This is a genomic window from Streptomyces tendae, assembly GCF_014650435.1.
Taxonomy (GTDB): Bacteria; Actinomycetota; Actinomycetes; order Streptomycetales; family Streptomycetaceae; genus Streptomyces; species Streptomyces tendae.
The window spans coordinates 1-56775 of sequence record NZ_BMUY01000024.1 but is presented as its reverse complement, the minus strand read 5'-3'; the positions used below and the strand labels follow the sequence as shown (position 1 = coordinate 56775).

Below are 56775 nucleotides of genomic sequence, written 5' to 3'. Positions count from 1 at the left end.
ACCGTTCTGCACTGATTCGGATTTAGCACAGAGTGTCGCTAGGGTCACGCTCGGGCGCGCACAGGTCCTCACTCGGTCGGCAAACCACATCCGAGGGCCTGCGCGCGTCTCCGAACACCCGACACCTTTAAGGGGATTTACGTGTACCGATCATCCCGAAGCCGCAGCAGTAGGGGTGCTGTGGCCCGTCAGGCGCCTGGCAAGCAGATTAACAGGGGCGACGAAATGTCCGCCCTCGTTGCCAAGACGGGCAAGGCAATCCTCGTTGGGTTCCTTGCCATTCCTGTACTGCTGACTCTGCTGATCTCCAGCGCAACCCTGGGAGCACAGGCGCAGGCCGAGCTGGGGGCGCAGGTACTGGCCAGTGTGCTCGTCGCGCAGATCAGGGGTGTTCTGACCTGCACAGGAGCACGTCGCTTGAGGTGTTGAGCGCGCCAGCAGGGGGTGCCGCCGACAGGCGGCACCCCCTTTGCGCTATGGCGAAGGGCTGCCTCACGAAACCGTGGCGTGCCTGGTCGTTGCGACGAAATCGACCGGGCATTGTCAGCCGCTCCGCGGGACGCAATAGCTGAACACCTTGGCGAAGGACAGGAAGAAGCACCCTGTGGATCACTGCGAGTTCTGTGCGGGGCCTCTGCCGGAACCTCCCAAAGTCGGCCGGCCCCCCAAATACTGTTCCGCGGCATGCCGCAAGTCGGCGCACCGCGCGCGGACGGGCAGGCATCCCCGGCCGCCGCGGTCGGCGGCTCGGCCCAAGCCCGCGACGCGCGCCGCCTCAGAAACCCCGCCGCACTCCGGGCCTGGTCAGCTCGAAGACCTGTTGGGCGAGGTCATACGGGATCTGCAGGACGATGCGCGTGTTCTGCTCCGCCAGCTCAGCGGTGACGACCCGGAAGAGTGTCTGCGCCAGGCGCAGCAGATGCGCGTGCGGCTGGACTGTCTGACCGCCGGTCTGGTGGGGCGTGCCCGGCTGCGGCAGGTGACCTGGTCGCGTATCGGGCAGGCGCTGACGATCAGTGAAGACACGGCCCGTCACCGGTACACCGATGACTACGTGCTGCGTCGTCTGCGCCAGGTGTCCAGCCTGCGTGCCATCCCCGCGTCGCTGAGCGCGTTGTCGAACGGGCCCTCCCGGCACTACAGCACGAGCAGCCCGAACGACGGCACGATACCCGCGGAAGCCGAGGCCACCGGGCCCGCGTACAACACCCTCGCGCCCCTGTTGTCCATGCTGGCCCGTGCCACCGAGGCCCCCCTGCAGGACCTCGCCCGCCGTGCTCAGTGCTCCCCGTCCTACCTCAGCCGTATCCTCAGCGGACAGCGTGTCCCCTCCTGGGCCATCACCGAACGCCTCGCCAAGACCTGCGAGGCCGACCCCGCGATCGTCCGCAAGGCATGGGAGACCGAACAACTGCGTCGCCGGCCGCCGCGTTCCACGGTCGACGACCGAAGAGACATCGACTCCCTGGCCGGCGTGAGCAACCGCGCGCAGGCCGTCCGCAAACTGGCCACTGCCCTGCGGACCCTCCACGTGCGGGCCGGCCAGCCGACGCCGCAGCAGATCTGCGTCCACTCACGCTGGCGCCTACATGCCCCTCAGGTCACCGCCATCCTGGAACGCGACGAGCCCTGCGACTGGCCCACCCTCGTCCTGCTGCTGGGCATCCTCGGTGGCTCGCCCGACTACTTCCGCCCCCTGTGGCAGGCCGCCACCGAACACCCATCCGCGTAGAGCTCGGCCTCCCCCTGACGTCGCCCTCCCCGGACGCCCTCATCGCGACGCCGTGCAGACCGAACCCGGCTCGAACGGCCTTCACTTCGGTGCCAGCCTTCGGTCGGAGACGCATTTGCGGGCGCGGCAGAACGGCAGGGACAAGCCCGCAGAACGCCTGCGCCTGTGAGCCGCACCCTGGCAGGATGTGCGGCCATGACCAGCCAACTGAACCAGGTGGGGAACGCAGCGCCTCCTGTGGTTGACGGTGCCGCGCACCGCCCTTTAGAGGCGTCTGTTGAGGGAGTCCGGGCAGATTGCGAGCTGCTCGGGGTTGGGAGACCGGTTCCCCTCCGAGTACGCGTGGCGCTGAGACGGCGCCTCCATCTCCGGGGCTGGCAACGGAAATTGTTTCTCTTTGCGCTCCTATTAGCAGTGGGTACCGTCTTTTTTACGGCCACCCAGTTGGGTGCCATCATCTATGGGCCCGATTGGCTTCCTATCAAGCAGGCGTCACGGACAGGTGAGCTTTATGGGCCGACTGGCCAGCGGTGGGTGGAGGCTCTCACGATCGCGATGATCGTTGGTCTCTGCTGGGCTGGTGTGGACGCTTGGCTGAGGCACCGTCATGAACTGGCGAGGCTGCTTTTGGCTCGCAGGTACGCGCTCGTTGTTGACTGCGCTAAAGCTATTCACGCCTGCGCGGTGGCGCGCCGCGGAGGAGAGGATCAGCCAGGGCGGATGCGCGAGGTCTCCCGGACGTTGCGGACCGTCAGGCGAGGGGTACTCAATGCGCATGACAGCCGAGGAACGGTCCCCTACTTCTCACATCGCAGGAAGCACCTGAAGGAGCATGAGCGCTACGTCGCGGCGGCACTGATGGGCCTGGAGGCGCAACTCGACCGTCGCCCCGCTGAGGCCCTTCGGGATATCGCCGATGCGCTGCTGACAGTCGCTGATCGATACTGCCACGCGCGCGTGGGTGAGCTACTTGACCAGGAGCAGTTGACCGGAATTCCACGGCAGCGGAACTGGGAGCCGCTGCGCTACCTTATTGCTATCGGCCTCGGTAGCGCAGGTGTAACAGTCCTGGATAGGGCCGGAGTCATCCCTGAAGATGCGAGAGCTATCGTCTATCCCCTCGTTATTTTCGCGGCCTTCGTGATCGCATTCGGACGTAACGTCCGGCGCGTTTTCGATGTGATTGGTGTTATCACTGGCCCATGAACTCATGGGTATGAGAAGGAATGTGATGCCATGCTATCGATGCTGAGGATGGTGGCGGCGAGGTTGGGCCAGTTGAGCAGAAGGTCGGTCGCACACGCGCTGAATGTCTCGGTTGCGGCGTTCAACTCCTTCCAGTGGGCCGACAGCACGCTCGAATGTCACGTCGCATGTGTACGTCAACACCCCCGTGCTCTCGGACGTCCTGGCCGAGCCTCGGTGGGCCGGACTGCTCGGCTTGGCCGACCGGCACGGCCTGACCCCGCTGTTCTGGCAACAGGTCCTCACTTACAGCGAAATCCGCCTCGATCTCGGCTCGACATTGGCGCTCGCGCACCGGCCGAGGAAGTCCGGGTGACGCGCCCGCGGCTGGCGCCGTGAAGGCCGATGGCGAGCCGTCACCTGCGACCCCGCACGGCGCGGATCACCTTGGCGATGGCACTGAGGACCGTGGCACGGTCCCGCGACGCGGTGCCTTTCAGTGCGAGGCCGACGATCAGCACGGCTGCGGTGGCCGCGAACAGCATGCCGGCGACGGGCACCAGAGCCCAAGCGATGACGTCGACGACAGTCCCTCCGTCCGTGCCGCCGTCCGACAAACGGCATATGGGACGTTCGGCCGCGGGAGGCCGGTGCGCCAGTGGATACTGCCGACGTGGTGAACGATCTGAAAGGCGCCCTGGCCGCGCTGGAGGCCCAACGGCCCGACTATCTGCTCGGGCTGCGCGAGACGCAGTGGCTCGACGCGAAGAAGGCTCCGTACCGACTGACGGACGATCCGAAGGCGGTCGAGGAACTCACCAAGGATGTCGCGGCATTCGCCAACGGGGGCGGCGGAGTCATCGTCGTCGGCATCGCCACCCGGCTCGAGCACGACGAAGAGGTCCTGGACCAAGTCGTCGGCGTCGAACTGGCTGCGGTGAACGTGGACCAGATCCGCAAACTGATCCGTCAGCGAGTCTCCCCTGCTCCCCGCGGCGTGCGCATCGGGTGGTCGGGGGCAGAGGGCGACGAGCGGGTGCTGTTCATCGAGATTCCCGCGCAGACCGACCATGCGCTCTTCGCCGTGCCAGCCGCGGTGGGCAAATCCGGGGCGCCGCGCCTGGACACGGTCGCAGTGCCGATGCGGGACGGTGACAGCACGTACTGGCTGCCCCGTGCCGAGATCGTGCAGCTGCTCTCCGCCGGTGTCCAGGCCTTGGGCATGCCCACCGCCCAGGCTCTCGCCGACCTCGTCCGGCAGGCCGTGTCCGAGGCGGGATCTGTCAGCGAGCCGCGTGTCGGCCAGGGCCTGCCGGACCGTGAGCGGGAGATGAGGGCGGCCTACGAGGAACTCGCCGACGCGGGGCTGGGGGAGCCCGCCGGGGAGGCGTGGGCGCACGGCGCGACCGTGCTGCAGGATCTGTCGCATGAGATCGACGGCGAGCCGGGCTGGGTGCTGTGCCTGGTGCCCGGGCGCCCTGCGGTCGTCGTCGCCGAGCCCGTCTGGCAGGCGACCGTCGAAACCGGCCGCCGGGCACCGGGCGGCCAGGATCCGCTCGCGGCCGTCGGATTCCCCCGCCCGCCTGCGGACACAGACACCCCGTGGGTGATCCCGGCCGACGCCCGGCGCGTCGACCTCGACGGCGGCTCGTGGGGCCCGGGACACTTGACCCGCTCGGGACGTGGCGTGTGGCGGTGGCAGCCAGCCCCCCGCTTCAGCCTGGACCAGGGCCGCTCTGCCGAGATCGGCACCGCCGGCCAGACGCCGGCGCTGCGCCTTCGGGCCCTGGTGAACCTGCCCTGGGACGAGGCGAGCACGCTGGAGGTCAATAAGTCCCGGCGCACGCATCTCGAGCAGATGCTTCCGCACAGTGCGGTAGCCGGCGCGGTGACGCTTCTGTCCCGCCGCCGGGGCGCAGAGCTGCCCGCCGCCCGGTGGGAGCGGGGGCCTTTCGGTAACTGGGGCCGGTCTGCCAGCTACACGTGCACGATCGCCGGGCCCGACGGCACCCCGGCGGTGACGGCCTCCGTCATGCTCGCGCTGCCTACCACGATGGAGTCCACCGTGGTCGCCTGCGCGGACGTCCTGATCGAGAACCCGGAGGCGTGGGCCGCGGCCCTCGGACCCGGCTGGAACACGCAGCTGGGTCTCGACGAGGTGCAGGCCGTGCTGCTCGCCGCGTGGGAGACGGCCGCAGAGCTGCTGCCCGACGTCGTCGGCGACCCGGCCAGCCTGACGTGGGCCGCGCCGCCCACCACCGAACTGCGGATCACGAGCGAACAGCCCGCCCGCAACGGCGTCCTGCCAGTCCTGGACACCCTCGTCGACCTGGGGCCCCTCGGTCCGAACGACAACGGCCCCAGGCCGAAGCTGGCCGTCACCATCACCGCAGCGCCGACCATGGACCGGGCCGAGCGGCAGCACCTGCTACGGGAGGCCCTGGTGCACATGGCCCACGCGTTCGGGTACGTCGACGCCGAGACCGACGTGCTGTAGGGATCTCGTCGGGGCGGGCCGTCAAGCGGTGGCTTCCCAGTCCGGCGCGTCATCTTCGGGACGGACGAACCGATCATGCTCGGACCGCGCGGCCTCCAGCAAGCGGCGCCAGGACGTGACCAGCGGGCGCCGCCTCAGAAGGGCCCGCCGATCGCGCTCGGTCATCCCACCCCAGATTCCATGCTCGATCCGGTGGTCGAGGGCATAGGCAAGGCACTCGGTGCGCACCGGGCAGCCGGTGCAGAGGGCCTTGGCCCGGTTCTGGGCCGCGCCCTCGACGAACAGCTCGTCCGGATCAGCGGTGCGGCAGGCCGCTCCCTCACCCCAGATCTCCCGCTCTTCCCCGATCACCCCTAAGCCGTCCTCTCCCCGGTCAGCCACCCGCCCTCCCCTGAGCAAGCGCAGTCCGCAAACGGTACGGCACGCCCACGGAGCGTAGGAGATCGCCGACTGACAGCAATCCCTTCGGGTGACGGGGACTTGACGGGTCTTGGTCGTACCTGGTGTCTCAGCCTGCCGTTCGCCCGGATATGGGGCACGCGGGTGGCGGTGACGTCGGGGTGGACCCAGCGGGGCTCGCCGTCCATGTGCTCGCTGATCAGTGGCCACGGGCCGCTGTCGCGCTCCTCCTTGCGGATGACGGGGATCGGGTGCATCTTCGAGTGGCCGACCGCGTCCATGAGGATCCTCAGAGCGGGGAAGACGTGCCCCTCGGGCTTGTCCTCCTCGCCGCCCGGCTTCAGCCAGTCCTCGCCGTCTTCCTCGTCCTCCGCTGCGTTGTTGGGGGTCTTCCGTTGTCCGCCGGTACGTGGACAGGGGGCTGGCAGCAGCGGCCTGACCGGCGCTTGCTGCGGTGTCCTTCTTCACCCCGATGGTCGCCTTGGGCTACGGTCGTGGCCCCGTGTCTGCGAGGGAGTGGTGCTGATGTCCCGCCATGTACTGGCCGCGGTGGGCATGGACGGCAGGGAGATCGCGCGCGAGGAGCGCCCCACCGCGCCATCGCTCGCCTGGGTCGCCGCGTACGGAGATCTCCATGCCTGCGACTACGTGACCGTCTCCCAGGGGGAGTCCGTCGGGCTCTACGCCCGCGATCCCGGAGGTACGTGGGACGCTGTGAGCCCCGGGACCGACGCGGTGACCGCTGACGAGATGCGCCTGTGGTTCGAGCTCACTCACCACTACCCGGGCCCAGACGGGGCGGACCCGAGCCATCCGCTGGGCAGGGCCCCGCAGCCGGGTGCGACAGGACGCATCGACGAGCGGCGCGCCATCGCCCTGGTCCAGGAGCACATCGCCACCGGCGGCCTGGACTACCCGACCCAGGGCCTGGTGGCGGATCGGTTCGCCGCGGGCTGGAGAGTGTACGCACCCGTCGACGTCGACGACAGCGATCCCATGGCCTTCCTCGACATACCCGTCGGCCGTTCGGTGTTCATGGTCGGCGACACGGGGCGCATCAAGGAGCTCACCTCCGCGATCCCGCCCGAACAGGCCGACGCCCTGTTCACCGCGGAGGATGCCTTCGTACGGCGTCCGCCCGCCGAGGAGGCTTTCATGAACGACCTCAAGGCGGAGTTCGAGCGCCTCGATGCCCGGTCCGGGCAGCCGGGCGCGATCACGGACTTCACCGTCGTCGGCACCCCGCCCGAGGACGTGACGGCGGCCCGCGTGACCGCGCTGACCGACGAGATCGCCCGCCAGCTGGCGCTGTGCGGACCACAGCGGTGGGAGCGCATGGTGGCAGCGTTCTCCTGCGCCGTCTCCGCCGAGACGGCCGATCTGTGCTTCTGGCAGCACGAACGGCCCCTGGAGGCACGGGTGCCGGAGCAAATAGCCCTCCTCGTACGCCGCCAGCGCCACCTCGCGGCCGCCATGCCTGCCGGTCCGTGGCTGCGTCTGATCGTCGCCGTCACCAAAGGGCCCGGCGGCCAGGCCCAGGTCTCCACCCAGTACGACTATGGTGACGAACGGCTCCCCGACGGGCAGTTGCTCGCCCCCACGCACTACCGCAACGACCTCGCCGCCTACCCGCGGGCCGGGGTACCGGCGTGGCTGCGGGCCTATGCCGGGGCGAACGACCGGCGCACGGCAGCCCCGCGCACCGCGCCCGAGCGGTCCGTCCCCCCGCGTCAGGCGGCCCCCGAGCGCCCCTTCGTGGACAGTCTGGTCGGCTGGACGACACACGTGGTCGCCGACCGGCAGCGGATCACGTACGGCCGTGACTCGCTGGCCTGGGAGGAGATCGAGTGGGTCCGGTATCCCGTCTCGCGGACCAAACACCTGGGCTTCCTGGTTCCCTCCACGTACACGAATACGTACACGTTCGGCGTGGGCAGATACGGGAACTCACCGAAGAGCCTGGGAAATCTGATCTGGAGCAAGGGCGGCAAGAGGGCAGAGGCCCCCGAAGCGTGGCTGGCCCTGGTCGAGTTCGCGCAGCGCGTCCTCGAGCCCCGACTGCTCGCGGATCGTCTCGACCTGATCCGGCGCGGCGGGTCGTTCACCATCGGCGAGATGCGCGTGCACCGCAGCGGGCTCACGCTGCGCGGGGTTATGGAGGCCGATTGGGGGTCGCTCACGGACGTCGAGGTCGCGGACGGCCTGGTGTGGATCCATGAGCGGGGCAGGCAGCAGCCGGTGAGGGTGTCCCTCGACAGCGCCAACGCCGTACTCCTGCCCCGCATCGTGGCGGCCATGGCCGGCTGAGCCGCGGCTATCCGCGCAGACGCTCCGAGACCTGCGTGATCGCCTCGGCGCCCAGCGGGTACGGGCTGCCGTACAACAGCGGACCGGTGACGACGGCGGGACCGGCGACGGGCGCCGCGCCGTGATCGGCCGCGAGCCGGCTGGCCACGGCGTTGGGCGGGCCGGAGCGCGCCTGACCCGGGCCGTCCTCGGTGTACCAGAGGGTGAGCTCCTCACCGAGCTTGGTGGAGCGTACGTGCTCCGAACCGAGAAGACGAGCGACCTCCTGCACGAGATCCATCCCGTACGACGCGGTCTTTACCTGCTGGATGCCCCTGTCGGACACGAGCAGCAGGCCGGACGTCGCCTTGTTCCGATTGAAGAGTCCCATCCCGTCACTCTATTGACGCGGCACGGCCACGTCACCTGCCACCCTCTTCCCTGACATCGTCACGCGCCGGCGCCTCCCCGCGCACGGTGCTCCTGGCAATTCGCACATGCGGAGCCATTTCGCTCGGCGGGTGGCCTTCTCGAAGCTGGTGGCTCCGAATGCGAGTTGGGCAGTCCTGCGCAACGACGAAGCTCGATGTACTGCGGCGACGCGCAGCGTCGAGGCGCGGGCGATCAGGGTTCCGGCGACGGGATCAGAGGGCCTTCCACCGATCAGCGCGGCTCTTCCACGCCGGCCCGGGGTCGGGGCCACGAAGAGTTGCTCTGTGCGGGGCCGGGGTGGCGCCTGGACATCGTCTGGCTCGGGTATGCGGTGTTGTCGCCGCACTGCCCGCCCCTTCTGACTTTCGGCATTCTTACCTCCCCGGTCCATGCCAGGTGCCACACTCACGATCGCGACAAGCGCCCCTTGCCCAGTTCGCCATCTTCAACGGGCACGGGGGTATTTACGTGACCGTTCGACTTCACCTGCGGGCCCTTGGGGTGACCTACATGACATCCGCACGTTCGTCGGTCGTCGCTCGATTCCTTGTAGTGAGATCACGCGGATCGAAAAACGGCAGCACCAGACGCGTGGTGGATTCCGGTGGGAACTGCGGGCCGTCCGGGTCCGTGGGCGCTCGCTCACGATCCCCGGGGCCTTCGCCAGCCGGATGCGGGATGCCGAGTTCGAGCAGAAGTTGCGCGTCATCCGGGAGCGTTGGTCCCGCGCGGTTGGTGGCTGACGGACTCGTGCCGCGAGAGCCTCGGGCGCCATGGGGAAGGCGACTGCTTCGTCGAGGCTAACCCCGTGTTGGAGGCAGTGGAAGAGCTGGCCGATCATGCGGTTGAAGAGGTTGCGCTGGGCTGAGGCGTGCCAGTCGCCCTGGTCGCGGCGGCGTCGGCAGTGGGCTTTCGCGCCGGTCGAGGCGGTGATCGCAGAGAAGGCCCAGAGGTAGCCGACGTGGTTGAGACGGTCGTTCTTGATCCATCGGCGGGTGACGGAGGACTTCTTCCCGGACGCTTTGGTGATGGGCGAGGAGCCGGCGTATGCCTTCAGGCCACGGGCGTCGGCGAACCGATTCCGGTCATCTCCGATCTCGGCGAGCACCCGGGCGCCGAGCTGGGTGCCGAGGCCGGGGAAGCTGAGGATGATCTCAGCGTCCGGGTGCTGAGAAAAGCCTCTTCCACAGCCTTGGCGAGCTGGTCTGCGGCCACGCATGCGGCCTCCAACTGGACCAGGAGCGCGAGCATCTGCTTGCCGAACGCGTCCTCGACCAGCGCGGGCTGGTGGGCCCAGTCAGCGCCGAAGATCGCGCGGAGCCGGTCGGCCTCCGCCTCGATGCCGCGCTGGCGTCCGGCCCGTTTGAGCGTGGCCTGGAGCTGAGTCCGAATGAGGTGGGCGGAGCGGGCAGGCGTCGGGGCGGCTGGCGAGTGCAGCTCGCGCCGCAGCCGCGCCGGGCCCGATGTCCGACTCCACCCTGCTCGCCCAGCACTCCAGTCCCTCGACCTCGCGCGGTAGCGCTCCGGCTCGGTCGCGCTGCACGCGTACCGGGAGGGCCGGGCCGTCATCTGCTTGGGCAGCGTGCGGGGAGCCGGCCGGGAGACCGATCTCGCCCCCTTTTCCACTTCCACGTCACGGGACCGGCCTGAGCTGATGTGACAGCTCGGGTGTCGTTGGACGGTGACTGCCACGCGGTCCGGCGTCGGGGCGTCGTTGGTACGCCGTATCCCGATGCCCGCAGAGTGCACCTCGAGACGAGTCCGGCTCACAAGCCACTTCGTAGCAGGGGGTACAGGGAGTCGGGCGCTTCAAGGACGCCCCAGTTGTGGGGTGGGTGTGGCCGTAGGTGCGACGGGAGTCTGATTCCCAGGTACGCGCTGCCTCCGAGCTCGGACCAGGTCGGGTCGATGACGCGGCCGTCCGGGTCGGTGCACCAGGCGTGGGCTGTTGGCACGGGGCTGTCGGTCGGGACGGCGAAGCCTTCGGTGTAGGTCAGGCGCGGGTGCTCCCGTTCAGTCGCTGCCGCGTTGGCGAAGCAGTGCCGCGCCGGGCGCGGCCGCACCTCGGCCGGGAGGGGGGCGGGGGAGCTCCAGCGGCCGTGCACGGCCACGAGGTCGTACACCGAGCTGTGCTTCCACCCGGCAGTGCCGTCGAAGCCCAGGTGATGCTGCAGGGCGAGATGCGCTTCCAGGAAGTCCACGAGCACTTGTTCGGCGGGGGACGTCGGCCTGATGGCGGCGACGTCGTCGACGGGGCCGGGGAGGGGGGTTGCGTCGGTCGGGACGCCCTCGGCGCCCGCGGGATTCAGCATGGCTCCCCTGCCCCGGTCCTCCACGGTCTTCTGCCGAATTCGCCGGGCCGGAAGATCAGGTGCATGGGGCGGTCGAGCTGGACGCCGGTCTGGCCGGGGGTGACCACGAACCCGTCGATGGGACAGAGGGGCCGGCCGCGGCCGGAGGCCACACCCTGTAGGGGGGCGCCGCTTGTGGGGTAGTCGTGGTTGCTGATCTTGTCGACTCGTCGGATGCGGACGTGATGCGGCTCCGTGCAGCGGAGGCAGCGTCCGTTCACGTCTCGGTCCTTCCCTCGATGGCGGCCGCGCTAGGGGCGCCGGTCGGCTGGTGCTGTCGGGCAGGCGATCGCCGGGAACACCGCCGTGTGCCCGCCCGCGGTGAACGTGATCGCGTGGAGGGCGGTTCGGCTGCTCGTGCGTGCTACCGGACTTCGACGGAGTACGAGGCGCCGGGAAACTCCCAGCCGTCGGTGCCTTCGCCGATGTCTTCGACGATGACGTCGTCGATGAAGTGGTCCTCGAACTCGTCGTCGGCGAGTTCACCGGCGAGCCAGAGTTCCTCGATCGCGTCCCAGTCACCCCTGCTGCCGTCGATCCGCAGGGGCGCGGCGTGCACGGTGCCGCGTGTGCGTTCGTCGTCCCCGGTTTTGACGACGCCGCTGATCTCGTACTGGCCGTCCTTGACGCGGTCGGGGAGCGGTTCGGCGGGGACGACGGCGACGTTCTCGTACGCGGTGTGGATGATGTCCAGGTAGCTGCGGCGGACGTTGTACTCGGAGTCGGCCAGCCAGTTGACCAGCGTCTTGGTTGTCACGTGGAGGCCGGCGTCAGCGAGGGCCTGCTGCCCGCGGTGGGTCCCGGTGAGCTGGCTGAGTTGGGCGTGCCAGTGCTTGGCGTTGTATGTCGACAGTCGGTGGCGGGGGGTGACCTGGGAGCGCAGGAGGTCGTTGAGGGCGGCCCCCAGAGAGCCGCCGCGTCCGGTGGGGCCGGCCATCAGTCGTCACCTTCGAGGATGGTCTCGCCGGCGCGGACGAACTTGCGCTTCACTTCGCCGAAGCCGGTCCCGATCCGGTACGTGGACGGCGGTGTGCCGGGCGGCGTCCAGAAGATGGCCTGGTCGACGTTGCGCAGCGCGACGAGCGTGTGGCCTTCCTGGACGGCCTTGAACGCGACGGTCCAGTGCCGGACCGAGGCCTCGGCGACCATGCTCATGCGCCAGTCCGGCCGCCAGAACGGGGACTTCTGTGCAGGGCGCTTGGGCCACAGCAGGCGCAGCGCGATGGACAGTCGGGTCTTGTACGCCTTGTAGGGGTCGCCGCCGGCCTGGACGAGTTCGGTGCGTGCCTTGCGGGTGGCCTCGTAGAAGGGCTTGAAGAGGGACTCGTTGTACTTCCCGGTCCAGGAGTCGTAGATGGTCGGCATGGCGGCAAGGTGCTTGTCCCGGACGAGTTTCTCCAACTGCTTGATGTGGGGCGTGGTGACCCACACCCGCCCGCCCTCGTCGGGACGGTCGATGATCCGCCCCAGAGGGTGCGGCATGTCGGTGCGCTCCCACTCCGGGATGTCAATGAGGTAGATGCCGGCCTGGCTTTTGTCGTACGCGTCGAGCGGACCGGTGTGTAGGAGCTTGTTCGGGGCGAGAGGAACGGCCGAACAGGCGGAGGGGAAGCTGCCGTTGCGGTCGATCAGGCACAGCATGCCCTCGCCGAATGAGTCGGGCACGTCGAGCTTGTCGCGGCGCACGCGCCTGCCGTTCGCCCGGATGTGGGGCACGCGGGTGGCTGTGACGTCGGGGTGGACCCAGCGCGGTTCGCCGTCCATGTGCTCGCTGATCAGCGGCCACGGGCCGCTGTCACGCTCCTCCTTGCGGATGACCTTGATCGGGTGCATTTTCGACCGGCTGACGGCGTCCTTGAGGATCTTGAGGGCCGGAAAGACGTGCCCCTCGGGCTCGTCCTCCTCATCTCCCGGCTTCAGATTGTCCTCGCCGTCTTCCTCATACTCCGCCATCTCGTCCTGGGCCTGTCCGCTGCCCGCCGGGGCGTGAGCCAGGGCACCGGCAGCAGTGGCCTGACCGGCGCGTGCGGCGGTATCGGCGGGGGCGGGCTCAGCATAGAGGCGCAGCGCGGCGGCGAGGCGTTGCCCCTCATGGGTGTCCGGCATCTCCGCTACTGCTGCGGCGGCCTGGAGCAGTGACGGCAGGATCCCCTTCAGGGCTTCATGGTCACCATTGACGACCGCCGTCCGCCATGCTGCAAGTTCGTGGGTGAAGCCGGAGGGGATCCCCTTGTGTCCGCCGGAGGTGTAGGGAAGGGCGGCTTCGGCCAGTTCCAGCGCAGCCGTTCCGCTGGCGGACGCCGAGAGGCCCGGGCTCACCGGGCTGTCGACGCGGTCGAGGGGGGCGGTTCCGGCGTCGAGGAAGCGGGCGTGGAGCAGGTCGGGCTGCAGCCACGCCGAGCCAATCGTGCCGAAGTCGCGCTCCGCGACCGTCACCTGGACCTTGCCAGGGTCCTCGGTCGGCGAGAGCGTCAGCGTGACGTCGGCGTCCAGGGGACCCAGGAGCGCGGGATCGTCGCTGTCCACGATGGCGAGCACCGGGACATGCAGGGTGCGCGCAAGAGTGGCCAGAACCTGGGATGCCTCGGGGAGGCGGTCCCCGGACAGCGGCAGGCGGGCGCTGGGGGCGGTCTGCAGGCGGTCCACGACCACGAGGGCCAGGCCCTCCATGTGCGGGGCGGTTTCCTTGATGTCCTCGGCGGTCAGGTCACTGCCGTCGTCGATCATCAAGAGGTCGCCAGCCTGGACCAGCTGGCGGGCGACCTGCTGTTCCTGCTCGGTCAGGCGGCCCTGCTTCAGACGCGGGTAGTCGCCGCCGGTCTCGGCGGAGATGATCCGGCGGAAGATGTCGTCCCGATTCGGTCCCGACGCCGCATACAGGACCAGGGCGTGGTCGACAAGCGCCGTCTTCCGCGCGGCCGCCAGACCCAGCAGGCTTCCGCCGACGCTCGGACGAGCAGCCACGAGCGTCAGTCTGCCCCGCTGTAGACCGCCCGTTGCGGCGTCCAGGCCAGGCAGCCCGAAGCTGGGGCCGACGGCGGTGCCATCGGTGAGTACAGACCCGATGGCGTCGCCGAGCGTGGCCAGCCTGCGCTTGCCGCGGTCCTGGTTGCCTTGGCTGTTCACCGCACCTCCTGCGGTCGCCGCGCCGGGGTGCGCGGCCGGGTCGGACGAGAGGACATCAGAGGAGACGTTGGCGGGGAGCAGTACGGCGACCGGAGTTGTGTTCCGCAGGAGCACTTGCGGTTGGCCCTGGGCGGCCAGCGTGATGAGGTCACCGAGGTCCCTCTGCGCCGTGCTCAGCACGTGGGCGGGGAAAGCATCGGTCTTCCGGGCTGCCGGAAACCGGTCCAGCGGCGCCAGTAGAGCGCGCACCTTGTGCTTGGTGATCACTGTGGTGCGCCCCTCCTCTTCGACGAGCTTCACCAGCGCGTACAGCTTGTTCCGCGCCGTGGTCGCGTTGATTGCGCCCTCTTCCTGTGGCGACCGACTCACTCACCCTCCCCGGAAACCCAATCACCCCCCATTATAACAGAATTCACCTAGTCAATTTCCAGAGTCACTATGTTTTGGAAAATTCTCACTCATTTATGGTGGACCCTTCGGTGTGCAGGTTGCCGGGTTGGGGGCCGCAGCCGATCAGGGGCAGACAGCAGAAGGGTCGGGACCGCCCGCCCCGGCCTCCGCTCCGTACCGTCCGCAGACGATCACACCCGCCGAACCCAGCCTCAGCTCGCCGCCACCGGCTCCCGCTCCCCGGGCTCGTCCTCGTACGCGACGTGCCCGATGGCGGAGCGGGCCGTGCTCAGCCTGCTGCGCCCGCAAGTTCCTTCGCTTTGCCGGAGGACTCCGTGGAGCGCTGCAGGACATCGTTGAGAGGCTCGCCCCGGTAGTCGCTCCTCAGCAGTGCCTTGTCCTGGAGTTGCCGGCGAGGCCTCGATCATGTCGATAGCGGTCCTCGCCTCACCGGCGCAGCGGGTCAGATGGCGGTGAACGCGGTACGCCTCCAGCGGGTATTGAATACCGCGCACCTGGGGGCACGGACGAGTCCGACTCGGAACGCGTGGCTGCGCCCGCGTCGAACGGGCCATATAGCAGGACCGTGTCCCGCCAGCGTGCGGTCTCCAGCCACTGGCCGGCGCGAGCGGCGGCGCTGGCACCGGGGCGCGCCACTGGATGCGGTCGTACACGTCTTGGTGCTACTCCCATGGCTGCCGCTCCCGGAGCCGTACACCCTGTCGGCCCGGGTGACGGATGCCAAGGGGCGAACCAACCGGACGTCACCGTCCAATGCACGGGGCTGCACAGGGCTGCCGGATCGACGTGGTCTGACGCTCCGGCCGGGGATGGTGGGGCTACTTGGGCGGATGGAGCCTCCGGAAGTACGTCCAGCTCGTCTCGTTGGGCGTGCTCCACTGCTCTGGCGCATGGGCGAACTCCGGCCGGTGTTCGGCAATGTAGGCACGAGTCCGCTCGGGGACATCGTCGTACGAGCCGAGCTTGCGCCCCCGGCAGTGGAAGGCCAGCCCGCCGAGCTGCCGGCCGCGGGCCATCCACGGCACCCAGGGCGACATCCGCATCCAGGACATGACGGCCGGAACACTGGGGGCCGTGCCGTCCAGGTCGGCGCGGTCGGCGAAGAACTGGAACAGTTCCAGGGCCCGGTACGTATCGCCGGCCGAGTGGACGGGGTACTGGGCCATCGGCAGCGGAGAGGGGTAGGCGAGCGGGATCTCCAGGCTGAAGCAGACCTGCCCCCCGAGTTCGGTCGTCGGGATGGGGAAGGGGCGCCACTTCTGGTTCGCCGGGTCGTTCCAGACGTGCACCACCGGCAGGTCCCGCCAGACTTTGAGGATCTCCCGTGTGACGGGGTCCAGGTAGAAGGCAGCCTCACGGGTGAGCAGGAGGTAGGCATCCTCCCCGGCTTCAGGGTCCTCGACGAGGCGGGCGACGTTTACCCCCTCGAATCCGAAGACGCGCTCGTAGGGCGCGTCGGGGGCCCAGGAGTAGACGTCCCCGGACCACCAGTACGTCACTTCCTCACCGTCGAGTGAGGCCCGGGTGCGGGCGAGAGAACGCAAGAGCTCTGCAGGCGTCGTCATCATGGGGAGCACTTTGCCCCACAGTCGGCCGACGGTCGATGCCGCACTGGCCACGCAAGAGGAGAGTGTGGGGCGTGCAACATACGTCTCCCCCCTCGCCGCACACCTTCCGGGGCATGCGGTATGGGCATCGTCACACATACCTGTCGAGACCTTGAGCAGATCGGGCTCGGTACGATTTCGAGTATGTTTGTACTAGAAACTGTTTACACCGCCCCGCTCGAAGCCGTCGACGCCGCGACAGAAGCGCACGTGACATGGCTTAATGCACTCTACGAGCACGGTGTCTTCCTGGCCTCAGGGCGCAAGAGGCCCCGTGACGGCGGGGTGATCCTCGCCGTCACCGAGGATCGTGCGCGGATCGAGGAGATAACCGCGAACGACCCGTTCGTCAAGGCGGGAGTGTGTACCTATCGCATCACCGAGTTCGTCGCCACCAAGACGGCTCCGGTGCTGGCGAGGTACCGGGAGACGCTGGCGTAGTCGGTGCGGCAGACACTTATGCACACATATGAACCAATCTGGCATACTTGCCGTTGAACAGGTGTCGGATCATGTGTGAGCTGGCGACGGTCGTGCGCATGTGACGAGCCGGTTCTGGGCCGGCAGCCGTCGTTGCTGTGCCGTTCTGTCGAATTCGCTGGTTCTCGCGTGGCGCAGCCGGGTGAGGGTCGCAGGAGGCGCCGTGCTCACCGCTTTCGTCCGTGCGTTCAGGACCCCTGACCTGCGCAAGAAGTTGATCTTCACGCTAGGGCTCATCGTGGTGTACCGACTCGGTGCCCATGTCCCGATCCCGGGAGTCGACTACAGGACTGTCCAGGAGTGTGTCGGGCAGGCCTCGGACAGCCGGGGGCTGTTCGGGCTCGTTAACCTCTTCAGCGGGGGTGCGCTGCTCCAGATCACCGTCTTCGCACTCGGCATCCTGCCGTACATCACGGCCAGCATCATCCTGCAGCTGCTGACCGTGGTGATCCCGCGGCTGGAGGCGTTGAAGAAGGAGGGACAGGCCGGTACCGCGAAGATCACCCAGTACACCCGCTACCTGACCGTGGCGCTGGCCGTCCTCCAAGGCACCGGTCTGGTCGCGACGGCGCGCAGCGGCGCACTGTTCTCCGGCTGCTCGGTGGCGTCGGAGGTCATCCCGGACCGGTCAGTGTTCACCACCGTCACCATGGTCGTCTGCCTGACCGCCGGTACCTGTCTGGTCATGTGGCTCGGTGAGCTGATCACCGACCGAGGCATCGGCAACGGCATGTCGATCCTGATGTTCATCTCGATCGCCGCCACCACCCCGTCCGCGCTGTGGTCGATCAAGCAGCAGGGCAAGCTGGCCGACGGCTGGATCGAGTTCGGCGGTGTCGTCGTCGTCGCCCTCGCCATGGTCGGGCTGGTCGTGTTCGTCGAGCAGGCGCAGCGGCGCATTCCGGTGCAGTACGCCAAGCGCATGATCGGTCGCCGATCCTACGGGGGCACCTCGACCTACATCCCACTGAAGGTGAACCAGGCAGGCGTGATTCCGGTGATCTTCGCGTCGTCGCTGCTCTACCTGCCGGCCTTGGTGGCGCAGTTCTCCGGTGGTGAGTCCGGCTGGAAGACCTGGGTCACCCGGAACCTGACCAAGGGCGACCATCCGCTCTACATCTCCCTGTATTTCGTGCTCATCGTGTTCTTCGCGTTCTTCTACGTCGCCATCTCCTTCAACACGGACGAGGTCGCGGACAATATGAAGCAGTACGGCGGCTTCGTCCCGGGCATCCGGGCCGGCCGGCCGACCGCCGAGTACCTTTCGTACGTGCTCAACCGGATCACCTGGCCAGGCGCTCTGTATCTGGGGCTGATCGCCCTCGTTCCCACGATCGCGTTGGCCGGGTTCGGGGCCAGCCAGAACTTCCCGTTCGGCGGAACCAGCATCCTCATCATCGTCGGGGTCGGCCTGGAGACCGTGCGGCAGATCGAGAGCCAGCTCCAGCAGCATCACTACAAGGGCTTCCTGCGCTGAACCCCCGTCGCCCTCATCGTTGAGCCGAAGCTCAGTAGTTATCACCGGCGGAGCCGGTGACGCAAGGGCGCGATTGAAGCAACCTGTTGTCACAGTAAGGCGTGCGGCTTGTCGCACAGCCTCATTCACGTCTGCACGCCAGTTCAGCGCCGGGACGCCCTTGGCGGGTACGTCCAGGAATAGGGCCTGTCCGGGGGATCATGGCCTGATCCCTGCCTGCCCCTCCAGCCTTGACCTCCCACACTAAAGTGGAGGGATTCGTTCCAGATCTTTTCCCTCCAGGAGAGTCTCAATGATCGTGTCAAGCCGCCTGCGTGACCGGCGGGACGGGGGTGAAGAGCCGCTTGTCGCGCAGCATCGCCCACAGCACGTCACTCCGTATCCCTCGTGGCCAGCACTTTTCAGCCCGGGGAACACTCCGCCGACAAGTCCCTAACCAGCGATGACCGCAGCTCTCAATCAGCAGCCGGAGCATCCCGGAGGACCGGGCGGCCACTCTCCTTGAGCCATCAACGGCAACTCCGCATCAGCCACACCCGGTCCTCCTGGACCGCCAACATTCTTAGGGATCTCCGCATGCCCGCGCGCACCGTCTTGTTCCTTCAGCACGTCCAGGTCGAGAAGCCCGGTCTGATCCTCGACGCCCTGGACGGCAGCGGCCTCAAGGCAGATATCCGGAACCTGGTCGATACTCCAGGCGCCTCGCCGGATGACCTGCCGCCGGTCTCGGAGCTGGCGGGGTTGGTCGTGATGGGCGGCCCCATGAACGCCGATGATTTCGCGGCCCATCCAGTGCTGAAGGTCGAGCGGGACCTCCTGGTTGACGCACTGCAGTGGGAAATTCCCACGCTGGGCGTCTGCCTGGGAGCCCAGCTCCTCGCCCGCGCCCAGGGCCTGGCCGTACGAACTGGCGCCGAACTGGGCCGGGGGCACGAACTCGGCTGGGCCCCGCTGCGCGACGTGGATCGCGACGACCCGATCGTCGGCCCGTTGGCCGACGCCCCTTCCGTGCTGCACTGGCATGGCGACCGCATCGTGCCGCGCTCCGATACCCGCGTTCTGGCCCGCACCGACACCACCGAGTGCCAGGCATTCCGCGCCGGGCCTGCGGCCTGGGGCCTCCAGTTCCATCTGGAGGTCACACCGGACCTCCTTGACGCCTGGCTTGCCGAGCCCTCCTTTTCCGCCGAGGCCGCGGATGCCCTCGGGCCTGGAGCTATGGACCAGTTGCGAGCCGATGCCCGCACCACGGCCTCGGCCCTGCGCCCGCTGGCCGAGCAGAGTGTGGCCCACCTGCGGAGCCTCTTCGAGGCACGCGCCAACCGCTAGTAGCGCTTCGTTACGTTGAGTGATCTCGACTGGTGGTGGGCAACCTCCCAGAGTGAAGCTGGGGGAAGTGGAACGGCTCCGGGGAGAGTTGGCGGGGGTTTGTTGCCGATGTATTCGGGTCGTTGCCGCGTCGGGATCAGCGGCGTTGGGGCAAGTGTTATCTGCGGGGGTGTTCCGTCTCGCCGGACTCCCAGCCAGGGCCGCGCGACGCACCTTCAGTACGGCGGCCACCTCCTCGGCCGTCAGGCAGTGGGCCTTCCGTAGCCCGCTTGCGCGCCTCGGACGGCAACAGCGGGACACGATCAGTGCGTCGACCGCGTCGAACAGACCGGGCATAGGACAACTCCTGGGCCGTCATGCTACCCAGACACGATCCCCGCCGCGTACGTCGACCGTACATCGTGCGTACGCGGCGGGGTGCCGGGGAGGACGGTCAGCCCAGGCGGCCCGAGTGCCAGCCGCATGCCGTGTTCCGGCAGGCCAGGTACAGGAGGGCCGGATGACTGCTCGGTGCCCGGTGGACGGCAATGGCTCCGCACTCGGGGCACTCCGTGTCGGGCAATGCGGGTGGAACAGGGCTGTCGGGTTCGCCGGTCACCTTCGTGCCGCCGTCAGCGCTTGACGTCATAGATGCGGTTGGTGACCGTCTCGACGGCGAGCTTCCAGCGCTTCAGACCCGCCTCGGCGGCGATGGCCGCGAGGGCGTCCTGGCCCGGGTGGTTGCCGAGTGCGTGCGGGCCGTCCTGCGCCATGGCCGCCGGCAGGCAGAGTACGGCGGAGGTGGAGGCGAATGAGCGGCCGATCGGGTTGACGTTCTCCCCCGGCTCTCCCGACACGTTCGGCTCGACGACCAGGCAGCTTCCGTCGTCCGCGAGGGCTTTCTCGGCACGCCGGAGCGCCGCGCCGGGATCACCAAGGTCGTGAAGACAGTCGAAGAAGGTGACGAGGTCGTAGCCGTCGCCGGGGAAGTCGTGCGCGGCGGCGACCTCGAAGGTCACACGGTCGGCGACGCCCTCCTCCTCGGCCAGTTTCCGGGCCTTGTCGATCGAGGGTCCGTGGAAGTCGAAGCCGCGGAAGCGGGACTCCGGGAACGCCTTGGCCATGAGCACGGTTGAGTGGCCGAAGCCGCAGCCCACGTCGGCGACCGAGGCGCCCCGCCGGAGCTTGGCCTCGACACCGTCCATGGCGGGCAGCCACTCCTGGACGAGGACCGCGTCGTACCCGGGCTTGAAGAAGGCGGCGACGCCCTCGGCCAGCTCGGGACCATAGTCCTTCCAGTTCACGCCGCCGCCGTTGCGGTAGGCGTCCGCCAGTGCCTCCTCGGCGCCGTAGAGGGCCTTCAGCATGGTGAAGCCGCCACCGACGTAGGTTGGGAGCGAGGAGTCGGCCAGTACGGCCGCGTGCTCGTCCGGAAGGACGTACGTGTGCGTTTCCGCGTCGTACAGGACGTAGGCACCGGCGACCTGCGCCGCCAGCCACTCGCGGGTGTACCGCTCGACGAGACCGGTCCGCTCGGCCAGCTCCTCCGAGGTGAGCGGGCCCGCTCCGGACATCGCCCGGTACAGTCCGAGGCGGACGCCCAGGGACGTCGACACTCCCGCGAAGGCGGCCGCGTTGTCGGCGACCACCTGTCCGAGAAATTCCATCACGCGGTTCTCATCCGACATGTGCTCAATCTTTCGGTCTTGAGCTCTCCCATCGGTCCTCGACGGGAGAGGAAACGATTGGCAGCCCCAGTTCCTCGCCAGGCGTTTCACCTGGCTCTTTCCCTGTAACGTGCCGGGGCGTGCGATCGGTTCACGTCGTGTGCTCGCCTGCGGGCAGGTGCAGGATGAAGGTGGAACCAACACCCGGGGTGTTGTGCGCCTCGACCGTGCCGCCGTGGGCATCGATCAGCTTGCGCACGATCGACAGGCTCAGTCCGCTGCCGCCGGTCCATCGCGAGCGGGACTTCTCGGCCCGCCAGAATCGGTCGAAGACGTGCGGCAGCTCCTCGGGGCCGATGCCGAAGCCCGTGTCGGAGACCTCGATGCGGATTCCGCTCGCCGTCCCGCAGGCGAGCAGGACGTCGCGTCCCTAGGAGACCGGCGGCTGGCCGCACTGCGCGGGCGTCAGCTCGGCTTCGTCTTCCAGCAGTTCCACCTGACGGAAGGGCTGAGCGCGGCCGAGAACATCGCCACCGGCCTGCTGTACGCGGGGGTGCCGCGCAGGCGGCGTACTCCGCTCGCGCTCAGCGCGCTGGAACGGGGCGGGCTCGGTCACCATGTCGGGCATCTGCCGCACGAGTTGTCCGGTGGTGAGCGCCGGCGCGTCGCGATCGCCCGCGCGCTGGTCAACGGACCGGCCTTGGTACTCGCGGACGGCCGGGCGGTTCTCGAAGCGCTCGTCTGGCTGAACAGAGAGGGCACGACCATCGCCGTGATCACGCACGACGGGAATATCGCAGCACGGCTGCCGCGCCGGGTGGAGATGCGCGACGGCCGAGTCGTCGGGACGGGGTCCTGGCGTCGGACGGCACCCGGTTCGGCCTCGGAGGAGACCTGGTGAGCGCCCTGCGCCCAAGGTGACCTGTGGGCGTTGTCCCTAGACGGGAACCGGCGGGCGCCCGCTCCCGGGAGGCTCGACCTCGGTGCCTGGAACGCCGCAGGGACATCGGTCTGCGACGCGTGCTCGGCGCCAACCCGGGGCGGATCACGGGGGCAGTTCCACACCAGGTCGGTGGTGCTCTCGCTGTTCGGCGGGCTCGAAGGGACGGTGATCGAGGTACTGGCCACCGCCGGTTATGCCCTCGACGAGGCTAGCGGCCGGTCGTTCCGCTCACGGTGCCCGGTGCGGTGGTCATCGGCGTGTACCCGTCCGTCCGAGCGGCGCGCCTCACCCCGACGGAGGCGCTTGCCTCGGCGTGACCGGCGGGTGCGGCGCGCCGGACGTGTCCACCGGGCGCGCCGCGTGCCGTCCCGTGCGTGGTCGCTCAGCTCGGGCTCGGAACGCCGGCCCGGACCAGCCGCACGTGTTCGTCATACCGGCGGGCTCCCCTCAGCCGCCACAGCAGCCGGGCGGGGGCGGGCATCTCGCCGAGGAACCAGGCGCGTTCGCGCGGCGTGGCGTCCTCGAGGACCATGCCGGCCAGGGTCAGCTTGCCGGTCAGCGTCTTGGGGCCTTGCTTCATGGCGTGCTTCTGCGGCGCCAGCCATTCGGGCACGGTGAGGTGGTCGTGAATGAGAGGAAGCACCTCTTCCTCCTCTAGGTCCAGATGCTCGGTCAGGGCCGGGCCCAGATCCCGCAGGGCGTCGGTGAGCAGGTCGCGTGCGGCGGCCCCCGCCTGCGCAGTCCATTCGGGAAACCGGGCCGCCACGGCCTCGACGGCGTCACCGATCGCCTGGTGCTGCGTCTCCATGACGGCGATCAGGTCCTTCTTGAGCGGAACGCGTTGCACGAGGACCGGCCAGAGCAGTTCGTCCTCGGCCTCGTGGTGCTCGTGGAGCATGTCCAGGACCAGGGAGAGGTGCTCGCCCAAGAGACGGGCGCGGACCTTGTCGCCGACGCCCACGTTGGCGACGAGGTCGGGGAGTTGGGCGAACTCCCGCCTCATCACGCGGTGGATGACCTTCATCTGCTGGATCTCGGGCTTGTCGGCTGGAGCATCCGGGTTAATCAACATACATTGATAGTACCTCTATTAATATCAATGCGTGCCTGTCACAATGACGGGATGACGAAGCGCACCTACAGTTCGAGAGTCCGGGCCGTCGCGGCAGGTCGGACACACACCGCCATCCTGCGGGCCGCGGAGGAACTGTTCGTCGAGCGGGGATACACCAGGTCCACGGTCTCCGCCATCGCGGAACGGGCGGGGGTCGCCCTCAACACCGTGTACACGAGCGTGGGAGGCAAGCAGGCCCTGGTCGACGCGCTGGCCAGGGAGGGCACGGAGGACGAGGAGATCCAGACGGCGCTCAACGCACTCCTGGCCAGTACGGACGGCATGGAGGTGCTGCGCCTGACCGGCCGGAGCACCGGCGAGATCACCCGCCGCCACGCTCGCGTCCTGAACTTCCTACGCGACAACGCGACCGCCGATCCGGCGGTCGCCGCCGCGGCCGAGCACGCGGTCGAGCGCTACCGTGAGCGACTGGCCCTCGTCGCAGACCATCTGGCGTCCCTGCCGGAGGTCCGCCTGGACACGGTCCGCACCGGGCAGATTCTGTGGTTCTACTTCGGCCAGGACGCCTGGCGGACCGTCCGCGGGTTCGGCTGGACCTGGGCGGAGGGCGCCGACTGGCTGGCCGCGCGGGCGGCCGATGCCCTGCTGCCTTCGCCCACGGGCCACGACGGCTGACGACTGGCGGTCCGCACACGGGTGGGGCGGGCCGGTGACGACTGTCCCACGTCGGTGCCGCCGGTGTGTGAGACACGTTACCGAGGGCGGCACACAGGTAAAGTCATACCTTGCCCGCCATTCACACATGTGGGCGGCGGTCGAGCAGCTGGCGCCCGGGCCGGAGCCACGACAGCACGGGAAGAGACGGAAATGACCGAGGTCGCAGCAGGCAGCACACGCGCCGTCGCGGGTGTGGGACTGACCGCCCTGCTGGCCGCCGCCGCCCGGGCCGTCGAGACGGGCCGGCCCGACGTCCCGGCCCGGGACGAGTACGCCGCGCACTTCGTCCGGGCGGCCCCCGCATGCGCCGACTGGCCGCTGCCTCCGCAGGAGGTGTCGGACTGCGACGCCGACCCGCTGTGAGGGCGGCTGGCCCACCTCTTCGGCCTGCGTACACGCGTCTTCGACGACTTCCTGCTGCACGCTGCCGACACGGGCATCGGCCAGGTGGTGCTGCTCGGTGCGGGACTGGACACCCGCGCACACCGGCTGCCGTGGCCGGACTGCTGCACGGTCTTCGAGGTCGACCGGCCGGAGGTGCTCGCATTCAAACGGTCCGTGCTGGTCGGTGTGGGCGGGCTTCGCGGTGTGGACGCCCCGGGCAGCCTGGGGGGCGGACCGCGGGCCGAACGCCTCGCCGTTCCTGCGGACCTCCGGGACGAGTGGACCGCGAGCCTCGTCGCGGCGGCCTTCGCCCCGGAACGTCCGACGGCCTGGCTGGCCGAGGGGCTGGTGCTCTATCTGCCGCTGGCCTCGGAGCTGGACCTCGTCTCGGTCATACATGCGCACAGCCCGCCGGGCAGCATGCTTGCCTACGAGATCAAGCAGGACGTGGACCCGGCCCGGCAACGGGACTTCCCCGTCTACGCCGCGGTGCGCGAAAGGCTCGGCATCGACCTGCTCTCGCTCTTCAGCCCCGGGCCCCGCCCCGACTCCGCGGGCGAGCTGGCCAGCCGCGGATGGTCCACGGCCGTGCACACCCCGTTCGACTTCACCCGGCACGACGGGCGCGGCCCGCTTCCGGCGCCGGACGACGCGCTGGCGGCCAACCGCTGGATCTTCGCCGCCCTCGGCACCGAACTGCCCGGCGACCAGGGGCTCTGCCCCGCGCCCGCCCGGCCGGTCAGCGGATCGGCGTGACACTTGCCCACCGGGACGGGTCCTCGGACGCGACGCGGTAGACGTTCCAGGCCCCGTCCTCGTCCCTCCCGTACCGGTACTCGTTCGCGGGGTAGTACGCCCGGTACGAGGCGAGCGCCGCAGCGCACTGGGCGCGGCTCAGGAAGGGCCCCGCCACGTGCACTCCTCCCCCGGAGCCCGGCAGTGACGGGATCGAGACGTCCGCGCGGGCTCCCGGTCCACGGGCCTGCGACGGGGCGAGGGCGGAGAGAAGCCGCAGGGCACGGGTGAACAGCATCGGACTCCCTTCCACGGGGCACCTGGGGCGGGGCGAGCACCCCGAGGGTCAGGTCCGGCGTAACCGATGTGTGTGAGAAGCCTAGCTCATGTATCTCGCCCGAAGAAGACACATGTCTGATGATTGAGTATATGTGTCACACGCCCACTTCTCTCCGGCTCATTTTCCGTCACCCCCTTGACCGGTGATGAAATGACATGCATGCTGGACCCACCGAGCGATACGGCGCAGTCCGCCATCGAGAGAGCGGAGCAGACATGCAAATCAAGGTCACCACGGAGAGCGCGGCGGCGGCCCGGCAGGCCCGTTTCGGAAAGCTGCCCGAGCGCGTCAGGTTTGAGGACATGGTCGAGGAGACGGCCGCGAGCCCGGACAGCGGACTCGACAATCGCTACGACCCTGCGGGTTCCTGGAAGTACTTCAACTGCCTGGCTCTCGACCTGGGCCTCTGAGAAGCCGCCGGCCCACCCTCCGATACGACGACGGCCCGGGCCGCCCGGCATGGCACCAGTGGTACCATCGGTGCCATGTCGGAGACCAAGGCCATGAACCTACGCTTCCCCGACCCCGAGCAGCGCGCGGCGATCGCGGCCGCCGCCAAGCAGGAGGGGGTCAGCCTGCAGGAGTACATCCTCTCGGCCGCCTACGCTCGGGCGACGGCCGTCGAGCAGCGTTTCCTGGAACACTTCCGCGAGTCGATGGCGCACAGCGGCGCGGCCTTCGCGACCGGTCTCGACGGTGTCGACCGCAGCGCCGAAGAGCGGGCCGCCGAGTCGCGGGCACGTCAGGAGCTGGAACTCCCCGGGCGGGGCCACGCCGCGTGAGCGACCCGCACCCCATCCACCCCCTCGACGTCACCTTCCTGCTGCACGCGGCCGAACTGCTGGACGGCGACCCCCAGGTCGACGACTACGGCCCGCTGTACGCCGCCGCGGCACGGGTCAACGCCCGGGCGCTGGAACGTGACATCTACGGCTCGCTGCACCTCAAGGGCGCGGCCCTGCTGCAGACCCTGGTGCGGCTGCCATGCCTCGAGCACTCCAACGAGGCCTTCGCCTGGCACTCCGCCGAGGCCTACCTCCTGCTCAACGACTGCCGGCTCGACTACCGGCCCGAAGCCGCCGTCGCACTGGTGCGCGAGGCCGCGTCAGGGGCACTCGGCGTCGCCCGCATCGGCCGCAGGCTGCGCGAGTGGACAGTCGCCTGACCCGCGCCCCGTAGCGTTCGGTGGGCGGGACACCTGGCTGGGCGCTCCCCGCACCCGTCCCGTCGCACCGACCCGTGAACTTCCGCCGCCTCGACCGCGTCGTCGTTGTGAGCAGGGTTCTTTCCTCCGTCGCACCACTCCGGCCGCCGTCCTCGCGCGCCCCGGAGCGCTTCGACGCGGAACGGGCCGACGACACTCGGCGGACTGGTGAGACGACGATGAGCGGGAAACTTGCGGGACAGACCGGCGGAGCCGGCCTACGGGCCCAGGACGTGGTGAGGCTCGCGCTGCGGGAGGTGGCCGGCCCGGTCCTGGCACCCGGCACTGCGGAGTACGACGCCGAGTGCGCCACCCACAACCTGAACTGCGCCGTCACACCCGCCGTCGTGGTCGGTGCCACCTGCGAAGGCGACGTACGCGAAGCGGTTCGGTTCGCGGCTAACCAGGGCATACCAGTCGCGGTGAAGTCCGCCGCGCACCAGATCGTCGGGTCGGCGGATGGCGCCATACTCATCACCACTCATCGGATGAAGCGCATGTCCGTCGACGTCGAGGCGCGCACCGTGCGCGCCGAGGCCGGGCTGCGGTGGAGTGAGGTGCTGCCCCGCACCGCGGAACTGGGCCTCGCACCGATCGCGGGCTCCGCGCCCGAGGTCGGCGTGGTCGGCTACACCCTCGGCGGCGGACAGAGCCCCCTGCTGGGCCGGGCCAAGGGCTACGCGGCCGACCATGTGCGCCGCCTGAACGTCGTGACGGCCGACGGGCGTCTGCGCACCGTCACCCCGGACAGCGAAGCCGACCTGTTCTGGGCTCTGCTCGGCGGCAAGGGCAACTTCGGCGTGGTGACCGAGATCGAGTTCGACGTGTTCCCGGTGACCCGCTTCCACGGCGGCGGCCTCCACTTTTCCGGCGAACACCTGGCCGAGGTACTGGAAGCCTGGCGGCTGTGGGCGCCCACCCTCCCCGGGAAGGCAACCACGTCCCTGGGCGTCCAGCGGCTGCCCGACCTGCCGACGCTGCCCGGACCGCTGCGCGGCGCCTTCGTCGTCCACGTCCGGTTCGCCCACCTGGGCTCCGCCGACGAGGGCGAGCAGCTCCTGGCGCCCCTGCGCCGGGCCGCTCCGGTCCTGCTCGACACGGTCGGCGAGAAGCCCGTCACCGCCATCGGGGAGATCCACCTGGACCCGGTAGACCCGATGCCGTACTTCGACCGCAGCATGACCCTGCGGGAGTTCCCGCAGAAGGCGGCGGACACCCTGGTCGCGCTCACCGGCCCTGGGTCGGGCTGTCGACTGGCGAACCTGGAGATCCGCGCCCTCGGCGGTGCCTTCGACCGGGAGCCAGAGGTCCCCAACGCGGTGTCCGTCAGGGGCATTCCGTTCGTGCTCTTCGGTTTCGCAGTGGGCGGCGGCGACCAGGCCGACGACCTGAGGGGCCAGTTGGCCGCGGTCATGGACGGCTTCGCGCCGTGGGCCGCAGACCGGAGCATGGTGAACTTCCTGTCGCCGGACGAGGCGAGGGACATGGAGGGCGTACGGGCGGCGTACGGGCCCGAACGCTATGCCCGGCTGGCCGAGGTCAAGCGGCACTGGGACCCGGCCAATCTGTTCCGCTTCAATCACAACATCCTGCCCGGCTGAGTGGCGCGCCGGGCTTCCCAGTCAGTGGTCCGCGTCCGCGGTGATCAGACGGGCGAGTTGACCGGGAGCGGAGTAGAACGGCGAGTGGCTGGTCGGCAGGGCGTACGTGCGCCCGGCGCGGGCCGCCATGACCTTCTGGAACGCCGGGTCGACCGCGCGGTCCTGCTCGCAGACGACGTAGCTGGAGGGCACGGTCCTCCAGGCTGCCTTCGTGAGGGGTTCGCTGAAAGACTTCACCGTCTGCAGGACCAGCCGGTCGGCGGCGCGGCGGGCCACCTCGTCGGTGGCATCCGCGTAGAGGTGGGTGCGCGGGTCCTCGTGGGCGGGCAGGGTTCCGGTGTCGCCCTTGGGGAGTTCCCCGCCGGCGATCGAGGCCAGCGAGTCCCCTACGTCGAGCTGGAAGGCCGCGAGGTAGATCAGCCGGGACACCTCGGCGTCGGTGGCGGCCTCGGTGACGGGCAGGCCCGCGTAGGAGTGGGCGACGACGGTGACGGGGCCCCGGGTCCGCGTCAGCTCGTCCAGTCTGCGCCGGACCACGCGGGCGTCGTCGTACATGCCGGCCGTGCCGTGCGGGTCGGCCGAGGCGCTCGGCAGGTCCACCGTCTCCACCTGCCAGCCGCACGCGGTGAGTTCGGGAACGAGCAGTTCCCAGCACCAGGCGCCGTGCCAGGCACCGTGGACGAGCAGGACGACGGGCCTGGCGGGGGCGGGAGTGGTCATGTGTCTGCCTTCCGAGAAGAGAGCGGGGTGGGGTGAGGCGCCGATCCGGGTCAGTGGGACCGGACGGCGGCCGCGGCGTGGCCACAGCCAGCCGGCGGCCTCGGGACCGAGAGCGTGACCGGCCACCCGGCCCTCCCCCGCGCGCAACGGCCGGGCCTCCTCGTTGTCCTCGAAGTAGAGGCCCGTCGCTCCGGCGGGCAGTGGGGATGCCGCCAGTAGGACCGAGGTCGCGGCTCCTTGCCGCGGGGTCGTGAAGTACGCGGGTGTGGTCACCCCGTGCTCACCGTGCACCACGCCGAAGGAGCGCAGGGTGTCGCAGCCGAGGTGGCGCTGGACCCCGGTGAGGACGGTGCCGGAGGGCGAGCGCGCTGGCGGTGACACCGTCAGTTGCCCAGCGCTGTGCGGCAGCCATCGCCAGGAGCACGCCAGCGGTCTTGGACTGATCGTCGGCCGTCCAGGGGTCGTAGGGGCGCCGGGTGAAGCGGGGGTTCCTCGAAGCCGAAGGGCTCTGTGCGGTGGGCGGAGCTGACGACGAGGCGCGCGGAACCGGCGGCGCGCAGGGCCGGAAGCGGCGCCTCGGCCAGGGCGAAGCGGCCGAGGAAGTTGGCGGCGAGCTGCATCTCCCAGCCGTCCGCGCTGCGGGAGCGGGTGGGCAGGGCCATGGCCCCGGCGTTGGCGTGGGCGTGGGCGACGAGGGAGTCGAGCGGACCATGCCGGCTCCGGTTGAAGGACTCGACCGAGTGCAAGTCGGCCAGGTCGAGGGCGGCGGTGCGCACGCGTCCGGCGCCAGACGCGACGGCTGTCTCGCGCGCCAGCGGTTCGGCGAGCAGGCAGGACGGCGGGTCGCCACCGTGACCCCGGCCCGGCCCCGGCGCATACGGTCTCGGCGCCCAGGCAGTTCGCCCCTCCGGTGACCACGACGCGGCTGCCGCGGAGGTCGGTCCCGGCGATCACTTCTGCGGCGGCGGTGGCGCGAACGGAGAGAGGTGTGGTGAGGCGGGTGTGAGGAGTCACGCGATGTTCCCATGAGCGAGGGGAGGGAGGCGTCGAACCCGACCATACGTGTGGATTGCCGTACGTCCTACCATTGGCCGTCGCGTATACATGTGCATGCGTCCGGTCCGAGAAGGGGTCCGGTCGGCGGCGGAAGGAACACGTGTGGATCCGCTCGAGGACGTCCTGGCCCTGTTGGACACCCGGAGTCAGCTGTCGACGAGTCTCGCGGCGGGAGGCTCCTGGTGTATCCGATTCTCGCCGCCTTCGGGAATGAAGTTCAACTCCGTGCGGCGTGGCATGTGTCTCCTCGACGTGGACGGGGAGCCAGGCCCGCTCGTGTTGGCGGAGGGCGACTGCTTTCTGTTGACCCGGCGGCGCGGTTTCACGCTGCGCAGCGGTCCCGGGGTCGAGCCAGTGGATGCGGGCCCCCTCTTCGCGGCGGCCGAGGACGGGATCGCGCGGGCGGGAGAGGGCGAGGACGTGCTCCTGGCAGGGGGCCGGTTCTCGTTCGGCTCACGAGCGCAGGAACTGCTGCTCGACAACCTGCCGCCGGTCGTCCACGTCCCCGCGGGAACAGGCCAGGCGGAGACTGTGCGGTGGGCGCTCGACGCGATCGACCGGGAGCTGCGGGAGCGTGGCATGGGCGCGACGCTGGTGGCCCGCCACCTCGCGGTCGTGATGCTCGTCCACGTCCTGCGGCTGTATCTGGCCGGGCGGCCGACCGCCGCGACCGGCTGGCTCGGCGGGCTGGCCGATCCGGCGGTCGCGGCGGCCCTGGCGTCGATGCACGGGGAACCGGCGCGTGCGTGGACCGTCGCGGAGCTGGCACGGTCTGGGGCGGTGTCCCGCTCGACGCTGGCCGTGCGCTTCAGACGGGCCGTGGGGCAGGGGCCGTTGGACTACCTCACGGGCTGGCGCCTCGAGCTGGCGGCGAAGCGGCTTCGCTCGGGCAACGACCCCGTCGCGGTTATCGCCCGAGCGGTCGGGTACGGCTCCGAGAACGCTCTGAGCACAGCCTTCAAACGCGTCATGGGGGTCTCCCCGCGGGAGTACCGCAAGGAGGGGCACCGATGACGGCCGCGACGCGCGTCAGGCGTAGCAGCCGTTGACGGTGGCGGCGAGGCCGTCCATGGCGTCCTTGATGTCGTTCGGGGCGGCCGTCGAGCCGTTCTCGATGAAGGAGAAGACCCGCCACTCGCCCTCGTCGGTCCGGGTCAGACCGCTCAGCGCTATGGCTCCGGTGAGGGTGCCGGTCTTCGCCCGGACCTTGCCGACGGCGCACTCGGAGTTCGGGTCGTCGAAGCGTCCCCACTCCGGGCCCAGGGTGGCACCGGCCTCGCCGGCGACGGGCAGGCCCTCCAGGATGGAGCCGAGGGTGTGCGAGTTGCGGTGCTCGGTGAGCAGTTCGAGGATCTGCGCGAGGGTCGCGGCCGGAATGCGGTCGGCGCGGGAGAGGCCGCTGCCGTCGTACATCTCGAAGTTCTCCAGGGACACGCCGTAGCGGTGGCCGAGCACGTGCCGCACGGCCTCGATGCCGCCCTCGAAGGTGGCGGGGCGGCCCGACTCGACAGCGGTCATGCGCAGCAGGGTCTCGGCGATGTTGTTGTCGCTGGTCTTGAGCATCGTCTTGACGATCTCGCTCAGGGGCGCCGACCTGTGCCGGGCGACCGGCACGTCCCGGTGGTGCGCGGTGGCGCGGGTGACGTCGCCCTCGATGGCAACGCCGGCGTCGGCGAGTTGCTGGGCGAAGACCTTGCCCGCGTCGAGCGAGGTGTCCTCGACACTGTGACCGTCCACCACCAGCGCGCGGACCGGGGCGACCTCGGTGGGGTAATAGCCCTCGTTCCAGCCGTTGGCCAGGGACGGCGCGGCGAACAGGCTGTCGTCCACGGCGACCTTCACCGAGGACAGGCCCGCCGCCTTGAGGCCGGCCACCGCGGTCTTCGTCAGCTCGGCGAGGTCCTCGCTGCTGAGGGTCCGGTCGCCGCCGCCGACGAGGGTCAGCGTGCCGTGGCCGTAGACGACCTTCGTGGTGAACCGGTGGTTCGGACCCATCACCGTCAGGGCGGCGGTCGAGGTGGCGAGCTTGGCGTTGGACGCCGGCATCATCGCGGTGGTGGCGTTGTGGCCCCACAGCGCGGTGTCCGAGTCAGCGTCCAGGACGACGCCGCTGACGTCCGCTCCCAGGCGCTGGTCGAGGACGCGTGCGTCGAGGTTCTTGACGAGCTGCTCGTGGCCGGCGCCGACACCCCTGTCCTGGGCCTCCGGGCCCCCCGTGGTGTCCGGTACCGTCGTCGCGGTGTCCCGGTCGGCGGCGAACGCCGAGGTGCCGGCCAGCGCGGCCGAGGCCACGGGGACGGCCATCGCGAGCACCACGGCCCGCCGGACCGCCGAACCGGTCATTCTCACCTTCCGGTGGCGGTGATGGCCGCCCGGAGTGAAGGTGTTCATAGGTGTCTGGCCTGACGTATCACTCATATGGAGAATCCAAGGCTCGGGTGCAGAGCTTTCCGCTCTGAAGGGGTGGCTCGGCGCGCACCCTACCACCGCACATGTGTGTACTTCGGCACTCCACGGATGGCTCGTCCAGGCGCACTTGCCCCGGGCCGGGGCAAGTGCGAGGGCTTGACGGCACAGAGAAACACCTCAGATGTACGAGCGCCCGGTGGGGCCGCTCAGCTGCGGAAGCTGAGCATGGGCCCGCGCGACTTCCAGGAGTGGAAGTTGCCCGCCGGTTCGGTGACCGAGGCGCCGGTGCAGTCCGGGTTCTCGTAGAAGGTGACGGGCCTGTCCGTCATGTTGATGTTGGCGAGAATGCCGAAGGGCGCCGTGGTGCAGCCGGTGTCCACGCCCTCGTAGAGAGCCACCCGGCCGGTGAACCACTCCGTTTCGAAGACGCACAGGTTGCCCGTGGTGGTGCATCTCGGGCCCCAGTCGTCCACGAGAACGGGGCCGGACGCCGCCGACGCCGTGGCGGCGGCCGCCCCTCCTAGGAGCAGTGCGGCGGCGGTGGAGGCGACGGCGAGTGCGGCGCGCCGAGGTCCGGACCTGTGCATGGCTTCTCCTCTTGCCGATGGGACGAACACGTCGATCGGCGTCCCAGAATGTAGGCACGACACATGGTTGTCAATATTTCAACTACATATGGCTGATTCTGGACGGGTGCTATGGGTGCCTTTGCTCATCTTTGCCAACTCTTTGTGTGTAAACACCTAATTTCGTTTGTCCGCGACAAACAACATATCTACGGTTGCCTCAAGCAACAACTCAGGAGGTGTCCATGGCCGAGAGGGCGCACTACGAGGAGCTGGTCCGTCAGTTCAGTGCCTTCGGTGCCGTCAGGAGAGAGCTGGGCCGCATCCTGCCGCCCGACTGCCCCGGCGGTTCGGCCGCCGTACTGACACTGATTGGCCGCCACGGCGACATACGTATGAGTAGGGTCGCGGAGCTGCTCGCCATAGACACGTCGGTTACCAGCCGGCATGTCACACACGCGGCCGACCGCGGCTGGATCGAACGCTCCCCCGACCCTGCGGACAAGCGCTCGCGCATCCTGCGTCTGACGCCCGAGGGCCGTGCCCGGCTCGACGACCTGTCGGAGCGGACCACGCAACTGCTGGCCCACCGGCTGAGCGACTGGACCGACGACGACGTCAGCCAGCTCACCCGGCTCATGGCCCGGCTCAGGGCCAGCTTCGACGACTGCCGCACCCCCCGCGGTCCACTCGCCGCACCGCCGTTCGGGGACCGGCCCTCCACCCGTACATCCGCGATCACCACATGAAACGAAGGAAGCCCATGGCAACATCCACACCGGACGGTGTACGGGCACGAACCACGCACGGGGACGGCCCCCCAGACGACGCCCCGATGACGCACCGGCAGATCATGGAGGCGCTGTCCGGGCTACTGCTCGGGCTGTTCGCCGCGATCCTGTCCTCGACCGTCGTCACCAACGCCCTGCCCGAGATCATCAACGACCTCGGCGGCGGCCAGAGCGCCTACACCTGGGTCGTCACCTCCTCACTGCTGGCGGTGACGGCGTCAACTCCCCTGTGGGGCAAACTCGCGGACCTGTTCAGCAAGAAGATCCTGGTCCAGATATCCCTGACCGTCTTCGTCCTCGGCTCCGTGGTGGCCGGTCTGGCGCAGAATCCGGCGACGCTGATCGGCGCGCGGGTCATCCAGGGGCTGGGCGGCGGCGGTCTGTCGGCACTGTCCCAGATCATCCTGGCCGCGATGATCGCCCCGCGTGAGCGCGGCCGCTACTCCGGCTACCTCGGCGCCACCTTCGCCGTCGCCACCGTCGGCGGCCCGCTGCTCGGCGGCGTCATCACCGACACCAGCTGGCTCGGCTGGCGCTGGTGCCTCTACATTGGCGTGCCCTTCGCCGTCGTCGCGCTGGTCGTCCTCCAGAAGACGCTGAACCTGCCGGTGCTCAGGCGGAAGGTCAAGGTCGACTGGGCCGGCGCCTTCTTCGTCACCGCGGCCGTCTGCCTGCTGCTCGTCTGGGTCACCTTCGCCGACGACAAGTACGCGTGGCTGTCCTGGCAGACGTACATCCTGGTCGGCGCCTCCCTCGTGCTGGGGCTGGTGTTCCTGTTCGTGGAGACCAGGGCCGCCGAGCCGATCATCCCGCTGCGTCTGTTCAGGAACCGCACCATCGCGCTCGCCTCGCTGGCCTCACTGTTCGTCGGTATCGCGCTCTTCGCGGGCACCGTCTTCTTCAGCCAGTACTTCCAGCTCGCCCGCGGCGATTCGCCGACCAGGTCGGGCGTCATGACCATCCCGTTCATCGGAGGTCTGTTCGTCTCCTCCACGCTCTCCGGCCAGATCATCACCAAAACCGGCAGGTGGAAGTCCTGGCTGCTGGCGGGAGGCGTGCTGCTGACCGTGGGTCTGGGCCTGCTGGGCACCCTCCGGTACGACACGCCGTACTGGCACATCGCAGTTTTCATGGTGCTAATGGGGCTCGGCGTCGGCATGACCTTGCAGAATCTGGTGCTGTGCACGCAGAACCAGGTGGAGCCGGGCGACCTGGGCGCGGCCTCCTCAGTGGTGACCTTCTTCCGGTCCCTGGGCGGCGCGGTAGGTGTCTCGGTGCTCGGGTCCGTCATGTCGTCCCGGATCAGCCACCACGCCGCGGACACTATCGGGCAGCTCGGCCCGCGGGAGCGGGCTGCCGCCGCGAATGCCTCGGGCAGCGGCGCGATCCCCGACCTGGATCTGCTGCCGCCAGGGGTGCGCACCTGGCTGGAGAGCGCCTACGGGCACGGCATCGGCGACATCTTCCTGTACGTCGCACCAGTCGCCCTGCTCGCCTTCCTGGTGACGCTGTTCATCAAGGAGGTCCCGCTGCGCACCTCCGGCGCCCTCACGCAGACAGCCGCGGTCGTCCCGCAGGCCGAACCGGGCCCGGCCGGGGCGCCCGTCGCCGGCGGCATCACCGTCGGCGGCTCCGTCCGCGACACTGAGTCCGCCCCCGTACCGCGGGCGACCGTCACGCTGGTCTCCCAGGAGGGCCAGCAGCTGGGCCGGTCGGTCGCCAGAGCCGACGGCTCCTACGCCGTCGACGTGCCGAACGCGGGTTCCTACGTCCTGGTCGTCTCCGCCGAAGGCTACCGGCCGCAGACCTCGACGATCGGCGTGGGCGACGAGCCGGTCGCCCACGACATCCGCCTCACCGTCATCGGTGGCGCACCCGACTGACCGGCGGGCTCCGTGCCAGCAACGGAGCGGGCGGGTCCCCCTCCCCGGTTCCGCTCCGTTCTCCCGCCTCGTTCCCCCTCCCCGGCCGACGTCCTCTGGGCGTCGGCCGTCGGCGTTGCGGGCGAACAAGAAGTGGACCTCAAGGTTCGGTTACTATGAAACGGACTCTATAGTCCGGTTACTGTCTCCACCTTTGGGTCGCACACATGTCGACCGGATCGTCGCGCCCGCTCGACGCCCCGCCGGGTGGGTTGGTCGAGTGCGGCATGCCTACGCGACCGCCCCGTCGAGGTCCGGTGACGTGCGGTACTCAACCTCGGCCGGAGCCCTCCGCCTTGACAGCGGGGCTCCATGACGAGATGGTCTCGTCACCGGCTAAACTGGTGACGATTGTTCGGGCGAACGACGCCGTAGTGACACGTAGTGAAGGGCGAGGTCGCCGCGAGATGGACGCGACAGTGCGTTACTCGATCCTCGGTACCGTGCGCGTACTGCGAGGTGACACGGAACTCAAGCTGGGCCCCCCAAAGCGGCTGGCGCTGCTGTCCCTGCTGCTGCTCCGCGCCCCCGGACCCCTCACCCTGAGCGAGGCGGTGGACATCCTGTGGGACGAAGATCCGCCGCCCAGCGCCGTCAACGTCGTGCGCCGCCACATCGGCGCGCTGCGTAGGACGCTGGAACCGGGGCTGCTCAGCCGGACACACGCGGAGCACCTGGTGCGCGCCGCCGACGGATACCGCCTCCTGGTCAACACCTCGACCTCCGACCTGCTGCACTTCCGTGACCTCCGCGCGCAGGCACAGCTCGCGGTCAAGGGCGGCAACCCCGCGCAGGGCGCCCAGGACTTCGTCGACGCGCTGCGTCTGTGGCGTGGCCCCGTCGTCGCCGCAGGCACCCACGTGGCGCAGCACCCCGTCTTCACCTCGGTCGGGCACGAGTTCGTGGCGGCGGCGAAGGAGGCCGCCGACGTCGTACTGACCGCTGCGCCCGCTCTGACCGAGGAAGTCCTGACGGTGTTGCGACGTGCCGTGGACTGCCATCCGTTCGACGAGGCCGTCCACGCCCGGATCATCGCGGCCCTGGCTGCCACCGGCAGGCAGGCCGAGGCGCTCCAGCAGTTCGAGAGCATTCGCCGCACGCTGGCCGAGGAGCTCGAAGTCGAACCCGGCCCCGGCCTGCGGGCGGCGCAGCAGCATCTGCTGCGCCGCAGGGTGGGTCCACGCGGCCACGCGCCCGAGCCGCCGCCCGGGGCTGCCCTCAGGCCGGCCCAACTCCCAGCGGATTGCGTGCCGTTCGCCGGTCGGCACAAGGCGCTGCGGGAGTGTCTGGAGCTGATGCCCCTGGAGGACGAGAGCCGTCCCGTAACCACGACGGCAGCCATCTGCGGGATGGCGGGGGTCGGCAAGACGACTCTGGCGGTGCACTGGGCCCACCTGGTCTCCGACCGGTTCCCCGACGGGCAGATCTGCATAGATCTCCAGGGCTACCACGCCTCCCTGCCACCGCTCGACCCGAGCCGGGCCATGGCCGAAGTGCTCGACGCGCTCGGCATCCTCCACAGCCCTGCGCAGAGCGCCACGGCACTCAGCGCGGCGTACCGCACCGCTCTGTCCGGACGGCGGCTGCTGATCGTGCTGGACGACGCCCACGACTGCGAACAGGTACGTCCGCTGCTGCCCGCCACGCCGGGCTGTCTCGCCGTCGTCACCAGTCGGCGGCGGCTGGAGGGACTGGCCGTCACCGACAACGCCTGGGTCATCAGACTGGATCCGATGAGCCGCGAGGAGGGTCTCGAAGTCCTGGACCGCCGGCTGGGCGCGGACCGCATCAGGGCCGAACGCCCCGCCGCCGAGGAGATGGTCGAGCTGTGCGGAGGTCTGCCGCTGACCCTGGCCGTCGCGAGCACACGGGCCCTGCTGCAACCGCGGTTTCCGCTGGCCTCCCTCGTGGCCCGGCTGCGGGAGAACCAGGACAGCCTCGTCGCCCTTTCCAGCCACGACGCCCGTACGGATGCCCGCCGTGTCTTCTCGCGCTCCTACGAAGCGCTGAGCCCTGGTGCCGCTTTGCTGTTCCGGCTGCTCAGCCTGCACCCCTCGCGCGACATCTCCGTGCCAGCCGCCGCCAGCCTGGCCGGCGTCGACCTGCGCACGGCGAGTGAGGACATCGCCGAACTGACCGATCACCACATGCTCGTCGAACTCCTCCCGGGCCGTTACACCTGCCACGAGCTGCTGCGCACCTACGCGACGGCGCTGACCGAGGTCCTGGACCCGCCCGGCCTGCGGTCTGACGCCCGTGCCCGGATGTTCGAGCACTACCTGTACAGCGCCGAGGCCGCCACCGCGCTGCTCGCACCGCACCGCAGCGTCGTGGTCCTGCCGCCGCCACGCCCGGGGGTCAGGCCGCAGAGGTTCGGCGGGTGCCCTGACGCCGCCGAGTGGATCGTTGCCGAGCGGTACGTGCTACCGGCGCTCGTCCAGGACATGGGACACCATCCCCGTGCCGAGTCGTTCCGCCGGCAGCTCACCTCCGCGCTGGAGATGTGTCTCGACCCGACGGGGCGCTGACGACGGCTCAGGCGGCTTCGTCGAGCGGCAGCGCGGTACGGAGCTTGCGCAGCGCGTTGTGCTGACGGGACTTGACCGTCCCCGTGGGCACGCCGAGGATGCCCGCAGTCTCCTGTATGGTCCGGTCGCACAGGTAGATGTGGACCAGTACCGCGCGGTGTTCGGGGGACAGCCGGCGCAGCAGGCACTTGGCCACCAGGGCGTCGCGCACGGCTTCGGTGCCGTCGCCCCCGAACGACGGGTCGTTGTAGGTGGCGCCCACGACCTCCCTGCGTGCATGGGGTTTGCGCACCCAGTCGATGACCAAGTGGCGGGTCACGGTGAAAAGCCAGCCCCGGACCGAGCCCTCCATCCGCAGCAGTCGGTCGATGTTCCGCCATGCACGAATGATCGTTTCCTGGACGACGTCCTCCGCGAGCCCGTGGTCGCCCAGCATCTTCTCGGCGTACGAGACGAGCCCGTCCCGGTGTTCCCTCATGATGGTGCCGAGCAGCTCTGCCCGGGTGATCGTCGTGGGGGGCGTAGCCATAGTCCTCTGAGCCATCCTGGTTCTCTGTCATGAGCGACCGGAGGCCGGATGCAGCCTCCGCGTGCGCAATGTAGGCAGAGGCGGGTGCCAGAAGAGTGCCGCACAAGTGACGTCGTTCTGCCCCGGCCTCCGGCCGCCGGAGACCCGTGGCGCAGCGGACGGTCGTACGCCGGGGGAAACCCGCCAGCAGGCGATGTCCCGTCCCCAGCATTGCTCCCCGCACATACCCGCGCCGAAACCCTCCGCCGTCAGGTGTCTCACATCCGCCGGCGCCGGGTGTCTTCTGCACGCGATGACACGTCCGGCCCGAGGCAGCTCCGGCCACCGCACGGACCAGGCGACCGCACCTGTTCCAGCAGTCTCGGGTCCATGGACATGACGACGGCGGTGGCACGTGCGGCGGCCTCGGTCCGGGCCGTCGTCAAGGCCTCCAGGACACTCCCGGCGAGCGCCGGTGCGCTCATCTGCCTGAACCGGTTGCCGGTGAAGCGGATCGCCGACGCCCGGCCGTCCGCACCCACAGTGGCCTCCACCACCCCGTCCCTGGACTGTGCAGTGACCGAGAGCCCGTTCAGCTGCTCCCTGGCCCTGCTCAGGACGCGGTGCCGCTCGGCGAACTCGGCGAGGACCTCCTGCAAACGACCCCCCGGTGGGGCGTCCATCTCTGCTCCAGTGCCGGCGGAACCGCCCGGGGGACGACGTGACCTCACCGCGGCCGTGCGACCCGGCGACTGTGCGCGTCGACTCTCATGCGATCTCGCCTCTCCTCCGTCCGTTCGGCCGTCCGGCTTCCTGGGCATCCGCCGCAGCGGCTGAAGGGACGGGAGAAGCGAGAGGTGGCCGTGAACCGACGGTCTCCCGCTACATGAGGGAAACGAGATACCTGCACGCCTGGTTCACACCTCGGTCTCCGGGAGCCGTATGCTCCGTGCCGACACCTCACACACATATCGTCGGCCCCGGCATGGAGCACCCATGTTCAGTATCACCGTCCGCGACCACATGATGGTCGCCCACAGTTTTCGGGGCAAGGTTTTCGGCCCCGCGCAGCGGCTGCACGGAGCCACGTTCGTCGTGGACGCCACCTTCCGCAGGGCCGAGCTGGACGAGGACAACATCGTCGTGGACATCGGTCTGGCGACCGCGGAGCTTGGGGCGGTGGTCGGGGAGCTCAACTACCGCAATCTCGACGACGAGGAGCGGTTCGAGAGCGTCAACACCTCGACGGAGTACCTGGCGAAGGTGATCGCCGACCGGCTCGTCGACCGGATGCACGAGGGGGCGCTGGGCGACGGCGCCCGCGGGATAGCGGAGGTCGCCGTCACCCTGCACGAGTCGCACATCGCCTGGGCCTCCTACGAGCGGGCCCTCTAACTTGACTCTGCCGGGATCTTGGGAACTACCACTGTGACGCCGCAGGACACCTGCGCTGGCGCACCGCGAGAACGGAAGGCGGGCACGGGCTGCCGCCCCTCGTCCGGGGTGATCGTCTCTCCCTACGACACCTCGGCCCGCGGACGCGAGGTCCGGCCGTACGTCTTGAGTCCTTGACGGTACCGGACCTGGGCGATCACCTGCGGCGACGGCTCAGATGAGGAAGCCGCCGTCCACCGCGAGGTGCGCCCCGGTGATGTAGGAGGCGTCGTCCGAGAGCAGGAAGGCGATCGCCGCCGCGACCTCGTGACCGGCGCCCACCCGGCGCATAGGGATCCCGCTGTCGGCGACCTTCTGTGCCTCCTCGGGATGGGCCGAGGTCATCTCCGTGGAGATCACACCGGGCTGGAGTTCGTTGACACGGATGCCCTGGGAGGCATACTCCTTGGCCGCCGTCCGGGTCAGGCCGCGGATCGCGTGCTTGGCGCTGGAGTAGTCGGGCGTGGGACCGCCGCGGTCGGCGAAGACGCTGGAGACGTTGACGATCGCGCCGCCGCCGGCGGCCAGGATTGCGGGGATCTCGTACTTCATCCCGTGGAACAGGCCGGACAGGTTGACTCCCAGCACTTGGTTCCACTTCTCGGTGCTGAGTTCGTGCAGCGGCTCGAAGTAGCCGGGCATTCCGGCGTTGTTGACGCCGAAGTGCAGGGCGCCGAACCGGTCGACGGTGCCAGCGACGGCCTGTTCGAGGTCGTGCGGCACGGCGACGTCGCCCACCACCGCGAGCGCCTTACGGCCGGTGGCCGCGCCGATGCGGGCGACCACCTCGTCGAGCTTGTCCTTGCGGCGTCCGACGAGGGCCACGTCCGCCCCCCGCTCGGCGAGCAGGAGGGCCGTCGCCGCTCCGATGCCGCTGCCGGCGCCCGTGACGAGGGCGACCTTGCCTTCCAGTGAAGTGCTCATAATGCCTGTCTCCTAGCGTGTTCCGGGACCGGGTCTGCGGTCCCGGGGATGGTGGACCCGGGGCGCGGTACGGCCCTCAGTCGTCGAAGTCGACGGAACGTCCGACCTCAGCCCACTTGGCGTCCTCGGCCACCTGCTCCTCCATGACCTTGGCCATGTAGTCGACGGTGTGTCCGCCGAGCACCAGGTGCAGCGGGGGCTCGGGGTGGTCGGCGAGGTCCAGGAAGACCCGGGCGACCTTCGCCGGATCGATCGGCTCAGTGCCGGTCCAGCCCCGCAGGTGCTTGGCCTGAGCACCGACCGTCGGCTCGTAGGCGGCGTCGAAGGAGGGGATCTCCATCGAGGAACCGGCCCAGTCGGTGCGCATGCCGCCCGGCTCCGCGAGCGTGACACGGATGCCGAGGGGCGCGACCTCCTTGTGCAGGACGCCGGAGAACCCTTCGACCGCGTACTTGGCGGCCTGGTAGGCACCCAGGCCCGCGGCGGTGAGCCGGCCGCCGACCGAGGTGACCTGGATGAAGTAGCCGCTGTTCTGCTTGCGGAAGAGCGGCAGCACCGCCTTGGTCACATAGACCGTGCCGTAGAAGCAGGCGTCGACCTGCGCACGGAAGGCGTCGAGGGTGACCTCCTCGATCGGGGCTATGTCGGCGTAGCCCGCGTTGTTGACCACGACGTCGATACGCCCGAACGTCCGCACCGCGGTGTCGACCGCGGCCTGGGCCTGCGCCGGGTCGGTGACGTCCAGTTCGACCGCCAGCACCCGGTCGCCATACCTGGCCGCCAGGTCGTCCAGCGACTTGGTGCGACGGGCGGTGGCGACGACCCGGTGACCGGCGGCGAGCGCCTCCTCCGCCACCGAGCGGCCCAGACCGCGCGAACTACCCGTGATGAACCAGACCTGCTCGCTCATGGATGTCTCCTCGTTCAGGGTCGAGCTCTTTGCGCAACCTCGTTGTTTTAAGTTAACACATTCGGATTGCACTAACAACACAACACAAGTGCGTTAAACTCGGCTCCATGAACACGACAGATCGCCCCACCTTCCAGCGGGCCCGCTCGCCCGAGCACCGGGAGCGCCGCGCCCGGGACCTGCTCCAGGCGGCCGCCGAACTCGCCGAGGCGGGCGGCACGCGAACGGTGACCCTGAAGGGGATCGCCCAGCGGGCCGGCGTGCACTCCTCGGCCGTTCGCGGGTACTTCTCCTCCCGTGAGGAGATCCTGCTGCGCCTGGCGACGGCGTCATGGCAGGCGTGGTCGCGGGATCTGAGACAGCGACTGGGTGACGCCGGGCCACTGGACGCGAACGGTCTCGCGGCCTCGATCGCCGCCTCGTTCGCGGAGCACTCGCTCTTCTGCGACTTCCTCGCCCATGCGGCCGTCTCCCTGGAACGGGAGGTTCCGATCGACTGCCTGCACGAGTACAAGAGCACCGCGATCCGGGCCGTCGACGAAGTCGCCGACGCCTTCCACCGGGCGCTGCCCGCCCTCTCGCAGGCGGACGGACGCGAGGTCGCGGCCGCCGCCACCGCGCTGGCTCCGGCCTTCTGGCAATACGCGAACCCTGGGGAGACCCTGAAGCTCCTGTATGAGCAGGTGCCTCAACTGGCCTCGGCGCACCCCGACTTCGAGCGCAGCATGACCGGGTTGCTGGCCGCGCTCATCCATGGCCTGACCGGTCCGCGCGACTGAGAGCTCGGCGGCCCCATCCGGGCGCGACGGGTCCTTCGCATCACCCTGTCCTGCTCCCCGAGCGGGGGCGTCAGGACGGCAGGCCCTCGTCGAAGACGGCGAGCGCCTGCGCCGGGTCCGGGCTCACCAGGCATTCCAGACCGGCCGTCGTGATCGCCCTCCACCTGGCGGCCCGTGCCCACTCCCTTCCTCGAAGGCGCGGACCGTCTCGTCTGGGTCTCCGGCGCCGGCCACGAGCGTCTCGGCGCGTTTCGCCACCTCCAGCATCGCGAATTCGCGCCCGCGCCGAGCGGCGGCGTCAGATGGGCGGCGTCCCCCAGGAAGGTCACGCCCGGGGTGCGGGCCAGGTATGGGGGACGGGCAGGACATGCAGCGGGCGGTGTGCGAACGCCGTGCCCTGGCCGAGGAGGGCGACGGCTGGCGCCGCCCAGCCGTCGAACAGGGCCAGTAGTCCGCCAGGTCGCCCCGCACGCCGTCCCGGCCACTGCTCGCTGTCATCTCCAGCGGGCAGGCCTGCGCCTGATCCCATCTCCCAAGGCTTGGGCTAACGAGGCATCATCGGGCGTTCAATTTCGTTCGCCCGTCCGGCCTTCCCCTCGCCCGATTGCTCCCCCAGACGGAGCGGGCCCCCTTGAGCTTCTTGCCTGGGCTCTGCACACTCACATGCAGACCCCGTGAACGCACGCCAGGGCGGGGACTGATCTCGAACACTGATCAGGAACCACGCATCGGTTTACAACCGGCCCCCAATCTGCGAGGCCACTCGAAATACGCGACTTTGTGTCGCGCCAAGCCACGCCCACTGCGCGTCAGTCAACGAGACGCCCGGATCAACGATCAGGTGATCCGAACAAAACAGCCTAGCCGCGCACCGTGGTCCGGGGCACGTTGTACCCCTCCACCCTCAGAGCCGGCCGGCCCGAGGACAGGGCGGTGGCGGGCCAGGACAGGGTGACCGTGCGGGTCTCGCCGGGCAGCAGCCACAGGTAGTTGTCGCCGTAGAGCGTCGGCAGGACCCGGTCGCCGCCGTCGGCGTCCAGCAGGGACAGCCGCACCATCGCCGCGACCGCGGACCCGCAGTTGCGGACCGTGGCGCTGGTCTCCCGGCGGTCCCCGGCGCGCGACACGTGCTCGAAGGAGGCCGCGACCCTCACCTGCCGGGCCCGGTTGAGGGCGCGCATCGCTTCCGGGGTCCGGTAGCGCCAGTAGGTGTTGCGGGACAGCACCCGGCCCGCGCGGTCCTCCAGGGTCAGCCGCAGCAGGTGCAGGTCGGGCAGGGCCCCGGTGAAGGCCGCGGTGAATGCCTTCGTTGTGGCCGCCGGTGGAACGTCGACGCGGGCGGTGCGGGCGCTGCCGATCCGCCGGCCGGTGAGGTCGTAAGTCTCGGCGGTGACTCTCGCGTGCCGCAGCGCCCTTCGGGTGTGGTTGACCGCGAGGACCTGTCCCGAAACCGGGTCGGCCTGGACATGCAGGGGCTCGCAGGCGGTACGGGCACCGTAGTAGGCACCGTTGACGTCGAAGTCGTAGTCGTAAGTCTGCCAGACGGTGCTGTGCCAGGCCGGGTGGGACATCCAGAGCATCAGCCCGCTGGCGTTGTCCCACAGATGGGCGTTCCATGCCTCGAACATGGCCCGGAAGTTCTCGTAGTTGACAAACTGCGCCTTGCGCGTGAAGTCGTCGAGGCCGGTCGCGGTGCCGAGGCGTCTTTCGATGGCGGCCTTGTAGTTCTGCGGCGCCTGGTTCCCGCGTTCGCTCCAGTCGTGGTGGTACCAGGCCCCGCCGATCGGCCACTCCTTCTCGTCGCCGACCATGCGGCGGGTGCTCGCGGCGGTGGAGACGACCGGCATGCCGATCTCGGTGTGGAACCCGAAGTCCTTGCTGCCGTAGGTGGCGGGGTCGAAGTACTTCTCCGGCTCGACCCAGCCGTAGGGGCCTCCGCCGGTGGCGATGCCGCCCGCGGAGTTGTTCTGGTAGAGGATGCCGGGGGCCTGGTCCTCGACGGCCCGCCGCATGCCCTGGTCGACGGCGGCCGGCGGGTTGCCCTCGTTGGCGCCGCACCAGACGGCGACGCTCGGGTGGATGCGGTAGCGCAGGACGGTGTCGCGGGCGACGGAGGTGAAGGCTTCGTGGTCCGGCGGGTCCATGGCCCAGGCGTTGGGGAAGTCGTTCCACACCAGGATGCCGTGCTCGTCGCAGGCGGCGTAGAACTCCTCGCGGTTGCTGCTGCCGACCCAGTTGCGAATCATCGTGAAGTTCATGTCGCGGTGCATCCGCACGGCCGCGTCCATGCGGGCGGCGGGCATGCGGCGCAGCAGTTCGTCCCAGCCCCAGTTGCCGCCGCGGACCAGGACGCGGACACCGTTGACGCTGATCTTCAGCGGGTCGGGGGTGTTGGTGAGGGTCGTGACGTCGCTCCAGGTGTCGCCGTCGTCGGAGACCTGGACGGTGTACGTCTTGGGGTAGGCCTGCTCCCACAGGATCGCCACCCGGTCGAAGCGCCGGGCGGAGCCGAGGTCGACCTGAATCCACTGCTGGTCCTCGTAGGCGGAGGACCAGCGGGTGCCGGGGTTCCCGTCGGTGGCGTGGGCGGCTGGGTGGTCGGCCTCCTCCGTGGACGCCTTCGTCGTACGGCGCAGGGCGAGATCGGTGCCCGGCCGGTCGCTGTCGACGACGGCGAGGGACCACAGGGAGTTGCCCCAACTGGTGTTGCGTGGGCCGCAGGCGATGCGCACGTACCGGGCGGTGCGGGCGGCGAAGTCCGTCACCCGCAGGCTGGCGTCGCCGCTGTTGAAGGGCAGCGGCACCGCGGTGTTGTCGACGGACTTCACGTCCCGCCACTGTTCGCCGTCGTCGGAGACCTGCACGACGAAGGTCAGCGCGTACGCCTGTTCCCAGACCAGGTCGACCCGGTCGAAGGACTGCGCGGAGCCAAGGTCCACGCGGATCCACTGGTCGTCCTCGAAGGCGGAGGACCAGCGGGTGCCGGGGTCGCCGTCGGTGACGTTGCCCGCCGCGTGGCCGTCCTCGTCGGCGCTGGAGGCCTCGGCCGAGGCGTGCAGGGCGAGGTCGGCACCCGGACGGGCGCCGTCGAAGACGGACAGCGTCCACAGGGAACTCCCCCACCCGGTGGCCCGGGTCAGGCAGCGGACCCGGACGTGCCGGGCGCGCTGGGCGCCGAGGTCGACGCTCTGGGTGCAGGCGTCGACGGAGGGGGTGAAGGGCAGCGGGGTGTCGTACTGGTAGCCGAACTGCCGTATGCCGAAGCGGGTGGTGCGCCGGTCGCTCTCGGTGCCGTCGCACTCGGCGACCAGGGTGAGGTCGTGCAGGGTGGCTTCGCCCAGGCCGTTGGGCCACCACAGGCGGGGCTCGCGCACGCGCAGCCGGCTGAAGGCGCCGGGGGTGAAGACGACTTCGGTGGCGCCGCCCGCGGGGACGGTGACCGTGCGGGAGACGCGGACGCCGTCGAAGGAGGCCGAGACGGTCGCCCGGTGCGCGGCGGAGTCGGCGTTGCGGACCGGGACGGTGATCGTCAGCTCGGCGACCGACAGGTCGGGCAGACCGGGCAGCGCGGTGTCCACGCGGGGGTCCCCGACGACGAGGTGACCGGTGGAGCGCAGCCGCACGTGGTTCCAGATGCCGGCGCCGCGGTCGCGGACGGCGGGCATCCAGTCCCAGCCTGAGGACGCCAGGTATGTCGGCGAGTTGAGGTTCATCTGGTTGGCGCCGGCGTCCACCCACGCCTCGCCCGCCGGGCCCTTGTCGCCAGGGCTGCCGGGCACCGGCATCGGGCTGACCCGCACCGCGAGGGCGTTGCCGCCCCGGTCGGCGAGGAAGCGGGTGACGTCGTGCGCGGAGCGCGCGAAGGGGTAGGTCACCCCGCCCACCTCACGGCCGTTGAGCCACACCTCCGCTTTGTGGTTGACGCCGTCGAACTCCAGCCAGACATGCCGTCCGCGGCCAGTGCGCAGTCCGCGCGGCAGGTGGAAGTCCCGTTTGTACCACCAGGAGTGCCGGGACAGCGCCTCCGGAATGCGCAGGTTGTTCAGGCCCGCGACGGGGTCGGGCAGCTTGCCCTGCTCGACGAGGGCGCCGAGCACGGTGCCGGGTACGGTGGCGGGCAGCCAGCGGCTGGTGTCGGCGCCGGGCTTCGACAGGTGTGCTCCGTCGCCGTCGGCCCAGTCGTCGAGGGTCAGCGTCCAGCCGGACTCCAGCGGCACGGTGCCGTCGGCCGCGACGGACAGCTCGGGGGCGGGGCAGTTGTGGGTGCCCCAGTCGGTCCAGCCGGTGACCGGGGGGCGGTGGCCAGCTGCGATGCCGTACACCTCGAAGCCGTTGAGGCCGAGCGGGTTGGGGTTGGAGCGCCTGCGGGTGGTCATGCGTACCCAGCGGGCGGTGACGGCCTTGGGCAGCGGGATGTCGACCACGCCGCCGGTGCTTGCGGTGGTGCGGTACACGACGGTCCAGGAGTGGTGGTCCCGGGACGTCTCGACCACGAACTCCGTCGCGTAACTGGACAGGACTTCCTTGCCGGTGGTGCCCTGGCGCGGGTTGCCCTCGGTGGGCGGGGTGAACACCGGGTCGCTCGCGTCGGCCTCGAAGGTCAGCCGGATCCGGTCGACCTGGCAGTCAGCCTGGAGGTCGACCGATATCCACTGAGGGTCGCCCGCCTCGGCGCGCCAGCCGGTACCGCGCACACCGGGTGCGGGCAGGCCGTCCACCGCGAATTCGGCGGGGGCGGGGGCGTATGCCTGAGAGGAAACCTCGACGGGACGGTGAGCGGCCATCTCGGCCTGCGCCGACGTGGGGGCCCCGAAACTCGTGGCGGTGCGCTCGGCGGCACCGGCGGCCGTCGGGAAGCCCGCGCCGAGGCCGAACCCGGCCAGCAGTGCGGAGCCCGTGGCGACGACGGAGCGACGAGAGGGACGCGCGGACGGCCTCGCCTGATCAGCCATAAGTGGGTCGTCCAATCGCAGGTCGGTCGAGGAACGGGAGACGCGCGGTCCGGGCGATGCGGCACATACGGCAGCTCATGCGGCGGCGTATGCGGCTCATGCGGCCTGACAACGTTGCCATAGGCTCGGGCGGTGCCTGGTTCTCTGTCAAGCCCCTGGAAGGGACGGTCTCCTGGAGCCCGCCGGCCCCGTGAGGAGCGGGCCGGCGGGCGGGCGGCCCTACTGGAAGTCGCAGCCCGGGTTGGGGGCGTCCTCCGAGAGCGGGGCACCGTGGGGCATGACGTACAGCACGTCGAGGACGACGTCGGTCCTGCCGAGGTTGCGCCCGATGTGGACGTGCTGCGCGCCGGACGGCTCCGTCAGGCCGCTGCCGGCGCGGTACACGCCGTCGGACCCGCAGTCGGAGTCGAAGTGGCTGAGCGTGCCGTGCTGGACGAAGCCGTAGAGGGTTCCGTCGTGGTAGTGCCAGCCGGTGCTCTGCCCCGGCGGGATGGTGATCTGCCGGAGGATGTAGTCCTTCCCGCCGATCGTGGTCTGGGAGATGACCGTTGCCTCGACTCCCGGGCCACCGGGGGTGGCGAAGGCCGTACCGGCTCCCAGGGACAGGCCGACAGCGGCGGTCGTGGCCACTCCCAGTCGCAACAGGTTCTTACGCATGTCGTCATACCTTTCCGTGGCACTCCGAAGCTCGGCTCCGGCATGTCTGGTCACATCTGCGATGCGAATCGAGGGGGCTGCCTCAGGGGACCATGCAGCAGTGACGGCGCCGGGCCGCTGGAGATCCTAAGCCCGGCCCCGACACCAAGCGGAACACCTCGCTCCGTCGAGGTTCCACATCCGTGTGTGCCGGGTGCGGTGATGGCCGGCTCCGCATCGCCCCGCCGGTCGGAGAAGCCGCTGGTCGCGCGCTTTCCCCGTGTGTGGACTGGGTGGCCGCGCAGGTGGCCGAGTGGGCGATCGGCGAGGGTCGGCAGGTCGTTGTATGTGTCACGTATCACCAGCCCGCAGACACCCGGAATCCTGGCGTCGGAATGCACATGTACGCCTTCACGACGCGAGGCACCGGTCCGTCACCCGTCGTGAACCACCGTTCACTCAAGCAAGTTGGCCAACTCCGGAGCCCGTGCCACACGTGCCTTCGTCTCACACGTGTACGCGGCTTTGGGTATAGGGTCCCCACCATCCCCGGGGGCGCTCTTCGAGGCCCCCGCGTTTCGCGTGCCCGCAGCGACATCCGTGCACGGCGTCCTCGCAGATTCCCCAGTCCAGGAGCTGTTCGCCATGAGTGAGTTCCCCTCGCCGCCGCCCGTCCCCCAGGACCGTCAGTTCGTCCTCGGCCAGCATCTGCGGCTCTCCATCCTCACCTCCGCGGAGGAGACCGACGGCCGTCACGATCTGTCGGACATCACGTTGCCCGGGGGCGCCGGGACGCCGCTACACCTCCACACCGGCTACGAGGAGCGCATCTGGGTCGTTTCCGGGTCGCTCACGGTCTGGGCGGGTCCGGACACCTTCACGCTGCGGTCCGGCGATTTCTACGCGATCCCGATGAACACGCCCCACACCATCAAGGCCGGTCCGGACGGAGCACGTTCGCTCAACATCACCTCCCCCGGCAAGTTCGCCGACCTGATCCGCCGCAGCGGCACCCCCGCTCACCTGGCCACGCCGGAGACCGAGTGGGACATGGGTCTGTTCCAGGCCATCACCGAGGAGCTGGGGGACGTCATCCTCGGCCCGCCCGGAGCCACCCCGGCGGACCTGGAGCGCGCCGGCGAGTGACGCGGCCGGGCGGACGTCACCGGGACGGAGGGTTTCCCGGTCGGCGCCCCCAGCGCCCCGCGTGCCGTACGACGTGGGGGCGCACGCACCGAAAGGAGCAGGAACGCCATGCCCAAGGCAGTGCGCGTACACCTCGTCCCCGTCGGGGACGAGGTGTACGCGGTCTCCGGCAGCAACACCAACTGGGTGATCGTCAAGGACGGTGACAGCTGCACCCTGATCGACACCGGCTACCCCGGCGACCACGACGCCCTGCTCACCTCGCTGGACGCGGTCGGGCTTGCCCCGGAGTCCGTGGCCGCGATCCTGGTCACCCACGCCCACAACGACCACATCGGCTCGGCCGAACGCCTACGGGTCACGCACGGTACGCCGGTGCTCATGCTCGAGGAGGAGGTACCGCACGCACGCCGCGACTTCCTCGACCAGGTGTCGATCGGGCAGGTTCTCGCCCGGGCATGGCGACCGGGTGTGCTCCCCTGGGCCGTGCACGCCCTGCGCGCGGGCGGCACCAGGCCCGTCCCCGTTCACGGTCCACGCCCCTTTCCCGCGCCTGGGGCGCTGGACCTGCCCGGCGCACCGGTGCCCGTGCACACGCCGGGTCACACCAGGGGTCACTGCGCGTACCACTTGCCGGGCAGCGGCATCCTGGTCGGCGGCGACGCCCTGGTAACGGGGCATCCCACCTCGCGTGTCACCGGTCCGCAGTTGCTGCCCGACATGTTCCACACCGACCGCGCCCGCGCGCTCGACGCCTTGTCCGTCGTCGAGGGCGTGGACGCGGACATCCTCGTACCTGGTCACGGGCCGGTGCACCGCGGGTCGGTAAAGGCGGCGGCCATCGCGGCGCGCGATCGCGTCATCCGATAGGACCGCACTCCCCCGTCCTGCCGCGGCCCGACGCGTGCGCCGCAATCCCACATGTGACCCGTGAAAGGTGCGTGCGGGCGGTTCGGCGACACGGATTCCTGGGCATGTTTTCTACAGAGGTCCGTTCGTGTGTACGAGTCGGTCGCGGGACGCGGGCGGCCAGGCAGGGTGTTGCTCCTATACGCACAGGTGTACCGACAATTTCCGGCACGGAGACATGCGCGATCGGTCGTCCGCCGTCGTTCGCACGCGTCGGCACATCCGCTACGGCGTGGGTACCATGCGCAGCATCATCCAATACGAGGGAGTGAACGGTTGTGACCAGCCAATCAGCCGCCACGCTCCGGTCGCGGTACGTCGAACAGGCCGCGTCGGACCTGGAGGAAAACCGTCGTCTGCAGCAGGAACTGGCCGAGAAGATCACGATGTTGAAGCAGGAGGAGGCACTCCTGTCTGACATCATGAACCTCGCCGAGCGGTACGAAGGTTCATTGGACCCGTCCCGTCTGCCCGAGCAGGCGCAGGGCGAGCCCGCGCTCACACAGACGAGGCGAGGTGCCGCGGCCACCTCCTCCTCCGGCAGGGCGGCGTCCCGGCGTCCCGCGTCGGCCAAGGAGGCCACGGGCAAGACCGCCGGGAAGGCAGCCGCGAAGGGGAAGTCGCGACAGCCTCTGCTCGGAGACCTGCTGATGGACCTGCTACGGACCTACGACGAGCCCCGTCTTGCCAAGGAACTGCGCGACGAGCTGATGGAGAAGCACCCGAACCGGACGCCGACACCGCAGGTGGTGCGCAACACCCTTGAATCCCTCGTCGCCAAGGGCCGGATCCGGCGCCACAAGCAGCAGCGGTCGGTGATGTACTCCCCCGTCGGTGACTCGCAGGGCGAGTCCGCCGAGGCGGGGGCCGACGAGAGCTGAGGGTTTCACACCGTCCCCCGGTGCCACACACGGTCGTCGCGACGCGGGAGAGCGGGGTTCGGCTTCTTTACCGGACGGTCCGGGAGGGAAGCCGACCGCGGGGCCGGTGCAATCCGGCCAGCTCGGACCAATAAGGCACGTGGATTTGATAACGCTGTCAAACGTATCTTCCTTCCGGACTCCTCCCCCGGGCGAACCTGTGCGCGAGGAGGGTCGCACCCGGGACACGTGACGTGGATCACGCGCCGGACTTCGAACTCTGGGCCCCCCTTCCCAACGTCGTCTCGGTGTCAGACAGACCCGCACAGATGGGGAGACCCCATGCGCACCACGACACGTTTCACCGACGCGCTGCCGTCGAGCATCGGTCTCCTCCCCCGGGGCACGCACTCCTTCGAAGTGGGGGGAATCTCCCAGCGCTACCACGTCCACGGCACCGGCCCGGTGTGTCTGGCGCACTCGGGGGGCCCCGGCATCTTCTGGGACTACCTCCGTATGCCCGCACTCGAACAACATCTGACGATGGTCTACGTCGAACCGATAGGCACCGGGGAGTCGGGCCGTCTCCCCTCGCATCCACACGGCTATACACGAGAGCGGTACAGCCGTTTCCTGGAGCAGGTGATCAACCGGCTCGACGTGCCCAAGGTGCATCTGCTGGGGCACTCGCACGGCGCCTTCGTCGCCGTCCACCACGCTCTGAATCGCCCCGAACGGCTGGCCGGCGTCATCCTCTACGAGGGTTCACCCGTCACCGGCGCGGAGCACGGCGCCGAGGCGGGCCGCAGAGTGGAGGAGTTCGCAGCACGGAACGCCGGTCGTCCCGGTCTGTCCGAGGTACTCGCCGCGTTCGGCGCCATGTCCTCGATCTCAGACGACGAGTCGACCGTGGCGGTCGCCCGGGGCGTGCTGCCCTCGTACTTCGCCGACTACTGGGGCCAGGAGGAACGGCTGAGCCCGGTCCGGGACGCGATGCAAGCCACGTACATCTCGGGGCTGGACGAGCACCTCTCCCCCGACACCGTCGACGACCGGGCCGCGCTCAGGGAACTGACCGTGCCGGCGCTGGTGGTCGTGGGCCGCCACGATGTGATCTGCGGTCCGCGCTGGGGCGAGGAGTTGCACCGGCTGATTCCCGGCTCGCGGCTTCTGGTGTTGGAGAACAGCGGACACCTGGGGCACATTGAAGAGCCCGAGACGTTCGCCGACGGGGTCCGCGACTTCGTCCATGAGACCGTCGGGGAGCGAGCCGGGGCCGCCTGAGAGCGAAGAGATCCACTTCTCCCGGTGAGGTCAGGGCGCCGACGTGGCCACGACGACCGAACCGCTCTGCGAGCGTGGGGTCTTCGCCCCTGGCTCCCTGGGGGCGATGGTGCGCGGGTCGACCGCCTCGCCAGGAGCACCCTCGCGGTAGAGACCGTCGGGGAGGCTGTCACGGTCGTGCGGCAGGAGGAAGAACACCCTGCGTTTGTAGAGGCCGCTGTCGGGGTCCGGGGAGGCGTCCTCGTCCAGCATGGCGTACCCCACCATGCGGCCGTCCCGGACGTAGGGCGGCTTGGTGTTGCGTCGCTTGGTCTTGTCCAGCGCCTGTCGGACATAGTCGAGACCCGAGGGGTTCTCCAGCCACACCACCTCTTTCTCGTGGATGAGGTCGCTCTCGGTCAACAGCGAGCTCATGGCTGCGGCCCCTCCTTCGTCGGCGTCCTCCCCGGACAGGGGGACGTGGCCGGGCCGGTGTCCGTGTCGCTCCGACTCACCCACCGGCCAGTGGCGAGCCGCCCTGCGAGGGATGCCGTGCGGCGGACCCGGCAGCCATCGTAGAGCGTACGACGACAGCGGTGTAGGGCGCGTGCCGCGGATGTCCGATCTGCAGTAGCTGTCATGGGCACTCCAAGAGGGCGATGCCGGGATAGTACTTCCGGCCGTTCGACTTGATCATGTCCGTCGGAGAGGCCACCCCCACCTCCTGGCGCACCCGGTTGGCGAACGCGCGTGGAGTCGCTGGCCGGATTCCCTCGCCTGCGTGGCACCAGGAGCTGTACTCCGTGTACAGCAGGCCCTGTTCCACCCGCAGGTCCCTCCCCTGGTCTCCGTCCCTGGTGCAGCATTCGGCTAGGAAGCGCCCGATGTGGTCCTCGGTGGTGGCGTAGGCGGTCGTGGCGATTCGGACCCGGTCGGGGCCCTCCAGCGGGTCCCTGGTGTCGAGGTAGCGCTGTGCTCCTTCGATGAGCCACTGCAGGATGCCCGGCCCCTCGTCGCGGACGAGTTCGAAAGCGAGGTTGTCGATCCGGCGCGCGGCCGGGACAGTCCGGGTGAAAGGCAGCAGACGGATGCGGCGCCAGAACGCATAGCCGCCGGTGGACACTTCGGGCCGGTGATTGCCAAGTAGCCAGAGGTGGTGGGTGGGGGTGAACGAGAAGTAGTCCTGCCGCATGCGGCGGGCCTTGATCTTGTCGCCGCCGGTCAGGAGGCGCACGCGGGCCTCGTCGAACTTGTCGTTGGGCTTCAGCTCACTGCACACGACCAGGCGGCGGCCGTGAAGTTCGGTCAGCTCCGTGGAGTGTTCGGAGAAGGCTCCACGGTCCATGAGGAAGCCCGGCGGGGCCGCGTCGGCGTAGTCGCCGAGGATCTGGATCATGATGTCGAGCAGGACGGACTTGCCGTTCTTGCCCTCTCCGTGGAGGAACGGCAGGACCTGGGCGCCGACGTCACCGGTGATGGAATAGCCGAGCAGCAGGTGCAGGAAGTCGATCATCTCCCTGCCCTCCTCGTCGTCCCCGAAGGTGTCGGCGAGGAAGCGGTGCCAGCCCGGGGTCCCCATGGTCTGGGGCGCGACGCTCGTGGCCCGGGAGTGGAAGTCGCGGGTGGGCTCGGCCTTGCGCAGCTGCCCGTCGTGGAGGTCGACGATTCCCGCGGGGGTGCACAGCGCGTACGGGTCCCCGTCCAGCCGGTCCGGGTCCACGGAGAGGTCCGGTGAGGCCTTCGCCTGAGTGAGCAGGGCCTTCATACCGGTGGTCGACAGGGTCCGCCGCTTGTGGTGTGCGATCTCGCGGTTGCTGAAGATCCCGCGTGGGTCGGTGTCGGCCATGTCCTCGGCCATCTCCCCCGCGGCCCACAGCGCAGCCTTCTCTCCCCCGGCGCGTTTCCAGCGGTGGCCCTCCCACGCGAACCAGCCAAGGCCCTCCACGTGGCGGAACTGGTCACGGTGGAGCTGCACGAACAGGCGGGCGTTCCCTCGATCCGACAGGGACGGCGGCAGGAGCGTCCTGTCGTGGCCGCCGGGCCCGGGCTCCGCACGAGGCGGCTCCTGGGAGACGGGCTGTGCGGCCGTCTGCGCGGGCAGCACGACAGGCGCGGACTGCTGGTGCTCCATCGGCTGGAAGGCGAGCATCTGTTGAGCGGCAGCCTGCGGGTCGAAACGCGGCGAGCCTTCGGCACTGCTGCTCATGGACGTCCTTTGAGGTGGAGAGGGCGGGCAGACCCTACGGCAAGGGCGTCATCGACGATCTTTTCATTCCGAGGCTGCTGCCAGGGCCGCGCGTAGCAGGCAACACGGACAAGTCGATCACGAATGGCGGCATGCTCAAGGTGCCCAGCTCCGACCAGTCCTCCAGCGGTGTACGCCGCTCGGTTGAGTTTCTCGGAGAAACCAGTGCCCTCGGGGGCCGTCGCGCATCCGGCGACCTCGGTGATGAGGGGGTCCAGTATCTGGTCGGCCCGGGCCGGGGCCGGGCGGCCTGACGAGGCGGGGCGGGGCCGGCCCGATGACACCGGAGCTGGCGCCGGGGGTTGGCGCTGGACGACGTGTCCAGTACGGACGAGTTCATCACGGAGCCAGTCGGGCAGGGCCACCGGAGTCCTCGCCCGGCCCTCGGCCCGGTATACACCTTGAGCGGTGCGGGTGCCTGGGGCCACGATGTAGCCCCCGTTGGCGCGTACGTCGACCTGCCAAGCAAGGGCGGTATTACGGCCTGAACCAGTGGAGCAGCGCAGGCGCGTTGACGGATCGTGGTTCTGGTACCAGATGTGCAGGCCTCCGGAAGGGGTGCGCACACGGAGCGTCGTGTCGTCCTGCGCCGGGTTGGGCCGGCCACGGTAAGCGGCGAGCAGCGCCAACGTGTCGAAGCCGGAGGCCAGTCCCTCCAGCGTCACCTGGTCCGGGATCGGGATCCCCGGCAGCAGACGTGACCTGTCTGCCAACGGCACGGGGTGGGCGTCCACATCAATGATGACGAGGCCTGCCGGACCACAGGCGACACCTACTCCCCCGGCCGGCTGGTCGGCCCACCACTGGTCGACGAGGACGAGGTCGGTGGTCGCTGAGTGGAAGCCGTGACAGGGCCGTCCTGCAGGCAGGCAGGGGCAGGAGGCCGGCTCGTGCCTGTGGGCACGGCAGGACGGACAGTTGCCCGCGGGCGTCTTGCGTCCCGGAGCGAGCGGATGGACGGGCCACCCCTGGGCTGCACACCACCGCGCGACGGCATGCGGTGATGCCGACTCGACTCTGGCTGCACTGTTGCGGTTCTCACCTTCGCGCGGCACGGGGTTTGTCCTCGTCACGTCTGCTTGCTCGATCACTCCACTGGTCCCCGACGTGTGAAAACCCATCCGCTAGGGACCGAAGGGACTCTGATGCTGAAGAGTGTAGGTCGCATCGCCCGGGAAACGGACTCTCGGGTTCGCATGCCGTTCTTGTCAAGCGCTCTGACCCCTTGAGCCCTGACCCTCTTCTCGATCCCTCACACCCTAGGGGCCGAAGGGACCGACGAACACAATGTGTCCGGCATCGAGACCGATGGGTCCGGGCCGGGCTTCAGGGGCCGGAACGTGCGAGGGACCAAAGGCCAGGGGCTGGAAGAGTCTCGGACCCTACTCAGTCCCTCTACTCTTCTCGCAGGTCAGAGGGTATTCAGCGCCTCAACCAGGGACTGTAGGGACTGAACACGCCCATTATGAGCTGTACAGAAGACGTTGTTGCATGCGCGCGCATACGAATACACATCTCTTACCTACGTCATAATTGCGCTTCTCGGTCCCTACAGTCCCTGATTGGTCGACCACAAGGCCTTTGACCTGCGAAAATAGCAGGGACTGAGAGTCAGGGACCGGATGGGTCCGAGACCCTTCTGGTCCCCCTGCAGAGGTCCTGTACCCCCGCTCGGGACAATGGGCTCCGACATCTCGTGAACCTTTTCGGTCCCTCTGCTCGTCATGGAGATGTTGGGACCGACCTCGGCGTGCAGCACAACCGTGCGCCAGCGCAGGCAGCCCCTATTACGGCGTAATAGGTTTTCCGGAGCCTTAGGACGCCGGGTGCGGAGGTGGAGCACATGTCCCCCGATGAGGAGTTGTTCGGCGACCGGTGAGCAGGCCTGTGCCGGATCGCCCGCGAAGCTGCCCTGTCTCAGTGGAGTTGGTCGTCCGCTCCTGTGCTGACCTGTGTGGACTGGATTGGGTGAGACGCGGGAGCTTTTTTCGTTGAGGTAGATCATGGCCGGCTAACGCGGCTGCGCGTTCCGGTGCCGGTCGCCTGCCTGCTCCAAGGCGGTCTCGTAGGCGTGCAGGGCGTTGACGACCGTGGCGCGTTCCGCGGGGTCGAGACCGCGCATGACGTTTTCCCAGGCAGAGGCGCTGGCCGAAAGCCATGCGGCGATCGGTGCGGCGTAGGCGGGTGCGATGGCGACGATGCGGCGGCGACGGTCGGCGGGATCGGCGGTGCGGTGCAGGACGCCCGGCCGTGACAGCTC

At 69.4% G+C, this 56775-nt stretch carries 47 protein-coding genes and 6 pseudogenes; 26 read left to right on the top strand and 27 right to left on the bottom strand.

The window, feature by feature from the left end; all coding sequences use genetic code 11:
• The first annotated feature begins 225 nt into the window (after nucleotides 1–225).
• The 4 genes from IE258_RS38465 (at nucleotide 226) to IE258_RS38450 (ending at nucleotide 3293) form a co-directional block, all read left to right on the top strand.
• Nucleotides 226–429 (top strand): hypothetical protein, encoded by a 204-nt coding sequence (locus IE258_RS38465; RefSeq protein ID WP_189750439.1) that lies wholly within the window; start codon nucleotides 226–228, stop codon nucleotides 427–429.
• Between the two features lie 391 nt (nucleotides 430–820).
• The gene (locus IE258_RS38460; RefSeq protein ID WP_189750438.1) at nucleotides 821–1732 is read left to right on the top strand and encodes a helix-turn-helix domain-containing protein; all 912 of its coding nucleotides are present in this window, start codon (nucleotides 821–823) and stop codon (nucleotides 1730–1732) included.
• Between the two features lie 720 nt (nucleotides 1733–2452).
• A complete protein-coding gene (locus IE258_RS38455) occupies nucleotides 2453–2938 on the top strand; it encodes a hypothetical protein (protein WP_189750437.1) in 486 nt (161 codons plus the stop codon).
• A gap of 169 nt (nucleotides 2939–3107) precedes the next feature.
• Nucleotides 3108–3293: a hypothetical protein gene (locus IE258_RS38450; protein WP_189750436.1), complete on the top strand. Its 186-nt coding sequence runs from the start codon at nucleotides 3108–3110 to the stop codon at nucleotides 3291–3293.
• Between the two features lie 40 nt (nucleotides 3294–3333).
• Here the strand turns inward: IE258_RS38450 and IE258_RS38445 are convergent, their stop codons facing one another.
• Complete coding sequence (locus tag IE258_RS38445) at nucleotides 3334–3534, bottom strand: hypothetical protein (protein ID WP_189750435.1); 201 nt, start codon at nucleotides 3532–3534, stop codon at nucleotides 3334–3336.
• A 56-nt stretch (nucleotides 3535–3590) separates the two neighbouring features.
• On the opposite strand from IE258_RS38445, the gene IE258_RS38440 reads away from it, so the two are divergent.
• Nucleotides 3591–5414, top strand: a complete 1824-nt coding sequence (locus IE258_RS38440; protein WP_189750434.1) for an RNA-binding domain-containing protein — start codon at nucleotides 3591–3593, stop codon at nucleotides 5412–5414.
• 21 nt (nucleotides 5415–5435) lie between these two features.
• Here IE258_RS38440 and IE258_RS38435 read toward each other — a convergent pair whose 3' ends face one another.
• Complete coding sequence (locus IE258_RS38435; protein WP_189750433.1) at nucleotides 5436–5765, bottom strand: WhiB family transcriptional regulator; 330 nt, start codon at nucleotides 5763–5765, stop codon at nucleotides 5436–5438.
• Between the two features lie 573 nt (nucleotides 5766–6338).
• Between IE258_RS38435 and IE258_RS38430 the strand changes: the two genes are divergently transcribed.
• On the top strand, nucleotides 6339–8120 hold the full coding sequence (locus tag IE258_RS38430; RefSeq protein ID WP_189750432.1) for a hypothetical protein: 1782 nt from the start codon (nucleotides 6339–6341) through the stop codon (nucleotides 8118–8120).
• A 7-nt stretch (nucleotides 8121–8127) separates the two neighbouring features.
• Here IE258_RS38430 and IE258_RS38425 read toward each other — a convergent pair whose 3' ends face one another.
• From IE258_RS38425 to IE258_RS38400, 6 genes and pseudogenes are all read right to left on the bottom strand, one after another.
• Nucleotides 8128–8490, bottom strand: coding sequence for a hypothetical protein (locus tag IE258_RS38425; protein WP_189750431.1), 363 nt, complete (start codon nucleotides 8488–8490; stop codon nucleotides 8128–8130).
• 798 nt (nucleotides 8491–9288) lie between these two features.
• Nucleotides 9289–9953, bottom strand: a pseudogene (locus IE258_RS38420) (transposase); the annotation flags it as partial.
• Nucleotides 9954–10297: 344 nt separating this feature from the next.
• Nucleotides 10298–10843 carry a hypothetical protein gene (locus tag IE258_RS38415; protein WP_189750430.1) on the bottom strand — a complete coding sequence of 182 codons (546 nt, stop codon included), beginning with the start codon at nucleotides 10841–10843 and terminating at the stop codon, nucleotides 10298–10300.
• Nucleotides 10844–11246: 403 nt separating this feature from the next.
• Nucleotides 11247–11819 carry a hypothetical protein gene (locus IE258_RS38410; protein ID WP_189750429.1) on the bottom strand — a complete coding sequence of 191 codons (573 nt, stop codon included), beginning with the start codon at nucleotides 11817–11819 and terminating at the stop codon, nucleotides 11247–11249.
• Nucleotides 11819–14377, bottom strand: coding sequence for a DnaB-like helicase C-terminal domain-containing protein (locus IE258_RS38405; RefSeq protein ID WP_229892704.1), 2559 nt, complete (start codon nucleotides 14375–14377; stop codon nucleotides 11819–11821). Before IE258_RS38405 ends, IE258_RS38410 begins: the two co-directional genes overlap by 1 nt.
• Before the next feature lie 860 nt (nucleotides 14378–15237).
• Nucleotides 15238–15984, bottom strand: coding sequence for a DUF1838 family protein (locus tag IE258_RS38400; RefSeq protein WP_189750444.1), 747 nt, complete (start codon nucleotides 15982–15984; stop codon nucleotides 15238–15240).
• Nucleotides 15985–16170: 186 nt separating this feature from the next.
• Between IE258_RS38400 and IE258_RS38395 the strand changes: the two genes are divergently transcribed.
• The 3 genes from IE258_RS38395 (at nucleotide 16171) to IE258_RS38385 (ending at nucleotide 19312) form a co-directional block, all read left to right on the top strand.
• A complete protein-coding gene (locus tag IE258_RS38395) occupies nucleotides 16171–16467 on the top strand; it encodes a YciI family protein (RefSeq protein WP_189750428.1) in 297 nt (98 codons plus the stop codon).
• 202 nt (nucleotides 16468–16669) lie between these two features.
• Nucleotides 16670–17983: a preprotein translocase subunit SecY gene (secY, locus tag IE258_RS38390; RefSeq protein ID WP_189750427.1), complete on the top strand. Its 1314-nt coding sequence runs from the start codon at nucleotides 16670–16672 to the stop codon at nucleotides 17981–17983.
• Between the two features lie 576 nt (nucleotides 17984–18559).
• Nucleotides 18560–19312 carry a type 1 glutamine amidotransferase gene (locus IE258_RS38385; RefSeq protein ID WP_189750426.1) on the top strand — a complete coding sequence of 251 codons (753 nt, stop codon included), beginning with the start codon at nucleotides 18560–18562 and terminating at the stop codon, nucleotides 19310–19312.
• 611 nt (nucleotides 19313–19923) lie between these two features.
• Here IE258_RS38385 and IE258_RS38380 read toward each other — a convergent pair.
• Complete coding sequence (locus tag IE258_RS38380; RefSeq protein WP_189750425.1) at nucleotides 19924–20979, bottom strand: class I SAM-dependent methyltransferase; 1056 nt, start codon at nucleotides 20977–20979, stop codon at nucleotides 19924–19926.
• A gap of 130 nt (nucleotides 20980–21109) precedes the next feature.
• Entirely contained in the window at nucleotides 21110–21301 is a 192-nt protein-coding gene (locus IE258_RS41535; RefSeq protein ID WP_229892706.1) for an ATP-binding protein, read from the bottom strand.
• Here IE258_RS41535 and IE258_RS38375 point away from each other — a divergent pair.
• Nucleotides 21212–21859 (top strand): annotated as a pseudogene (locus tag IE258_RS38375) (ABC transporter ATP-binding protein); the annotation flags it as partial. The gene IE258_RS41535 and the pseudogene IE258_RS38375 sit on opposite strands and share 90 nt — an antisense overlap.
• Nucleotides 21860–22283: 424 nt before the next feature.
• Here IE258_RS38375 and IE258_RS38370 read toward each other — a convergent pair.
• A complete protein-coding gene (locus tag IE258_RS38370) occupies nucleotides 22284–22973 on the bottom strand; it encodes a hemerythrin domain-containing protein (protein WP_189750423.1) in 690 nt (229 codons plus the stop codon).
• Nucleotides 22974–23024: 51 nt separating this feature from the next.
• Between IE258_RS38370 and IE258_RS38365 the strand changes: the two genes are divergently transcribed.
• Together IE258_RS38365 and IE258_RS38360 are read left to right on the top strand one after the other, a co-directional pair.
• Nucleotides 23025–23651, top strand: a complete 627-nt coding sequence (locus IE258_RS38365; RefSeq protein ID WP_189750422.1) for a TetR/AcrR family transcriptional regulator — start codon at nucleotides 23025–23027, stop codon at nucleotides 23649–23651.
• A gap of 192 nt (nucleotides 23652–23843) precedes the next feature.
• Nucleotides 23844–24833: pseudogene (locus IE258_RS38360) on the top strand (SAM-dependent methyltransferase).
• On the opposite strand, the gene IE258_RS38355 reads toward IE258_RS38360, so the two are convergent.
• Entirely contained in the window at nucleotides 24817–25110 is a 294-nt protein-coding gene (locus tag IE258_RS38355) for a hypothetical protein (protein ID WP_189750421.1), read from the bottom strand. The pseudogene IE258_RS38360 and the gene IE258_RS38355 sit on opposite strands and share 17 nt — an antisense overlap.
• Before the next feature lie 257 nt (nucleotides 25111–25367).
• Between IE258_RS38355 and IE258_RS38350 the strand changes: the two genes are divergently transcribed.
• The 4 genes from IE258_RS38350 (at nucleotide 25368) to IE258_RS38335 (ending at nucleotide 27957) form a co-directional block, all read left to right on the top strand.
• Nucleotides 25368–25562, top strand: coding sequence for a hypothetical protein (locus IE258_RS38350; RefSeq protein ID WP_189750420.1), 195 nt, complete (start codon nucleotides 25368–25370; stop codon nucleotides 25560–25562).
• 75 nt (nucleotides 25563–25637) lie between these two features.
• Complete coding sequence (locus tag IE258_RS38345) at nucleotides 25638–25934, top strand: type II toxin -antitoxin system TacA 1-like antitoxin (RefSeq protein WP_229892702.1); 297 nt, start codon at nucleotides 25638–25640, stop codon at nucleotides 25932–25934.
• Entirely contained in the window at nucleotides 25931–26317 is a 387-nt protein-coding gene (locus IE258_RS38340) for a fic family toxin-antitoxin system, toxin component (protein WP_189750419.1), read from the top strand. The genes IE258_RS38345 and IE258_RS38340 overlap by 4 nt, the downstream gene beginning before the upstream one ends.
• Before the next feature lie 218 nt (nucleotides 26318–26535).
• On the top strand, nucleotides 26536–27957 hold the full coding sequence (locus IE258_RS38335; RefSeq protein WP_189750418.1) for an FAD-binding oxidoreductase: 1422 nt from the start codon (nucleotides 26536–26538) through the stop codon (nucleotides 27955–27957).
• Nucleotides 27958–27978: 21 nt separating this feature from the next.
• On the opposite strand, the gene IE258_RS41955 is transcribed toward IE258_RS38335, so the two are convergent.
• Together IE258_RS41955 and IE258_RS41950 are read right to left on the bottom strand one after the other, a co-directional pair.
• On the bottom strand, nucleotides 27979–29058 hold the full coding sequence (locus IE258_RS41955; protein WP_308434233.1) for an alpha/beta fold hydrolase: 1080 nt from the start codon (nucleotides 29056–29058) through the stop codon (nucleotides 27979–27981).
• Nucleotides 29059–29060: 2 nt separating this feature from the next.
• Nucleotides 29061–29453: a Rossmann-fold NAD(P)-binding domain-containing protein gene (locus IE258_RS41950; RefSeq protein ID WP_308434232.1), complete on the bottom strand. Its 393-nt coding sequence runs from the start codon at nucleotides 29451–29453 to the stop codon at nucleotides 29061–29063.
• A gap of 382 nt (nucleotides 29454–29835) precedes the next feature.
• Between IE258_RS41950 and IE258_RS38320 the strand changes: the two genes are divergently transcribed.
• On the top strand, nucleotides 29836–30747 hold the full coding sequence (locus tag IE258_RS38320) for an AraC family transcriptional regulator (RefSeq protein WP_189750417.1): 912 nt from the start codon (nucleotides 29836–29838) through the stop codon (nucleotides 30745–30747).
• Nucleotides 30748–30762: 15 nt separating this feature from the next.
• Here IE258_RS38320 and dacB read toward each other — a convergent pair whose 3' ends face one another.
• On the bottom strand, nucleotides 30763–32151 hold the full coding sequence (dacB, locus tag IE258_RS38315) for a D-alanyl-D-alanine carboxypeptidase/D-alanyl-D-alanine endopeptidase (protein WP_189750416.1): 1389 nt from the start codon (nucleotides 32149–32151) through the stop codon (nucleotides 30763–30765).
• A gap of 197 nt (nucleotides 32152–32348) precedes the next feature.
• Complete coding sequence (locus IE258_RS38310) at nucleotides 32349–32729, bottom strand: hypothetical protein (RefSeq protein WP_189750415.1); 381 nt, start codon at nucleotides 32727–32729, stop codon at nucleotides 32349–32351.
• A 224-nt stretch (nucleotides 32730–32953) separates the two neighbouring features.
• Between IE258_RS38310 and IE258_RS38305 the strand changes: the two genes are divergently transcribed.
• From IE258_RS38305 to IE258_RS38295, 3 genes and pseudogenes are all read left to right on the top strand, one after another.
• Nucleotides 32954–33457 carry a MarR family winged helix-turn-helix transcriptional regulator gene (locus tag IE258_RS38305; RefSeq protein WP_189750414.1) on the top strand — a complete coding sequence of 168 codons (504 nt, stop codon included), beginning with the start codon at nucleotides 32954–32956 and terminating at the stop codon, nucleotides 33455–33457.
• 86 nt (nucleotides 33458–33543) lie between these two features.
• Nucleotides 33544–35370, top strand: a pseudogene (locus tag IE258_RS38300) (MFS transporter); the annotation flags it as partial.
• A 494-nt stretch (nucleotides 35371–35864) separates the two neighbouring features.
• Nucleotides 35865–37949, top strand: coding sequence for an AfsR/SARP family transcriptional regulator (locus IE258_RS38295; protein ID WP_229892699.1), 2085 nt, complete (start codon nucleotides 35865–35867; stop codon nucleotides 37947–37949).
• Nucleotides 37950–37956: 7 nt separating this feature from the next.
• Here IE258_RS38295 and IE258_RS38290 read toward each other — a convergent pair whose 3' ends face one another.
• Both IE258_RS38290 and IE258_RS38285 read right to left on the bottom strand, forming a co-directional pair.
• Entirely contained in the window at nucleotides 37957–38478 is a 522-nt protein-coding gene (locus IE258_RS38290; RefSeq protein ID WP_229892698.1) for a sigma-70 family RNA polymerase sigma factor, read from the bottom strand.
• A gap of 257 nt (nucleotides 38479–38735) precedes the next feature.
• Nucleotides 38736–39140, bottom strand: a complete 405-nt coding sequence (locus tag IE258_RS38285) for a YbaB/EbfC family nucleoid-associated protein (RefSeq protein WP_189750411.1) — start codon at nucleotides 39138–39140, stop codon at nucleotides 38736–38738.
• A gap of 313 nt (nucleotides 39141–39453) precedes the next feature.
• Here IE258_RS38285 and IE258_RS38280 point away from each other — a divergent pair, with 313 nt between their 5' ends.
• Nucleotides 39454–39852, top strand: coding sequence for a 6-pyruvoyl trahydropterin synthase family protein (locus IE258_RS38280; RefSeq protein ID WP_189750410.1), 399 nt, complete (start codon nucleotides 39454–39456; stop codon nucleotides 39850–39852).
• Between the two features lie 213 nt (nucleotides 39853–40065).
• Here IE258_RS38280 and IE258_RS38275 read toward each other — a convergent pair whose 3' ends face one another.
• Together IE258_RS38275 and IE258_RS38270 are read right to left on the bottom strand one after the other, a co-directional pair.
• Nucleotides 40066–40815 carry an SDR family NAD(P)-dependent oxidoreductase gene (locus IE258_RS38275; protein ID WP_189750409.1) on the bottom strand — a complete coding sequence of 250 codons (750 nt, stop codon included), beginning with the start codon at nucleotides 40813–40815 and terminating at the stop codon, nucleotides 40066–40068.
• Nucleotides 40816–40891: 76 nt separating this feature from the next.
• A complete protein-coding gene (locus IE258_RS38270; protein WP_189750408.1) occupies nucleotides 40892–41725 on the bottom strand; it encodes an SDR family NAD(P)-dependent oxidoreductase in 834 nt (277 codons plus the stop codon).
• 107 nt (nucleotides 41726–41832) lie between these two features.
• Between IE258_RS38270 and IE258_RS38265 the strand changes: the two genes are divergently transcribed.
• Nucleotides 41833–42504, top strand: coding sequence for a TetR/AcrR family transcriptional regulator (locus tag IE258_RS38265; RefSeq protein WP_189750407.1), 672 nt, complete (start codon nucleotides 41833–41835; stop codon nucleotides 42502–42504).
• Nucleotides 42505–42574: 70 nt separating this feature from the next.
• On the opposite strand, the pseudogene IE258_RS41530 reads toward IE258_RS38265, so the two are convergent.
• The 3 genes and pseudogenes from IE258_RS41530 to IE258_RS38255 all read right to left on the bottom strand — a co-directional run.
• Nucleotides 42575–42955, bottom strand: a pseudogene (locus IE258_RS41530) (FAD-dependent monooxygenase family protein); the annotation flags it as partial.
• A gap of 409 nt (nucleotides 42956–43364) precedes the next feature.
• The gene (locus IE258_RS38260) at nucleotides 43365–47456 is read right to left on the bottom strand and encodes a discoidin domain-containing protein (protein ID WP_189750406.1); all 4092 of its coding nucleotides are present in this window, start codon (nucleotides 47454–47456) and stop codon (nucleotides 43365–43367) included.
• Nucleotides 47457–47675: 219 nt separating this feature from the next.
• The gene (locus tag IE258_RS38255) at nucleotides 47676–48113 is read right to left on the bottom strand and encodes a cupin domain-containing protein (RefSeq protein ID WP_189750405.1); all 438 of its coding nucleotides are present in this window, start codon (nucleotides 48111–48113) and stop codon (nucleotides 47676–47678) included.
• Between the two features lie 624 nt (nucleotides 48114–48737).
• On the opposite strand from IE258_RS38255, the gene IE258_RS38250 reads away from it, so the two are divergent.
• From IE258_RS38250 to IE258_RS38235, 4 genes are all read left to right on the top strand, one after another.
• Entirely contained in the window at nucleotides 48738–49238 is a 501-nt protein-coding gene (locus tag IE258_RS38250) for a cupin domain-containing protein (RefSeq protein WP_189750404.1), read from the top strand.
• Nucleotides 49239–49346: 108 nt separating this feature from the next.
• Entirely contained in the window at nucleotides 49347–50108 is a 762-nt protein-coding gene (locus IE258_RS38245) for an MBL fold metallo-hydrolase (protein ID WP_189750403.1), read from the top strand.
• 317 nt (nucleotides 50109–50425) lie between these two features.
• Entirely contained in the window at nucleotides 50426–51028 is a 603-nt protein-coding gene (locus IE258_RS38240) for a BlaI/MecI/CopY family transcriptional regulator (RefSeq protein ID WP_189750402.1), read from the top strand.
• A gap of 321 nt (nucleotides 51029–51349) precedes the next feature.
• On the top strand, nucleotides 51350–52291 hold the full coding sequence (locus IE258_RS38235; protein ID WP_189750401.1) for an alpha/beta fold hydrolase: 942 nt from the start codon (nucleotides 51350–51352) through the stop codon (nucleotides 52289–52291).
• Between the two features lie 30 nt (nucleotides 52292–52321).
• Here the strand turns inward: IE258_RS38235 and IE258_RS38230 are convergent, their stop codons facing one another.
• From IE258_RS38230 to IE258_RS38215, 4 genes and pseudogenes are all read right to left on the bottom strand, one after another.
• Entirely contained in the window at nucleotides 52322–52705 is a 384-nt protein-coding gene (locus IE258_RS38230) for a DUF6009 family protein (protein ID WP_189750400.1), read from the bottom strand.
• Between the two features lie 202 nt (nucleotides 52706–52907).
• Nucleotides 52908–54476, bottom strand: coding sequence for a DNA primase family protein (locus IE258_RS38225; RefSeq protein WP_189750399.1), 1569 nt, complete (start codon nucleotides 54474–54476; stop codon nucleotides 52908–52910).
• On the bottom strand, nucleotides 54473–55636 hold the full coding sequence (locus tag IE258_RS38220) for a bifunctional DNA primase/polymerase (RefSeq protein WP_189750398.1): 1164 nt from the start codon (nucleotides 55634–55636) through the stop codon (nucleotides 54473–54475). The genes IE258_RS38225 and IE258_RS38220 overlap by 4 nt, the downstream gene beginning before the upstream one ends.
• An 890-nt stretch (nucleotides 55637–56526) precedes the next feature.
• Nucleotides 56527–56775, bottom strand: a pseudogene (locus tag IE258_RS38215) (MarR family transcriptional regulator); the annotation flags it as partial.

Bases quoted from the DNA above. Each gene is read 5' to 3' on its own strand.
- IE258_RS38285 (WP_189750411.1), bottom strand. From the start codon at position 39,140: ATGGACGCCCCACCGGGGGGTCGTTTGCAGGAGGTCCTCGCCGAGTTC.
- IE258_RS38220 (WP_189750398.1), bottom strand. From the start codon at position 55,636: ATGGGTTTTCACACGTCGGGGACCAGTGGAGTGATCGAGCAAGCAGAC.
- IE258_RS38225 (WP_189750399.1), bottom strand. From the start codon at position 54,476: ATGAGCAGCAGTGCCGAAGGCTCGCCGCGTTTCGACCCGCAGGCTGCC.
- IE258_RS38245 (WP_189750403.1), top strand. From the start codon at position 49,347: ATGCCCAAGGCAGTGCGCGTACACCTCGTCCCCGTCGGGGACGAGGTG.
- IE258_RS38335 (WP_189750418.1), top strand. From the start codon at position 26,536: ATGAGCGGGAAACTTGCGGGACAGACCGGCGGAGCCGGCCTACGGGCC.
- IE258_RS38415 (WP_189750430.1), bottom strand. From the start codon at position 10,843: ATGCTGAATCCCGCGGGCGCCGAGGGCGTCCCGACCGACGCAACCCCC.
- IE258_RS38465 (WP_189750439.1), top strand. From the start codon at position 226: ATGTCCGCCCTCGTTGCCAAGACGGGCAAGGCAATCCTCGTTGGGTTC.
- IE258_RS38290 (WP_229892698.1), bottom strand. From the start codon at position 38,478: ATGGCTACGCCCCCCACGACGATCACCCGGGCAGAGCTGCTCGGCACC.
- IE258_RS38395 (WP_189750428.1), top strand. From the start codon at position 16,171: ATGTTTGTACTAGAAACTGTTTACACCGCCCCGCTCGAAGCCGTCGAC.
- IE258_RS38270 (WP_189750408.1), bottom strand. From the start codon at position 41,725: ATGAGCGAGCAGGTCTGGTTCATCACGGGTAGTTCGCGCGGTCTGGGC.
- IE258_RS38230 (WP_189750400.1), bottom strand. From the start codon at position 52,705: ATGAGCTCGCTGTTGACCGAGAGCGACCTCATCCACGAGAAAGAGGTG.
- IE258_RS38350 (WP_189750420.1), top strand. From the start codon at position 25,368: ATGCAAATCAAGGTCACCACGGAGAGCGCGGCGGCGGCCCGGCAGGCC.
- IE258_RS38310 (WP_189750415.1), bottom strand. From the start codon at position 32,729: ATGCACAGGTCCGGACCTCGGCGCGCCGCACTCGCCGTCGCCTCCACC.
- IE258_RS38455 (WP_189750437.1), top strand. From the start codon at position 2,453: ATGCGCGAGGTCTCCCGGACGTTGCGGACCGTCAGGCGAGGGGTACTC.
- IE258_RS38430 (WP_189750432.1), top strand. From the start codon at position 6,339: ATGTCCCGCCATGTACTGGCCGCGGTGGGCATGGACGGCAGGGAGATC.
- IE258_RS38385 (WP_189750426.1), top strand. From the start codon at position 18,560: ATGCCCGCGCGCACCGTCTTGTTCCTTCAGCACGTCCAGGTCGAGAAG.
- IE258_RS38410 (WP_189750429.1), bottom strand. From the start codon at position 11,819: ATGGCCGGCCCCACCGGACGCGGCGGCTCTCTGGGGGCCGCCCTCAAC.
- IE258_RS38275 (WP_189750409.1), bottom strand. From the start codon at position 40,815: ATGAGCACTTCACTGGAAGGCAAGGTCGCCCTCGTCACGGGCGCCGGC.
- IE258_RS38250 (WP_189750404.1), top strand. From the start codon at position 48,738: ATGAGTGAGTTCCCCTCGCCGCCGCCCGTCCCCCAGGACCGTCAGTTC.
- IE258_RS38280 (WP_189750410.1), top strand. From the start codon at position 39,454: ATGTTCAGTATCACCGTCCGCGACCACATGATGGTCGCCCACAGTTTT.
- IE258_RS38265 (WP_189750407.1), top strand. From the start codon at position 41,833: ATGAACACGACAGATCGCCCCACCTTCCAGCGGGCCCGCTCGCCCGAG.
- IE258_RS38255 (WP_189750405.1), bottom strand. From the start codon at position 48,113: ATGCGTAAGAACCTGTTGCGACTGGGAGTGGCCACGACCGCCGCTGTC.
- IE258_RS38260 (WP_189750406.1), bottom strand. From the start codon at position 47,456: ATGGCTGATCAGGCGAGGCCGTCCGCGCGTCCCTCTCGTCGCTCCGTC.
- IE258_RS38365 (WP_189750422.1), top strand. From the start codon at position 23,025: ATGACGAAGCGCACCTACAGTTCGAGAGTCCGGGCCGTCGCGGCAGGT.
- IE258_RS38400 (WP_189750444.1), bottom strand. From the start codon at position 15,984: ATGACGACGCCTGCAGAGCTCTTGCGTTCTCTCGCCCGCACCCGGGCC.
- IE258_RS38305 (WP_189750414.1), top strand. From the start codon at position 32,954: ATGGCCGAGAGGGCGCACTACGAGGAGCTGGTCCGTCAGTTCAGTGCC.
- IE258_RS38235 (WP_189750401.1), top strand. From the start codon at position 51,350: ATGCGCACCACGACACGTTTCACCGACGCGCTGCCGTCGAGCATCGGT.
- IE258_RS38380 (WP_189750425.1), bottom strand. From the start codon at position 20,979: ATGTCGGATGAGAACCGCGTGATGGAATTTCTCGGACAGGTGGTCGCC.
- dacB (WP_189750416.1), bottom strand. From the start codon at position 32,151: ATGAGTGATACGTCAGGCCAGACACCTATGAACACCTTCACTCCGGGC.
- IE258_RS38370 (WP_189750423.1), bottom strand. From the start codon at position 22,973: ATGTTGATTAACCCGGATGCTCCAGCCGACAAGCCCGAGATCCAGCAG.
- IE258_RS38355 (WP_189750421.1), bottom strand. From the start codon at position 25,110: ATGCTGTTCACCCGTGCCCTGCGGCTTCTCTCCGCCCTCGCCCCGTCG.
- IE258_RS38345 (WP_229892702.1), top strand. From the start codon at position 25,638: ATGTCGGAGACCAAGGCCATGAACCTACGCTTCCCCGACCCCGAGCAG.
- IE258_RS38425 (WP_189750431.1), bottom strand. From the start codon at position 8,490: ATGGGACTCTTCAATCGGAACAAGGCGACGTCCGGCCTGCTGCTCGTG.